48 protein-coding genes and 2 pseudogenes (1 of these 50 only partly in view) are annotated in these 57,671 nt (G+C 61.5%); 19 read left to right on the top strand and 31 right to left on the bottom strand.

All coding sequences use genetic code 11. The features are described from left to right. Positions 1-55: 55 nt before the first annotated feature. From dnaJ to grpE, 3 genes are all read right to left on the bottom strand, one after another. Positions 56-1,183 (bottom strand): molecular chaperone DnaJ, encoded by a 1,128-nt coding sequence (gene dnaJ, locus HS968_RS05505; RefSeq protein WP_179623988.1) that lies wholly within the window; start codon positions 1,181-1,183, stop codon positions 56-58. A gap of 111 nt (positions 1,184-1,294) precedes the next feature. Then, on the bottom strand, positions 1,295-3,211 hold the full coding sequence (gene dnaK / locus HS968_RS05500; protein WP_119694734.1) for a molecular chaperone DnaK: 1,917 nt from the start codon (positions 3,209-3,211) through the stop codon (positions 1,295-1,297). 99 nt (positions 3,212-3,310) lie between these two features. Then, positions 3,311-3,880 carry a nucleotide exchange factor GrpE gene (gene grpE, locus HS968_RS05495; protein ID WP_182370489.1) on the bottom strand — a complete coding sequence of 190 codons (570 nt, stop codon included), beginning with the start codon at positions 3,878-3,880 and terminating at the stop codon, positions 3,311-3,313. A gap of 157 nt (positions 3,881-4,037) precedes the next feature. Here grpE and recN point away from each other — a divergent pair, with 157 nt between their 5' ends. Continuing rightward, positions 4,038-5,714: a DNA repair protein RecN gene (recN, locus tag HS968_RS05490; RefSeq protein ID WP_182370488.1), complete on the top strand. Its 1,677-nt coding sequence runs from the start codon at positions 4,038-4,040 to the stop codon at positions 5,712-5,714. A 109-nt stretch (positions 5,715-5,823) separates the two neighbouring features. Here the strand turns inward: recN and fur are convergent, their stop codons facing one another. Beyond that, positions 5,824-6,228, bottom strand: coding sequence for a ferric iron uptake transcriptional regulator (gene fur / locus HS968_RS05485; protein WP_106738993.1), 405 nt, complete (start codon positions 6,226-6,228; stop codon positions 5,824-5,826). Between the two features lie 95 nt (positions 6,229-6,323). Here fur and HS968_RS05480 point away from each other — a divergent pair, with 95 nt between their 5' ends. Beyond that, positions 6,324-6,842: an outer membrane protein assembly factor BamE gene (locus HS968_RS05480; RefSeq protein ID WP_182370487.1), complete on the top strand. Its 519-nt coding sequence runs from the start codon at positions 6,324-6,326 to the stop codon at positions 6,840-6,842. Positions 6,843-6,963: 121 nt separating this feature from the next. Here HS968_RS05480 and HS968_RS05475 read toward each other — a convergent pair whose 3' ends face one another. Then, positions 6,964-7,287 carry an RnfH family protein gene (locus HS968_RS05475; protein WP_182370485.1) on the bottom strand — a complete coding sequence of 108 codons (324 nt, stop codon included), beginning with the start codon at positions 7,285-7,287 and terminating at the stop codon, positions 6,964-6,966. Continuing rightward, positions 7,280-7,714, bottom strand: coding sequence for a type II toxin-antitoxin system RatA family toxin (locus HS968_RS05470; protein ID WP_106738990.1), 435 nt, complete (start codon positions 7,712-7,714; stop codon positions 7,280-7,282). Before HS968_RS05470 ends, HS968_RS05475 begins: the two co-directional genes overlap by 8 nt. A gap of 165 nt (positions 7,715-7,879) precedes the next feature. Between HS968_RS05470 and smpB the strand changes: the two genes are divergently transcribed. Further along, the gene (gene smpB, locus HS968_RS05465) at positions 7,880-8,362 is read left to right on the top strand and encodes an SsrA-binding protein SmpB (RefSeq protein ID WP_119694740.1); all 483 of its coding nucleotides are present in this window, start codon (positions 7,880-7,882) and stop codon (positions 8,360-8,362) included. A gap of 179 nt (positions 8,363-8,541) precedes the next feature. Here the strand turns inward: smpB and HS968_RS26890 are convergent. Then, positions 8,542-8,643, bottom strand: a pseudogene (locus tag HS968_RS26890) (GntR family transcriptional regulator); the annotation flags it as partial. A 149-nt stretch (positions 8,644-8,792) separates the two neighbouring features. Then, the gene (locus HS968_RS05460; RefSeq protein WP_182370484.1) at positions 8,793-9,560 is read right to left on the bottom strand and encodes an FCD domain-containing protein; all 768 of its coding nucleotides are present in this window, start codon (positions 9,558-9,560) and stop codon (positions 8,793-8,795) included. A gap of 296 nt (positions 9,561-9,856) precedes the next feature. Here HS968_RS05460 and HS968_RS05455 point away from each other — a divergent pair, with 296 nt between their 5' ends. The 3 genes from HS968_RS05455 to dld all read left to right on the top strand — a co-directional run bounded on the left by HS968_RS05455 (position 9,857) and on the right by dld (position 14,505). After that, positions 9,857-11,542, top strand: a complete 1,686-nt coding sequence (locus HS968_RS05455; protein WP_182370483.1) for a lactate permease LctP family transporter — start codon at positions 9,857-9,859, stop codon at positions 11,540-11,542. An 88-nt stretch (positions 11,543-11,630) separates the two neighbouring features. After that, complete coding sequence (lldD, locus tag HS968_RS05450) at positions 11,631-12,770, top strand: FMN-dependent L-lactate dehydrogenase LldD (RefSeq protein ID WP_182370482.1); 1,140 nt, start codon at positions 11,631-11,633, stop codon at positions 12,768-12,770. Positions 12,771-12,774: 4 nt separating this feature from the next. Next, entirely contained in the window at positions 12,775-14,505 is a 1,731-nt protein-coding gene (gene dld, locus HS968_RS05445) for a D-lactate dehydrogenase (RefSeq protein ID WP_182370481.1), read from the top strand. A gap of 277 nt (positions 14,506-14,782) precedes the next feature. Here the strand turns inward: dld and clpB are convergent, their stop codons facing one another. From clpB to HS968_RS05425, 4 genes are all read right to left on the bottom strand, one after another. Beyond that, complete coding sequence (clpB, locus tag HS968_RS05440) at positions 14,783-17,347, bottom strand: ATP-dependent chaperone ClpB (protein ID WP_182370480.1); 2,565 nt, start codon at positions 17,345-17,347, stop codon at positions 14,783-14,785. A gap of 128 nt (positions 17,348-17,475) precedes the next feature. Beyond that, positions 17,476-18,213, bottom strand: a complete 738-nt coding sequence (locus HS968_RS05435) for a nitroreductase family protein (RefSeq protein ID WP_182370479.1) — start codon at positions 18,211-18,213, stop codon at positions 17,476-17,478. Positions 18,214-18,321: 108 nt separating this feature from the next. Beyond that, a complete protein-coding gene (locus tag HS968_RS05430) occupies positions 18,322-18,807 on the bottom strand; it encodes a glutathione peroxidase (protein WP_119694746.1) in 486 nt (161 codons plus the stop codon). Positions 18,808-19,003: 196 nt separating this feature from the next. After that, on the bottom strand, positions 19,004-19,489 hold the full coding sequence (locus HS968_RS05425) for an FKBP-type peptidyl-prolyl cis-trans isomerase (protein ID WP_106738981.1): 486 nt from the start codon (positions 19,487-19,489) through the stop codon (positions 19,004-19,006). 141 nt (positions 19,490-19,630) lie between these two features. Here HS968_RS05425 and HS968_RS26305 point away from each other — a divergent pair, with 141 nt between their 5' ends. The 4 genes from HS968_RS26305 to HS968_RS05405 all read left to right on the top strand — a co-directional run bounded on the left by HS968_RS26305 (position 19,631) and on the right by HS968_RS05405 (position 24,235). After that, on the top strand, positions 19,631-19,798 hold the full coding sequence (locus HS968_RS26305) for a DUF3565 domain-containing protein (protein WP_238338954.1): 168 nt from the start codon (positions 19,631-19,633) through the stop codon (positions 19,796-19,798). Continuing rightward, the gene (locus HS968_RS05415) at positions 19,799-20,983 is read left to right on the top strand and encodes an acetate kinase (RefSeq protein ID WP_182370477.1); all 1,185 of its coding nucleotides are present in this window, start codon (positions 19,799-19,801) and stop codon (positions 20,981-20,983) included. It begins immediately after the preceding gene. Positions 20,984-20,990: 7 nt separating this feature from the next. Continuing rightward, entirely contained in the window at positions 20,991-23,084 is a 2,094-nt protein-coding gene (gene pta / locus HS968_RS05410; protein ID WP_119694749.1) for a phosphate acetyltransferase, read from the top strand. A gap of 254 nt (positions 23,085-23,338) precedes the next feature. Then, positions 23,339-24,235 (top strand): acyltransferase, encoded by an 897-nt coding sequence (locus HS968_RS05405; protein ID WP_182370475.1) that lies wholly within the window; start codon positions 23,339-23,341, stop codon positions 24,233-24,235. An 88-nt stretch (positions 24,236-24,323) separates the two neighbouring features. On the opposite strand, the gene HS968_RS05400 is transcribed toward HS968_RS05405, so the two are convergent. The 6 genes from HS968_RS05400 to HS968_RS05375 all read right to left on the bottom strand — a co-directional run bounded on the left by HS968_RS05400 (position 24,324) and on the right by HS968_RS05375 (position 33,681). Then, positions 24,324-26,474, bottom strand: coding sequence for a putative bifunctional diguanylate cyclase/phosphodiesterase (locus tag HS968_RS05400; RefSeq protein WP_179625211.1), 2,151 nt, complete (start codon positions 26,472-26,474; stop codon positions 24,324-24,326). A 45-nt stretch (positions 26,475-26,519) separates the two neighbouring features. Continuing rightward, positions 26,520-30,236 carry a response regulator gene (locus HS968_RS05395; protein ID WP_182370473.1) on the bottom strand — a complete coding sequence of 1,239 codons (3,717 nt, stop codon included), beginning with the start codon at positions 30,234-30,236 and terminating at the stop codon, positions 26,520-26,522. 253 nt (positions 30,237-30,489) lie between these two features. Beyond that, complete coding sequence (locus tag HS968_RS05390; protein ID WP_182370472.1) at positions 30,490-31,146, bottom strand: OmpA family protein; 657 nt, start codon at positions 31,144-31,146, stop codon at positions 30,490-30,492. Positions 31,147-31,290: 144 nt separating this feature from the next. Next, positions 31,291-31,959, bottom strand: a complete 669-nt coding sequence (locus tag HS968_RS05385) for an OmpA family protein (RefSeq protein ID WP_106738973.1) — start codon at positions 31,957-31,959, stop codon at positions 31,291-31,293. Between the two features lie 64 nt (positions 31,960-32,023). Further along, entirely contained in the window at positions 32,024-32,659 is a 636-nt protein-coding gene (locus HS968_RS05380; protein ID WP_182370470.1) for an MBL fold metallo-hydrolase, read from the bottom strand. Continuing rightward, positions 32,659-33,681 carry an AraC family transcriptional regulator gene (locus tag HS968_RS05375; RefSeq protein ID WP_182370469.1) on the bottom strand — a complete coding sequence of 341 codons (1,023 nt, stop codon included), beginning with the start codon at positions 33,679-33,681 and terminating at the stop codon, positions 32,659-32,661. Before HS968_RS05375 ends, HS968_RS05380 begins: the two co-directional genes overlap by 1 nt. A gap of 214 nt (positions 33,682-33,895) precedes the next feature. Between HS968_RS05375 and HS968_RS05370 the strand changes: the two genes are divergently transcribed. Next, complete coding sequence (locus HS968_RS05370; protein WP_106738970.1) at positions 33,896-34,741, top strand: metal-dependent hydrolase; 846 nt, start codon at positions 33,896-33,898, stop codon at positions 34,739-34,741. 94 nt (positions 34,742-34,835) lie between these two features. On the opposite strand, the gene HS968_RS05365 is transcribed toward HS968_RS05370, so the two are convergent. Continuing rightward, complete coding sequence (locus HS968_RS05365; protein WP_182370468.1) at positions 34,836-35,777, bottom strand: alpha/beta fold hydrolase; 942 nt, start codon at positions 35,775-35,777, stop codon at positions 34,836-34,838. A 108-nt stretch (positions 35,778-35,885) separates the two neighbouring features. After that, positions 35,886-36,575 (bottom strand): TetR/AcrR family transcriptional regulator, encoded by a 690-nt coding sequence (locus HS968_RS05360; protein WP_182370467.1) that lies wholly within the window; start codon positions 36,573-36,575, stop codon positions 35,886-35,888. An 82-nt stretch (positions 36,576-36,657) separates the two neighbouring features. Here HS968_RS05360 and HS968_RS05355 point away from each other — a divergent pair, with 82 nt between their 5' ends. Continuing rightward, complete coding sequence (locus HS968_RS05355; protein ID WP_182370466.1) at positions 36,658-37,518, top strand: hypothetical protein; 861 nt, start codon at positions 36,658-36,660, stop codon at positions 37,516-37,518. Here HS968_RS05355 and HS968_RS05350 read toward each other — a convergent pair. The 4 genes from HS968_RS05350 to HS968_RS05335 form a co-directional block, all read right to left on the bottom strand. Next, positions 37,507-40,251 carry a LuxR C-terminal-related transcriptional regulator gene (locus tag HS968_RS05350; protein ID WP_182370465.1) on the bottom strand — a complete coding sequence of 915 codons (2,745 nt, stop codon included), beginning with the start codon at positions 40,249-40,251 and terminating at the stop codon, positions 37,507-37,509. The two genes, HS968_RS05355 and HS968_RS05350, sit on opposite strands and share 12 nt — an antisense overlap. A 230-nt stretch (positions 40,252-40,481) precedes the next feature. Beyond that, positions 40,482-41,849, bottom strand: coding sequence for a DUF1329 domain-containing protein (locus tag HS968_RS05345; RefSeq protein ID WP_182370464.1), 1,368 nt, complete (start codon positions 41,847-41,849; stop codon positions 40,482-40,484). A gap of 32 nt (positions 41,850-41,881) precedes the next feature. Beyond that, positions 41,882-43,759, bottom strand: coding sequence for a DUF1302 domain-containing protein (locus HS968_RS05340; protein ID WP_182370463.1), 1,878 nt, complete (start codon positions 43,757-43,759; stop codon positions 41,882-41,884). Between the two features lie 217 nt (positions 43,760-43,976). After that, a complete protein-coding gene (locus HS968_RS05335; RefSeq protein ID WP_179623972.1) occupies positions 43,977-45,659 on the bottom strand; it encodes a fatty acid--CoA ligase in 1,683 nt (560 codons plus the stop codon). A 190-nt stretch (positions 45,660-45,849) separates the two neighbouring features. Between HS968_RS05335 and HS968_RS05330 the strand changes: the two genes are divergently transcribed. Then, entirely contained in the window at positions 45,850-47,025 is a 1,176-nt protein-coding gene (locus HS968_RS05330; protein ID WP_182370462.1) for a thiolase family protein, read from the top strand. Positions 47,026-47,069: 44 nt separating this feature from the next. Here the strand turns inward: HS968_RS05330 and HS968_RS05325 are convergent, their stop codons facing one another. Next, positions 47,070-47,699, bottom strand: coding sequence for a LysE family translocator (locus tag HS968_RS05325; RefSeq protein WP_119694763.1), 630 nt, complete (start codon positions 47,697-47,699; stop codon positions 47,070-47,072). Between the two features lie 79 nt (positions 47,700-47,778). Here HS968_RS05325 and HS968_RS05320 point away from each other — a divergent pair, with 79 nt between their 5' ends. From HS968_RS05320 to HS968_RS05305, 4 genes are all read left to right on the top strand, one after another. Then, the gene (locus HS968_RS05320) at positions 47,779-48,744 is read left to right on the top strand and encodes a 2-hydroxyacid dehydrogenase (protein WP_182370461.1); all 966 of its coding nucleotides are present in this window, start codon (positions 47,779-47,781) and stop codon (positions 48,742-48,744) included. Between the two features lie 30 nt (positions 48,745-48,774). Further along, positions 48,775-49,770 carry a class I SAM-dependent methyltransferase gene (locus tag HS968_RS05315; protein ID WP_182370460.1) on the top strand — a complete coding sequence of 332 codons (996 nt, stop codon included), beginning with the start codon at positions 48,775-48,777 and terminating at the stop codon, positions 49,768-49,770. Between the two features lie 250 nt (positions 49,771-50,020). Then, positions 50,021-50,602, top strand: coding sequence for a TMEM165/GDT1 family protein (locus HS968_RS05310; RefSeq protein ID WP_106742972.1), 582 nt, complete (start codon positions 50,021-50,023; stop codon positions 50,600-50,602). Positions 50,603-50,713: 111 nt separating this feature from the next. Then, a complete protein-coding gene (locus tag HS968_RS05305) occupies positions 50,714-51,157 on the top strand; it encodes a ketosteroid isomerase-related protein (protein ID WP_119694766.1) in 444 nt (147 codons plus the stop codon). A 54-nt stretch (positions 51,158-51,211) separates the two neighbouring features. Here the strand turns inward: HS968_RS05305 and HS968_RS05300 are convergent, their stop codons facing one another. Beyond that, positions 51,212-52,033 (bottom strand): M48 family metallopeptidase, encoded by an 822-nt coding sequence (locus HS968_RS05300; RefSeq protein WP_119694767.1) that lies wholly within the window; start codon positions 52,031-52,033, stop codon positions 51,212-51,214. A 194-nt stretch (positions 52,034-52,227) separates the two neighbouring features. Here HS968_RS05300 and HS968_RS05295 point away from each other — a divergent pair, with 194 nt between their 5' ends. After that, complete coding sequence (locus HS968_RS05295) at positions 52,228-54,378, top strand: methyl-accepting chemotaxis protein (protein ID WP_119694768.1); 2,151 nt, start codon at positions 52,228-52,230, stop codon at positions 54,376-54,378. Between the two features lie 94 nt (positions 54,379-54,472). Here the strand turns inward: HS968_RS05295 and HS968_RS05290 are convergent, their stop codons facing one another. The 5 genes and pseudogenes from HS968_RS05290 to HS968_RS05270 all read right to left on the bottom strand — a co-directional run. Continuing rightward, entirely contained in the window at positions 54,473-55,090 is a 618-nt protein-coding gene (locus HS968_RS05290; RefSeq protein WP_182370459.1) for an SOS response-associated peptidase, read from the bottom strand. Positions 55,091-55,117: 27 nt separating this feature from the next. Continuing rightward, positions 55,118-55,378, bottom strand: a complete 261-nt coding sequence (locus tag HS968_RS05285) for a putative signal transducing protein (protein ID WP_179623963.1) — start codon at positions 55,376-55,378, stop codon at positions 55,118-55,120. Further along, positions 55,378-55,560: a CPXCG motif-containing cysteine-rich protein gene (locus HS968_RS05280; protein ID WP_119694771.1), complete on the bottom strand. Its 183-nt coding sequence runs from the start codon at positions 55,558-55,560 to the stop codon at positions 55,378-55,380. The genes HS968_RS05285 and HS968_RS05280 overlap by 1 nt, the downstream gene beginning before the upstream one ends. 149 nt (positions 55,561-55,709) lie before the next feature. Beyond that, complete coding sequence (locus HS968_RS05275) at positions 55,710-56,705, bottom strand: hypothetical protein (RefSeq protein WP_182370458.1); 996 nt, start codon at positions 56,703-56,705, stop codon at positions 55,710-55,712. Between the two features lie 105 nt (positions 56,706-56,810). Further along, positions 56,811-57,008 (bottom strand): annotated as a pseudogene (locus HS968_RS05270) (hypothetical protein); the annotation flags it as partial. A 285-nt stretch (positions 57,009-57,293) separates the two neighbouring features. Here HS968_RS05270 and HS968_RS05265 point away from each other — a divergent pair. Continuing rightward, on the top strand, positions 57,294-57,671 hold the start of the coding sequence (locus HS968_RS05265) for a 1-acyl-sn-glycerol-3-phosphate acyltransferase (RefSeq protein WP_182370457.1). Its footprint extends 786 nt past the window's final position; 378 of the gene's 1,164 nt are visible here — the first part of the coding sequence; it begins with the start codon at positions 57,294-57,296; the stop codon falls past the right edge of the window.

The following is a 57,671-nucleotide window of genomic DNA, read 5'->3' as shown; positions in this document are numbered from 1 at the left end:
CAGCTCCAAGCTGACGCATCGAGACGCGGACGGGAGCCGCGCCCGATACGCTGTTTTATACGTCGCCGAAGAAGCGCTTGACGCCTTCGAACCAGCCACTGGCCTTGGGCGAGTGGGAGTCGTCACCCTGCAGCGACTTGCGGAACTCTTCGAGCAGCTCGCGCTGACGCTTGTTCAGGTTGACCGGCGTTTCCACCGCCACCCGGCACATCAGGTCGCCGGCACCACCGCCACGCACCGGGGCCACGCCCTTGCCGCGCAGGCGGAACAGCTTGCCGGTCTGGGTGCCTTCGGGGATCTTCAGCTTGACCCGGCCATCGAGGGTCGGCACTTCCAGCTCGCCACCCAGGGCGGCATCGGCGAAGCTGATCGGCACTTCGCAGTACAGGTGCTTGCCGTCACGTTGGAAGATCGCGTGCTCGCGCACGTTGACCACCACGTACAGATCGCCCGCCGGACCACCATGGGAGCCGGCCTCGCCCTCGCCGGACAGGCGAATGCGGTCGCCGGTATCGACGCCCGGCGGCACCTTGACCGACAGCGTCTTGCTCTCTTCCACGCGGCCCTGGCCGTGGCAGCTGCCACAGGGGTCGGTGATCATCTTGCCGCTGCCGTGGCAACGCGGGCAGGTCTGCTGCACCGAGAAGAAACCCTGCTGCATGCGCACCTGGCCAATACCACCGCAGGTGGTACAGGTGACCGGGCTGGTGCCCTTCTTCGCACCGCTGCCATCACAGGTCTTGCAACTAACCAGGGTCGGCACGCGAATGGTCACGCTGGTGCCACGCACCGCCTCTTCCAGATCCAGCTCCAGGGTGTAGCGCAGGTCGCTGCCACGCTGGGCGCCGCCACGCGAACCGCCGCGGCTGCCACCAAAAAAGTCGCTGAACACGTCACCGAAGATGTCGGAGAAGTTGGCGCCGCCGAAACCGGCACCGCCACCACCGCCCATCTGCGGATCGACGCCGGCATGACCGTACTGGTCGTAGGCCGAGCGTTTGGCCGCATCGGAGAGCACCTCGTAGGCCTCGTTGGCCTCCTTGAATTTCTCCTCGGCGTCCTTGTCGTCCGGATTGCGATCCGGGTGGTACTTCATCGCCAGGCGACGGTAAGCCTTCTTCAGCTCCGCCTCGCTGGCGCCGCGCTCGACACCGAGCACTTCGTAATAATCGCGTTTAGCCATGGGTTTTCTGCACCTTCAAAATTCGCACCCTCCAGACACGCCGACGCGGGAGCAAGCCCCCGCGCGACGGATTGCCTCGCATGGCGAGGCAGAGCACAAGCGAGCCGAGGCTTACTTGTTGTCCTTGACCTCTTCGAACTCGGCGTCGACCACGTCGTCACCGGCGTCCTTGGCGTCGTGCGCGTCAGGCTGGGCAGCGCCCGGCTGCGGCTGTTCGGCGTACATCTTCTGCGCCAGCGGCGTGGTGGCCTCGGACAGGGCGTTGATCTTGGCCTCGATGGCCGCCTTGTCGTCGCCCTTGACCGCAGCTTCCAGCTCGCCGATAGCCTTCTCGATGGCCGCTTTCTCGTCGGCAGTGGCCTTGTCGCCCGCCTCGGTCAGCATCTTGCGAGTGGCGTGTACCAGTTGGTCGCCCTGGTTACGCGCAGTGGCCAGCTCTTCGAACTTGCGGTCTTCCTCGGCGTTGGCCTCGGCATCACGCACCATGCGCTCGATTTCGTCATCGGACAGACCGGAGTTGGCCTTGATCACGATGGACTGCTGCTTGCCAGTGGCCTTGTCCTTGGCGGACACGTGCAGGATGCCGTTGGCGTCGATATCGAAGGTCACCTCGATTTGCGGCACGCCACGCGGAGCCGGCGGAATCTCGGCCAGGTCGAACTTGCCCAGCGACTTGTTCTGCGCGGCCTGTTTGCGCTCACCTTGCAGCACGTGAATGGTCACGGCGCTCTGGTTGTCATCGGCAGTAGAGAACACCTGCGACTTCTTGGTCGGGATGGTGGTGTTCTTCTCGATCAGCGCAGTCATTACGCCACCCATGGTTTCGATACCCAGGGTCAGCGGGGACACGTCGAGCAGCAGAACGTCCTTGACGTCACCGGCCAGAACGGCCCCCTGAATGGCAGCGCCCATGGCGACGGCTTCATCCGGGTTGACGTCCTTGCGGGGTTCCTTGCCGAAGAACTCGGTCACCAGCTTCTGTACCAGCGGCATGCGGGTCTGACCGCCGACCAGAATTACGTCGTTGATCGAACCCACGTCGACACCGGCGTCCTTGAGCGCGATGCGGCAAGGCTCGATGGTGCGCTGCACCAGATCCTCGACCAGCGACTCCAGCTTGGAGCGGGAGATCTTCACGTTCAGGTGCTTCGGACCGGTGGCATCTGCAGTGATGTACGGCAGGTTGACGTCGGTCTGCTGGCTCGAGGACAGCTCGATCTTGGCCTTCTCGGCAGCCTCCTTCAGGCGCTGCATGGCCAGCGGGTCGCCCTTGAGGTTCATACCGGTTTCTTTCTTGAATTCGTCGACGAGGTAGTCGATCAGACGAATGTCGAAGTCTTCACCACCGAGGAAGGTGTCGCCGTTGGTAGCCAGCACTTCGAACTGGTGCTCGCCATCGACTTCGGCGATCTCGATGACCGACACGTCGAAGGTACCGCCGCCCAGGTCATAGACGATCACGGTGTGGTCGCCCTTGGCCTTGTCCATACCGTAAGCCAGCGCAGCCGCAGTCGGCTCGTTGATGATGCGCTTGACGTCCAGACCAGCGATGCGACCCGCATCTTTGGTGGCCTGGCGCTGGCTGTCGTTGAAGTAAGCCGGAACGGTGATGACCGCTTCGGTGACCGGCTCGCCGAGATAGTCTTCGGCGGTCTTCTTCATCTTCTTGAGGATTTCAGCCGAGATTTGCGGCGGAGCCATCTTCTGGCCATTGACCTCGACCCAGGCGTCACCGTTGTCAGCCTTGGCGATCTTGTACGGCACCATCTGAATGTCTTTCTGCACGACTTCTTCGTCGAAACGACGGCCGATCAGACGCTTCACCGCGTAAAGGGTGTTATGTGGGTTGGTCACGGCCTGACGCTTGGCCGACTGGCCGACGAGGATTTCACCGTCGTTGGCGTAAGCGATGATCGACGGCGTGGTACGAGCGCCTTCGGCGTTCTCGATTACCTTGACGTTGCCATTTTCCAAAATAGAGACGCAGGAGTTGGTAGTCCCCAGGTCGATACCGATAATTTTGCCCATGAATATTCTCCCGAAACTTTGATTTTTCCGTCGCCTCGTTTCTCAGGCGCCGGCAGCACTAAAACGCTTGACTTAAAAATGGGGTCGTTACAGCTGATTTCAAGCCTGCTCGTCGATACTCGGCGGCAGCGTCGTTGGCGCCTTGCTGACCACGACCATGGCCGGGCGCAGCAGGCGACCATTGAGCACATAGCCCTTCTGGAACACCTTGAGCACCGAGTTCGGCTCGGCATGAATGCTCTCTTCCATGGCCATGGCCTGGTGGTGCTCCGGATTGAACGGCGCACCGTGCGGATCGATGACTTCCAGGTTGTAGCGAGCCAGGGTGTCGTGGAACAGCTTGAGGGTCAGTTCCATGCCTTCACGTACGGCCTTGATCGATACATCGTCAGGGCTGGACAGCTCCAGACCACGCTCCAAGCTGTCGATTACCGGCAGCAGATCACCGGCGAACTTCTCCAGCGCGAATTTGTGCGCTTTCTCCACATCCTGCTCCGCGCGACGACGCACGTTCTGCAGATCGGCAGCCATGCGCAGCGACTGATCCTGCGCAGCAGCCAGTTGCTCTTCCAGCGTTTGCACGCGAGCAGCCAGGTCATCGCCCGCCGCAACAGCATCTGCCGCCTGCGCCTCGGGGTTCTGCGTATCCAGGGTCTGTTCGTCAGCCATGCCTTTCTCCTCTCGAAAAAACTGGCGCGATACCGGCTCGCGCTCCTGCCGCCTATATGGAGTCAATTCCACAGGTTTCAAGGGGCGATAGGGAGGATTGCCAGAGAAAGAAAAAACACTGTATAAATAACCAGACATCAATTCGGGAGCGTTCGCCATGCTGGTGCACCTGTCCATTCACAACTACGCCATCGTCGACCATCTGGATCTCGAACTGGATGCTGGCATGAGCACCATCAGCGGCGAAACCGGCGCTGGCAAGTCGATCATGCTCGACGCCCTCGGCCTGTGCCTGGGTGACCGCGCCGACAGTGGCGTGGTACGCCCCGGAGCGGACAAGGCCGACCTGCTCGCCAGCTTCGACCTGAGCGACATTGCCGAGGCCCGCGCCTGGCTGGCTGAACGTGACCTGAACAACGACGGCCCATGCATCCTGCGCCGCGTCATCACCGCAGAAGGCCGTTCGCGCGGTTATATCAACGGCACGCCCAGCCCACAGAGCGACCTCAAGGCACTCGGCGAACTGCTGATCGACATTCACAGCCAGCATGAACATCAGTCGCTGCTCAAGAACGATACCCACCGCCGGCTGCTCGACGAATACGCCGGCAGTCAGGAACTGGCGCGCCAGGTACAACTGGCGGCGCAACGCTGGAAGCAGACCCGCAACGAGCTGGAGCGCATTTCCAGCATTGGTGACGAGCAACGCGCCCGCCACCAGTTGCTCAGCTACCAGCTGGAAGAACTGGAAAACCTCGCCCTCGGCGAGAACGAGCTGGAACAACTGGAGCAGGAACACAAGGCCCTGAGCAACGCCGAAGCCCTGCTTGGTGCCTGTCGTCAGGTACTCGACCTGTGCAGCGAGAGCGACGCCGGCAACGTGCTGTCGGCACTCACCGCCAGCCTCAACCGCCTCGGCGGTTTCGGCAACCAGAGCAACGCCCTTGGCGAAGCCAGCAACCTGCTGGCCAGCGCGCAGATCCAGGTGGAAGAAGCAGTCGGCGAGCTCAACCGCTTTCTCGATCATTTCGACGCCGACCCTGAACGCCAGCAGAGCCTCGAAGAGCGCCTGGATACCATCTACACCCTGGCGCGTAAGCATCGCATTCAACCCAGCGAGCTGGCCGCACTGCAGCAACAGCTGTTCGAGGAACTGGAAGGGCTCAATGCCGACGACCAGGCCAGCGAGCGACTCGCTGAGGAACTGGCTGCCTATGCCCGCCACTATCAGGAAAAAGCCGCCGAACTAAGCACCCTGCGCGGCAAGGCTGCCGAACGCCTGGCCAAGAAAGTGGAAAAGGAAATGCAGACACTGGGCATGCCGGGCGGCCGCTTCAGCGTGCAACTGCAGAGCCTGGAAGGGACTGAACCCCAGGCAAACGGTCTGGAGATCGTCGAGTTTCTGGTCAGCGCCAACCCGGGCCAACCGCTGCGCCCGCTGGCCAAGGTGGCTTCGGGCGGGGAACTGTCGCGTATCAGCCTGGCGATCCAGGTGATCACCGCACAAACCTCCCGCGTACCGACCCTGGTCTTCGATGAGGTGGATGTCGGCATCGGCGGCCCCACCGCCGAGGTAGTCGGCCAGCTCCTTCGCCGCCTCGGCGAGCGTGGTCAGGTGCTGTGCGTCACCCACCTGCCGCAAGTCGCCGCACAGGGTCATCAGCATCTGTTCGTGCACAAACGCCGCGGCCAGGGCGCCACCTCCACCGCAGTGAGCAAGCTCGACGACCAGGGCCGCATCGAGGAAATCGCCCGCATGCTTGGCGGCGTCGACCTGACCGAAGAATCACTGGCGCATGCCCGCAAGATGGTCACCAGCGCCCAGGCAGCATGAATGCCCCGCTCAGGAGCGTAACGCTGCCTTCACAAGAAGCCTTCGCTCCGACAGAAGCACGATGCAAAAAAGGCGACCCGAAGGTCGCCTTTTTTGTCAGTGCTGAAAATCAGCTCTTCTTGCGTACGTACAGCACCAGATTGTGATCGACCAGCTCGAAACCGTGCTGCTTGACGATCTCTTTCTGCAGTTTCTCGATTTCCGGGTCGAAGAATTCGATCACTTCACCGCTGTCGACACAGACCATGTGGTCGTGGTGCCCACCGTCGGCCAGTTCGAACACGGCATGACCGCCATCGAAGTTGTGGCGTTCGACCAGGCCGGCGGCCTCGAATTGAGTCAGTACGCGGTACACAGTGGCCAGGCCGACGTCTTCGCCAGCCTCCATCAGCGCCTTGTAGACATCCTCTGCGCTCATGTGGCGATGCTCGGCGTTATCGAGCATTTGCAGGATCTTGACCCGCGGCAGAGTTACCTTAAGTCCAGCTTTACGGAGTTCGCTATTTTCAACCATGGTCTGCTTTCTCGTGAGGCCTGCTTTCGCAGCTCCTCTTAATACGGGTATGATCCGGGGTTCAAGTTGCCCAAGATAGTGGAAGTCACCCTCCGATGCAAAAAACCAAGCTCTTGCTGACCAGCCTGTCGCTGACCGGGCTCTTCGCACTCGCCGGTTGTTCATTCCCCGGGGTTTACAAGATCGACATTCAACAGGGCAATGTCGTGACGCAGGACATGATAGACCAGCTGCGCCCTGGAATGACCCGACGCCAAGTGCGGTTTATCATGGGCAACCCGCTGATTACCGATACCTTCCACGCCAATCGCTGGGATTATCTCTACAGCATGCAGCCGGGCGGCACTCAGCGCCTGCAGGAACGCGTAAGCCTGGTATTCGACGGCAACGATCAGCTGGTTGGTCTGGCCGGAGACTTCATGCCAGGCGTGAGCCGTGATCAGGCAATCCTCGGCGAGGACAGCGGCGTCACCACGCCGCAAACCCAACCGCAGCAGCAGGACGATACCCCGCCAGCTCCTGGCTCGCTGCTGGAGCAGATCCAACGCGAAGTGGATCAGGTCGAAACCGTTCCAGTACCGACACCGGAACCGCTGGACACCGATCCGCAGTAATACGCAGAAATGAAAAAGCCCGGATAACGCCCGGGCTTTTTCATTTCAAGGCAGGGTATCGCGGAGCCGTCCAGGCTGTGCGCCCCCATTTGTCCCGCAGGATCGGTGCGCACAGCGCACCCTACCCCAGCGACTCGCTCCCCTCAGCCCTGGCCTTGGCTCTCGCCGCACGCTGCTTACGCACTTCCTTGGGGTCAGCAACCAGCGGCCGGTAGATTTCCACCCGCTCGCCCTCGGCCACCAGGCGCTCATCAGGCTTGGCAACCACCTTACCGAAGATCCCCAACGGCGCCCGCTGCAGGTCGAGATCAGGAAAATGCGCCTGCATGCCCGACGCGAGCACCGCCTCACGCACAGTGCAGCCCTCCGGTACGGACAGGCGCAGCAGCTTCTGCTCCCCCGCCAGGGCGTAGGCCACCTCGATACTGAGCGTGCGCTTATCCATACAATTGCTTGGCGCGTTGGCAGAAGGCGTCGACCATGGTGTTGGTCGCCTGATTGAACAACGGCCCAAGGGTTGCGCGCACCAGCGGCCCGGCATAGTCGAAACTCAGATCCAGGGTGATCTTGCAGGCCTTTTCGCCAAGCGCCTTGAACTCCCAGACACCATGCAAACGACTGAAAGGCCCTTCTTGCAGGTTCATTTCAATACGTTGACCAGGCTGCAGCGTATTGCGGGTAACGAAGCGCTGACTGAGGCTGCCCTTGGCCACCTCCAGGCTGGCCAGCATGTGCGTTTCACTGACTTCCAGCACCTGGCTGGCCGAGCACCAGGGCAGAAACTGCGGATAGCTGGCCACGTCATTGACAAGGTCGAAGAGCGCCTGCGCCGGGTAAGGCAACAGCGCCGAGCGTTGAATACGAGTAGTCATGACACGTCAGCTCCGCCACGGGTACAGCGTGCGCTCATCAAAGGTATCGGCCCCATGGCGAACCGGCACTGCGCAGGAAAGATCGCGCATTGTCAGGGATATGGAGGTGAGGCTCAAGCGCGCCCCATGGCGCAGGCGCCAGCGACTCCCTATAATGCGCGCCCTATGGCTAAGCAAAAGAAACATCCCCAAGGCACCATCGCGCTGAACAAAAAGGCGCTGCACGACTATTTCATCGAACACAAGTTCGAGGCCGGCCTGGTGCTGTCCGGCTGGGAAGTGAAGAGTCTGCGTGCCGGCAAGGCACAACTGGTCGACAGCTACGTGCTGCTCAAGGACGACGAGGCCTGGTTGATGGGTTGCCACATCACGCCCTTGAAAACTGCCAGTACCCATGTCATCGCCGATCCGACTCGCACGCGCAAGCTGCTGTTGAACAAGCGCGAGCTGGAGAAGCTGTTCGGCTCCGTACAGCAGAAGGGCTACACCGCCGTGGCACTGTCGCTGTACTGGAAGCAGCATCTGATCAAGTGCGAGATTGCCCTGGCCAAGGGCAAGAAGGACTTCGACAAGCGTCACACCGAGAAGGAACGTGATGCCGACCGCGAAGTCCAGCGCGCCATGCGCAGCAAGGGCAAGGAAGACTGAAAGCCCAGACGCACACAGGGCGGATGTAGGGCGGACTCAGGAGCGAAGCGAACAGTCCGCCGATCCATGCCCTCGCTCGTCACCACGGCCCAGCATCGGAGCGCTAACGGCGTACTGCTTCACGACGACTACCTGAATGCAGAAGGTAGAGCGACGCAGGAAGCCAAAGCCGAGCCGTCCTACAACCCCTGACGGCGTTGCGCCCGCGCCTCGCGCTGAGCCTCCAGTTGAACCTCGGACAGCACTTCCTGCACATAATCTATGTGCTGATTCGATAGCTCGTAGGGCGGACTCAGGAGCGAAGCGAACAGTCCGCCGATCCATGCCCTCGCTCGTCACCACGGCCCAGCATCGGAGCGCTAACGGCGTACTGCTTCGCGACGACTACCTGAGGAGGTAGAGCGACGCAGAAGGCCAAAGCCGAGCCGTCCTACAACCCCTGACGGCGTTGCGCCCGCGCCTCGCGCTGAGCCTCCAGTTGAACCTCGGACAGCACTTCCTGCACATAGTCGATGTGCTGATTCGATAGTGTCCGCGCCTCTTCGGCACGCCCCTCCATGATCGCCTCGTACAGCGCCTGGTGCTGTTTGATCAACATCTCGCGGGTTTCTTCGCGCTGGGCGTACATGCCGCCGATATTGGTCACCACGTTGCGCTTGAGCAGGCTGAACAGGCCGCGAATGGTGTGCAGTAACACCGCGTTATGACTGGCCTCGGCAATCGCCAGGTGAAAACGCGCATCGGCCGCACCCTCTTCTGCCCGGGTCACCTTGCCGCTGCGGCTGTAGCAATCCTGCAGCGCTTCGAATGCCTCGCTAAGACGCTGGCGATCGATATCGGTCGCACGCTTGGCGGCGTAGAAGGCGCAGGAGCCCTCCAAGGTGTGGCGAAATTCGAGCAGGTCGCGCTGAGCGTCTTCCTTGTTCTCCAACAACAGGATCAGCGGATCGCTGAAGGTCGACCCCAGCGACTCGGCGACATAGTTGCCGCCGCCCTGGCGACTGACCAATAGCCCTTTGGCCACCAGTTTCTGAATGGCTTCACGCAGGGAAGGCCGAGACACGCCGAACTGCTCGGCAAGCAGACGCTCTGCAGGCAGGCGCTCGCCAACTCGAAGCGTCCCTTCCAGGATCATCGACTCGAGCTGCTCGACTATATCGTCCGACAGACGGCGCTGCCGTACCTGACCGAATCCCATCACCACTCCTCGCATTGGCCTGACCTGAAACCGGCGGCCGCCTTGAAAACACGGCGGCAAGCCTAACCAGCCAATGATCCTCCAGCAAGTCGCAGCCACCCACTTCATACGACCAAAGTCGTAGCGCGACAAATTGACAGCTTAACAGCTCCCTCTTACCCTGAGCCATCGCTTATGTAAATTGGTATTACCAATATCGCGATATCGGACGCCGACCACTGCACTCCTGCCAAATGCGCCTTGGCCAGGCCCCGACACAAAGCTCGATCGCCTACAACAATTAGGGGAGTCCCCGCATGCAAACCTGGCAACAGCTCTACACTCCGCTTGGCAGCCTTGGTCTGTCAGCACTGGCAGCCGTCGTCCCGATCATCTTCTTCTTCCTGGCCCTGGCAGTGTTCCGCCTCAAAGGTCACGTAGCCGGCACCATCACCCTGGCATTGGCCCTGCTGGTAGCGATCTTCGCCTTCGGCATGCCGGCCGACATGGCGTTCGCTGCCGCGGGTTACGGCTTTGCCTATGGTCTGTGGCCGATTGCCTGGATCATCGTGGCGGCCGTATTCCTCTACAAACTGACGGTCAAGAGTGGTCAGTTCGAGGTCATTCGCAGCTCGGTGCTGTCGATCACCGGCGACCAGCGCCTGCAGGTGCTGCTGATCGGTTTCTCCTTCGGCGCATTCCTCGAAGGCGCTGCCGGTTTCGGCGCTCCGGTGGCGATCACCGCCGCCCTGCTCGTCGGCCTGGGCTTCAACCCGCTGTACGCAGCCGGCCTGTGCCTGATCGCCAACACCGCTCCGGTGGCCTTCGGCGCCCTGGGCATCCCGATCATCGTCGCTGGTCAGGTCACCGGCATCGATGCGTTCAAGATCGGCGCCATGACCGGCCGCCAACTGCCGATTCTGTCGATCATCGTGCCGTTCTGGCTGGTGGCGATGATGGATGGCTGGAAAGGCATCAAGGAAACCTGGCCGGCCGCCCTGGTCGCTGGCGCCAGCTTCGCCGTGACCCAGTACTACACCTCCAACTACATTGGCCCGGAACTGCCGGACATCACCTCGGCCCTGGTCAGCCTGGTGTGCCTGACCCTGTTCCTCAAGGTATGGCAGCCCAAGTCCGAGCGCGCCAAACAAGTCGCCGGCACCTCCGGCGGCGCAGCCGTCATGGGCGGTTTCGGCGGCGCCCGTGCGACCGAGCCATCGCCCTACAGCATCGGTGAAATCATCAAGGCCTGGTCGCCGTTCCTGATCCTCACCGCCCTGGTCACCGTGTGGACGCTCAAACCATTCAAGGCAGCCTTCGCACCGGGCGGCGCCATGGAGAACTTCGTCTTCCTGTTCGCCATTCCGCACCTGGATCAACTGGTCATGAAGATGGCGCCGATCGTCGCCAACCCGACCGCCATGCCGGCTGTGTTCAAGCTCGATCCGATCTCGGCCACCGGCACCGCGATCTTCATCTCCGCCCTGCTGTCGATGCTGGTTCTGAAGATCACACCAAAAATTGGTCTTACCACATTCAAAGAAACCTTCATCGAACTGAAATGGCCGATTCTGTCCATCGGCATGGTGCTGGGTTTCGCCTTCGTCACCAACTACTCGGGCATGTCGGCGACCATGGCGCTGGTTCTGGCTGGCACAGGCGTGGCCTTCCCGTTCTTCTCGCCGTTCCTCGGCTGGCTGGGCGTATTCCTGACCGGCTCGGACACTTCGTCCAATGCTCTGTTCGGCTCGCTGCAAGCCACCACCGCGCACCAGATCGGGGTCAACGACACCCTGCTGGTCGCAGCCAACACCAGCGGTGGCGTGACCGGCAAGATGATTTCGCCACAATCCATCGCCGTAGCCTGCGCTGCGACTGGTATGGTCGGTAAGGAATCGGATCTGTTCCGCTTCACGCTCAAGCACAGCCTGATCTTCGCCACCTTCGTGGGTCTGATCACCCTGATTCAGGCCTACTGGCTGACCGGCATGCTGGTGCATTGAGACCGGCCCTGCCGGCTACCCTCAGGACGAGGAACCACCCAGGCGGGTGGTTCCTCTTTCGCTTATCAAAAAGACGGTCGAACTGCCCATGATCATTTCTGCCTCCACCGACTACCGCGCTGCGGCCCAGCGCAAGCTGCCGCCCTTCCTGTTCCACTACATCGACGGCGGCGCCTACGCCGAGCACACCCTGCGCCGTAACGTTGCCGACCTGTCGGACATCGCACTGCGCCAGCGGGTGCTGAAGAACATGTCCGACCTGAGCCTGTCCACCGAGTTGTTCGGCGAACAGCTGTCCATGCCTGTCGCCCTGGCTCCGGTCGGCCTGACCGGCATGTATGCCCGTCGCGGTGAAGTGCAGGCGGCCAAGGCCGCAGCAGCCAAAGGTATTCCCTTTACGCTGTCCACCGTTTCGGTGTGCCCGATCGAGGAAGTCGCGCCGGCCATCGACCGGCCCATGTGGTTCCAGCTCTACGTGCTGAAGGATCGCGGCTTCATGAAGAATGCCCTGGAGCGCGCCAAGGCGGCCGGTTGCTCGACCCTGGTGTTCACCGTCGACATGCCCGTACCCGGTGCGCGCTACCGCGATGCCCACTCCGGCATGAGCGGCCCGAACGCGCCGTTTCGACGCATGTTGCAGGCCATGACTCACCCGCAGTGGGCCTGGGATGTCGGCCTGCTGGGCAAGCCGCACGACCTGGGCAACATCTCCGCTTATCGCGGCAACCCCACCGGCCTGGCCGACTACATCGGCTGGTTGGGCGCCAACTTCGACCCGTCGATTTCCTGGAAGGATCTGGAATGGATTCGCGATTTCTGGGACGGCCCTATGGTGATCAAAGGCATCCTCGACCCTGAAGATGCCCGCGACGCGGTGACCTTCGGCGCCGACGGCATCATTGTTTCCAACCACGGCGGACGCCAGCTCGACGGCGTGCTGTCCAGCGCCCGGGCGCTGCCGGCCATCGCCGATGCAGTCAAGGGCGAGCTGAAGATCCTCGCCGACTCTGGCATCCGTACCGGTCTCGATGTGGTGCGCATGCTGGCCCTGGGTGCCGACACTGTGCTGCTCGGCCGCGCCTTCATCTACGCCCTGGCAGCAGCCGGTGGCGCCGGTGTGAGCAACCTGCTTGATCTGATCGAGAAGGAAATGCGCGTGGCCATGGTACTGACCGGGGCCAAGTCGATAGCCGAAATCACCCCGCAACTGCTGGTCAGGGAGCGTTGATGCCATGAGTGCTGCTGGCGATACCACCGTCACCCGCGATGCCCTGCTGGCGCAGATGCGCCAGATCGTGGGCAGCCCCCACGTGCTCACCGACGAGCAATCCACGCGCCGTTTCCGCAAGGGCCACCGCACGGGTGAGGGCAATGTTCTGGCGGTGGTTCGTCCCGGCTCGCTGCTGGAGCAATGGCGCATTCTGCAGGCCGCCGTGGCAGCTGACCGCATCGTCATCATGCAGGCGGCCAACACCGGGCTGACTGGCGGCTCGACACCCGACGGCAGCAATTACGACCGCGAGATCGTGCTGATCAGTACCCTGCGCATCACCGGCGTACAACTGATCAATGACGGCCAACAGGTGGTCTGCCTACCTGGCGCCACGCTCGACCGCCTGGAACAGGCACTGGCACCGCTGGGTCGCGAACCGCACTCGGTAATCGGCTCCTCGTGCATTGGCGCTTCCGTGCTTGGCGGCATCTGCAACAACTCCGGCGGCGCCCTGGTGCGCCGCGGCCCGGCCTACACCGAGCTGGCGCTGTATGCACAGGTCAAGGACGACGGCTCGCTGGAGCTGGTCAACCATTTGGGGATCGAGCTGGGCGACAGCCCCGAAGAAATCCTCACGCGCCTGCAGAATGGCGATTACACGCCGCAGCAGGTGCGCAACGAAGAGACGGTCAAGGCCTCCGACGCTCGCTACGGGGAACACGTGCGCGATGTCGATGCCGATACGCCGGCACGCTTCAACGCCGACCCATCGCGCCTGTTCGAAGCCTCGGGTTCGGCTGGCAAGCTGTGCCTGTTCGCCGTGCGCCTGGATACCTTCACCAAGGAACCCAGCTCGGTGTTCTACATCGGCAGCAACGACCCGCACGACCTGACCGAAGTGCGCCGCCACCTGCTGGCCAACCTGCCGCGTCTGCCGATTGCCGGCGAGTACATTCATCGCACCGCTTTCGACATCGGCGAGAAGTACGGCAAGGACACCTTCCTGGTGATCGACAAGTTCGGCACCGCCAAGGTACCGGCCGCCTTCGCCATGAAGAGCCGGGTCGATGGCTTCTTCGAGCGCTTCGGCCTGCGCGGCGTGACCGACAAGGTCATCCAGGCACTGATGAACCTGCTGCCCAGCCACCTGCCGCCGCGCATGCGCGAGTACCGCGACCGCTTCGAGCATCACCTGCTGGTGCGCGTCTCCAACGACACACTGGAACAGACCCGCAGTTTTCTCGCCAAGTACTTCGCCGGCCGCCAGAGCGGCGCCTATTTCGAGTGCGACGCAGAGGAAGGGCGCAAGGCCTTCCTGCATCGCTTCGCCATCGCTGGCGCAGCGATTCGTTATCGCGAAGCACACCGCAGCAGCGTCGAGGACATCCTCGCCCTGGATATCGCCCTGCGCCGCAACGATCGTGACTGGGTCGAGACGCTACCGGCCGAGATGGAAGAGCAGATCATCCACAAGCTCTACTACGGGCACTTCTTCTGCCATGTGTTCCATCAGGACTACATCGTCAAGAAGGGTAATGACCCGCTCGCCATGGAGCATGCCATGTGGAAGCTGCTGGACGAGCGCCGCGCCGAGTACCCGGCCGAGCACAACGTCGGCCATCTGTACGTGGCCAAACCGGCGCTGGCCGGCTTCTACCGCGAGCTCGACCCGACCAACACCTTCAATCCCGGCATCGGCCACACCTCGAAGAAGAAACACTGGGGCGAATGCTGCGGACAGGAGCATTGAACCGGTAACGCAACGCACCAGAGCGTAGGGCGGCCTCACGAGCGCAGCGAGTAGCCCGCCGTTCTTAAATCCAATGGCGTACACCCTACATCGCTAAGACGCTGAAGTTTTACGTAGGAGCGGCTTCAGCCGCGAACCGGCCACGAACTTCGCGGCTGAAGCCGCTCCTACGAATCGGGCTTTATCGAGGCATGTAGCCCGGATGTAATCTGGGGCCGGCAGCAGAAACACAAAGGCCCGCCAAATAGGCGGGCCTTTGTGTTTACACAGCAACCGATCAGGCGAAGACGATCTCCTCGCCTTCCACCCTGGCCTTGACCTGCGCACCGGGTGCGAAGTCGCCAGCCAGGATGCGCTGCGCCAGCGGGTTCTCGATCCAGCGCTGGATCGCACGCTTGAGCGGCCGCGCGCCATAGACCGGGTCGTAACCGACGGCGATCAGCTTGTCGAGCGCCTCCGGCGTCAGCTCCAGGCTCAGCTCGCGCTCGGCCAGGCGACCACGCAGGCGTTTGAGCTGGATCTCCGCGATGCCGGCGATCTGCTCACGACCCAGCGGCTCGAACACCACCACCTCGTCGATACGGTTGATGAACTCGGGACGGAAGTGGCTGCTCACCGCATCCATCACCGCCGCGCGCTGTGCTTCCCTGTCGCCGACCAGTTCCTGAATCTGCGCCGAACCGAGGTTGGACGTCATCACGATCACGGTGTTCTTGAAGTCCACGGTGCGGCCATGGCTGTCGGTCAGACGCCCATCTTCCAGCACCTGCAGCAACACGTTGAACACGTCCGGATGGGCCTTCTCGACCTCATCCATCAGCACCACCGAATACGGCTTGCGACGCACGGCTTCGGTCAGATAGCCGCCTTCCTCGTAACCGACATAGCCGGGCGGCGCGCCGATCAGGCGAGCGACGCTGTGCTTCTCCATGAACTCGGACATGTCGATGCGCACCAGCGCCTCCTCGGTGTCGAAGAGGAACTCGGCCAGTGCCTTGCACAGCTCGGTCTTGCCCACCCCGGTCGGGCCGAGGAAGAGGAACGAGCCGCTCGGCCGGTTCGGATCGGCCAGCCCGGCACGCGAACGACGCACCGCATTGGATACGGCGACCACCGCCTCGTCCTGGCCGATCACGCGCTGGTGCAGCAGGCTCTCCATCTTCAGCAGTTTCTCGCGCTCCCCCTCGAGCATCTTGCTCACCGGGATACCCGTCCACTTGGACACGACCTCGGCGATTTCCTCGTCGGTGACCTTGTTGCGCAGCAGCTGGTTCTCGCTCTTGCCGTGCTGATCGACCATCTGCAGGCTGCGCTCCAGATCCGGAATCACGCCGTACTGCAGTTCGGCCATGCGGTTGAGATCACCCTTGCGCCGCGCCGCCTCAAGCTCGGTCTTGGCCTGCTCGATCTTCTGCTGGATCTGCGCCGAACCTTGCACTTCGGCCTTCTCCGACTTCCAGATTTCATCCAGGTCGGCGTATTCCTTCTCCAACTTGGCGATGTCTTCTTCCAGCTTGACCAGGCGCTTCTTGGTCGCCTCGTCGTCTTCCTTCTTCAGTGCCTCACGCTCGATCTTCAGCTGGATCAGGCGACGATCCAGACGATCCAGCTCTTCCGGCTTGGAGTCGATCTCCATGCGGATGCGGCTGGCAGCCTCGTCGATCAGGTCGATGGCCTTGTCCGGCAACTGGCGGTCAGTGATGTAGCGATGGCTGAGCTTAGCCGCAGCGATGATCGCGCCATCGGTGATGGTCACGCCGTGGTGCACTTCGTAGCGCTCTTTCAGGCCACGCAGGATGGCGATGGTGTCCTCTTCGCTCGGCTCGTCCACCAGCACCTTCTGGAAGCGACGCTCCAACGCAGCGTCCTTCTCGATGAACTGGCGATACTCGTCCAGCGTGGTGGCGCCAACGCAGTGCAGTTCGCCACGGGCCAGGGCCGGCTTGAGCATGTTGCCAGCGTCCATGGCGCCCTCGGCCTTGCCGGCGCCAACCATGGTGTGCAGCTCGTCGATGAACAGGATGATGCGCCCTTCCTGCTTGCCCAACTCGTTGAGCACGGCTTTCAGGCGTTCCTCGAACTCGCCACGAAACTTGGCACCGGCGATCAGCGCCCCCATGTCCAGCGACAGCAGGCGCTTGTCTTTCAGACCGTCGGGTACCTCACCGTTGATGATGCGCTGGGCCAGGCCCTCGGCAATCGCGGTCTTGCCCACACCGGGCTCGCCGATCAGTACTGGGTTGTTCTTGGTACGGCGTTGCAACACCTGGATGGTGCGGCGGATCTCGTCGTCACGGCCGATCACCGGATCGAGCTTGCCGTCCTCGGCGCGCTTGGTCAGGTCGACGGTGTACTTGTCCAGCGCCTGGCGCGATTCCTCGACGTTGGGGTCATTCACCGCCTGGCCACCGCGCAGGTTGGCGATGGCGTTCTCCAGGGCTTTCTTCGACACGCCCTGGCCGAGCAGCAGCTTGCCCAGCTTGGTGTTCTCGTCCATCGCGGCGAGCAGTACCAGCTCGCTGGAAATGAACTGGTCGCCCTTCTGCTGCGCCAGGCGGTCGGCCTGGTTGAGCAGGCGTGCCAGATCCTGCGACAGGTTGATGTCGCCGGTGGGGTTCTGCAGTTTGCCGAGCTGATCCAGCTCGCGGGTCAGGCCCTGACGCAGGCTGTTGATGTCGAAGCCGACCTGCATCAGCAGCGGCTTGATCGAGCCACCCTGCTGCTCGAGCAGCGCCTGCATCAGGTGCAGCGGCTCGATGGCGGCGTGATCCATGCCCACCGCCAGGGATTGGGCATCGGAGAGTGCAAGTTGCAGCTTGCTGGTCAAACGATCGATACGCATTGTGTCCTTCCTCCAGAAGAGCGGGCCGGGACAACATCCCCGAAAACTGAAACCCGCCGAGATGAAGACTAGATAAGGACGATTACGCCGTATTCAAGATGTGGTGATTTGATCCAGGTCAAACACGGCTACAGCCAAGTGACCTGCTGTTCCAGCGGGAAACGCAAGCGCGGGTTGTAAATCCCCTTCTCACCCTGCCTCCCAACGGCCAGCAGCATGATCGGCATGGCCTGACGCGGGATGTCCAGCACACGACGCAGGCGCACCTCGTCGAAACCCTCCATCGGGCAGGTGGCATAGCCATGACTCTGAAAGGCGAGGATCAGGTTCTCAGCCGCCAACGCCGTGGATTTCACGGCCCACAGGCGCATGTCTGCACGGCTATTGGGCGTGCGCATCAACGCCTTGCGCAGCCCCGCCAGGCGCACCAGCTGACGCTTGAGCAACCCGAACAGACCGAGTGGGCCCTGGTTGTACTGGAATGGTGCCGTCTTGCTGTAGAAACTGCGGACTCGCGCCGGAACCTCGGCCTCCGGCCAGTATTCAATGATGTTCCGGCAGGCCTGACGCCAGGTATCCGGACGCGCCAGCACAGCGATGATCAACGGTGCCCGCGCCGCGTTCTGGCCCATGCACACCGGATGCAGCTGCGCCAGCAACGCTGGGTCACGAACGACCTGAAAACTCCAGGGCTGCAGGTTGCAGGAGTTCGGTGCCAGCACGGCCAGCTCCAGGCAATCGCGGATCACCTCGTCCGGCACCGGCTCACTGGTGAAGCGCCGTACCGCTCGGCGGCTCTCGATCAACGCGCGCAAGGCGGCTGGCGATGCCGTGTTCGGGGTTTCGTCCGTTGGGAAACTGGTCATGAGCACTCTCCTCGGCTGCCTGCCGATGTAAACAGCCAGAAGAGCGGATGAACAAGGGCGCGGGAGAAAACGGCCGAGTGATTGGCCGATCTGCCGCGCCCCGGGGGTTTAAAGACCGAGCGCTTTCTCGATGGCCTGGATCAACGCCGGATCATCCGGCGCAGTGCGCGGCGAGAAGCGGGCCAGCACACGACCGTCCTGACCAACCAGGAACTTCTCGAAATTCCAGGTAATGTCGCCAGGGAATTCCGCGCCTTCGCCCGCCAGCAGACGATACAGCGGATGGCGGCCTGGGCCGTTGACCTCCATCTTGCTGCCAAGCGGGAAGGTCACGCCGTAATTGAGGCTGCAGAACTCACGAATCTCCTCCTCACTGCCTGGCTCCTGCCCGGCGAACTGGTTGCAGGGCAGGCCCAGCACGGTGAAACCGCTGCCCTTGTACTGCTGATAGAGTTTCTCCAGCCCGGCGTACTGGGGCGTCAGGCCGCACTTCGAGGCGACGTTGACCACCAGAACCACCTGGCCCTTGTAGGGCGCCAACGGCAGTTCCTGGCCGTCCAGCGCACGCAGATTGAGATCGTGAAAGGCACTCATGACGAACTTCCTCAGCGAATTCAGTGCAACAGGGCACAGGCCCCTGACTTCGGATAATGCTGCTTCAGCAAGCAGCCGGCATGCATGAAAAAGGCGCCCTAGGGCGCCTTTATCGCAAGCTTGAGCTTAGCAGTGGTTCCACGAGAAGGAACGACCGCAAGTCGCCTGGGAGCCTGCGAGCAGGCCCTGGCGTCACTCAGTGGTGATGACCACCTTCGCCGTGGATGTGGCCGTGGGCCACTTCTTCCTGGCTGGCGTCACGCACATTGACGACCTTGACCTTGAAGTTCAGGCGCTGGCCAGCCAGCGGGTGGTTGCCGTCGACGGTCACGTCGTCGCCGTCGATGTCGCGGATGGTGACGATCTGCATGCTGCCGTCCGGGCCGGAAGCGTGGAACTGCATGCCCACTTCCAGGGTGTCGACGCCTTCGAACATGGCGCGGCTCAGGGTGGCGACCAGCTCGGCACTGTATTCGCCGTAGGCTTCTTCCGGCTCGACGGATACGTCCAGCTCGTCGCCAACCTGCTTGCCGACCAGGGCCTTCTCGAGACCGGCGATGATGTTGCCTGCACCATGCAGATAGACCAGCGGAGCGCCGCCAGCCGAGCTGTCGATCACCTCACCGGCATCGTTGGTCAGGGTATAGTCGATGGAGACTGCCTTGTTGGCGGCGATCAGCATGGGTGAGACCTTTTGCAGAAGAATGATGAACGGTCGAGTTTAACCAAGGCTGCCCGTGAATGCGACCCGACCCCAGACAAACGGCCAGCGACGGCCACGGCGCACCTGCTTGATTTTCGTCAGGACGAGCATGGCGATTGGGTGGCAGTCTTATCTTGTGGTCATACTCAACATGTACGTCATCGCCCACCCTGGCAAAATCGCGACTGGATACTCGATCCGGCTCAGCGCCAAGCACGCCTGGGCTGTCCCTTTCCCTGCGGCTGGTGCGCCCGGGAGAGGTCGAATGACGAATTCAAGGAAGCTTAAATGTCTGCACGCAACATTCTGGTGATCAACTGCGGCAGCTCGTCGATCAAGTTCGCCTTGGTCAACGAGGCCGAGGAGCAATTCCCCCTGAGCGGCCTGGCCGAACGCCTCGGTAGCCCTGAAGCGGTACTGCACTGGCAACAGGGCGAGCACAAGGACAGCCTGGTGATCGCCGGCGCCGATCACCGACTGGCACTTTCGCACCTGCTGCCCATCGTCCAGCGCGTCGCGGACGGTCAGTTGCACGGCATCGGCCACCGCGTGGTGCATGGCGGTGAACACTTCTCCGGGGCCTGTCGCCTGGATGACGTCAGCCTGCTGGCCATCCGTCAGGTCGCACCGCTGGCGCCGCTGCACAATCCGGCCAACCTGCTCGGTATCGAAGCCGCGATGAAACTGTTCCCCAGCCTGGTACAGGTCGCCGTATTCGACACCGCTTTTCACCAGAGCCTGCCTGAGCACGCCTATCGTTATGCCGTGCCGGAGGCGCTGTACCGCGACCACGGCGTACGCCGTTACGGCTTCCACGGTACCAGCCATCGCTACGTCAGCCAGAAAGCCGCCGAAATGAGCGAGTTGCCTTCCGATGGCAGCAGCTGGCTGGTCGCCCACCTGGGCAATGGCTGCTCCACCTGCGCCATCGAGAACGGTCACAGCCGCGACACCAGCATGGGCCTGACACCGCTGGAAGGTCTGGTGATGGGCACGCGCAGCGGCGACGTCGATCCCAATCTGCACAGCCACCTGGCTCGCGCCCTGGGCTGGAGCCTGGAGCGAGTCGACGCCATGCTCAACAAGGAAAGCGGTCTGCTCGGTCTGTCCGGCCTGTCCAACGACATGCGCGCGCTGGAACAGGCGCGTGAACAGGGCCATGCCGGCGCTACCTTGGCCATCGAAGTGTTCTGCTACCGCCTGGCCAAGTCGCTGGCATCCATGAGCTGCGCACTGCAGCGCCTGGACGGGCTGATCTTCACCGGCGGCATCGGCGAGAACTCGGCACTGATCCGCAGCAAGACCCTCGACCACCTTGGCCTGCTCGGGCTGAAACTCGACGCCCAGGCCAACGCCCGCTGCGTACGTGGCATCGCAGGCGCCATCCATGCACACGGCCATCCGCGCGTTCTGGTGGTGCCAACCAACGAGGAGCGCCAGATCGCGCTCGATACTCTCGCCCTGCTCGACTGAGGCTCACATGCATACCTTTTTCATTGCCCCCACCGGTTTCGGCGTCGGCCTGACTTCCATCAGCCTGGGCCTGGTCGGCGCTCTGGAGCGCAGCGGCCTCAAGGTCGGCTTCTTCAAGCCCATCGCCCAGCCGCACGCCGGCGATCTCGGCCCGGAACGTTCCAGCGAGCTGATCGCCCGCACCCATGGCCTGCACTCGCCCAAGCCGCTGCCTCTCAGCCATGTCGAACGCATGCTCGGTGACGGCCATCTGGATGAGCTGCTCGAGGAAATCATCAGCCTTTACCACCAGGCGGCTGCCGACAAGGACGTGGTGATCGTCGAGGGCATGGTGCCCACCCGCCACGCCAGCTATGCCGCGCGGGTCAATTTTCACCTGGCCAAGAGCCTGGACGCCGACGTGATTCTGGTCAGCGCCCCGGAAGACGAGAACCTCACCGAACTCTCGGATCGCATCGAGATTCAGGCCCAGCAATTCGGCGGCCCGAAAGACCCCAAGGTGCTCGGCGTGATCCTCAACAAGGTGCGCAACGAGGACGGTATCGAGGCCTTCACCGAGCAGTTGCAGGAACTCTCGCCGCTGCTCAAGACCGACGACTTTCGCCTGCTCGGCTGCATTCCCTGGCGCGACGAACTGAACGCGCCGCGCACCAAGGACGTCGCCGAACTGCTCGGCGCACGCATCCTCAACGCCGGTGACTACGAACAGCGGCGCATGATGAAGATCGTGCTCTGCGCACGCGCCGTGGCCAACAGCGTGCAGTTGCTCAAACCCGGAACCCTGGTGGTCACGCCAGGCGACCGTGACGACATCATCCTCTCCGCCAGCCTGGCGGCGATGAACGGTGTGCCGTTGGCCGGTCTGCTGCTGTGCAGTGATTTCGTGCCCGACCCGCGCATCATGGAATTGTGCCAGGGCGCCCTGGCCAGCGGCCTGCCGGTGATGACGGTCGGTACCGGCTCCTACGACACCGCCACCAACCTCAACCGCCTGAACAAGGAAATCCCGCTGGACGACCGCGAGCGCGCGGAGAAGGTCTCCGACTTCGTCGCCAGCCACATCGACCACGACTGGCTGAGCGCGCGCTGCGGTACTCCGCGCGAGCTGCGCCTGTCGCCCCCAGCCTTCCGCTACCAGCTGGTGCAGCGGGCCAAGGCCGCCGCCAAACGCATCGTCCTGCCTGAAGGCGCCGAGCCGCGTACCGTACAGGCCGCCGCTATTTGCCAGGCACGCGGCATCGCCCGTTGCGTGCTGCTGGCCAAGCCGGAGGAAGTGCAAGCGGTCGCGCGCTCCCAGGGCATCGATCTGCCGGAAGGGCTGGAAATTCTCGACCCGGATCTGATTCGTGGCCGTTATGTCGAGCCCATGGTCGAGCTGCGTAAGGGCAAGGGTCTCAATGCACCGATGGCCGAAGCTCAGCTCGAAGACACGGTCGTACTCGGCACCATGATGCTGGCCCTGGACGAGGTAGACGGCCTGGTGTCCGGCGCAGTCCATACCACTGCCAATACCATCCGCCCGGCACTGCAGTTGATCAAGACCGCGCCCGGCTACAACCTGGTGTCCTCGGTATTCTTCATGCTCCTGCCGGATCAGGTACTGGTCTACGGTGACTGCGCGGTGAACCCGGATCCGAATGCCGAGCAACTGGCGGAGATCGCCCTGCAAAGCGCGAAGTCGGCGCAAGCTTTCGGCATCCCCCCACGGGTGGCCATGATCAGCTATTCCACTGGCGATTCCGGCAGCGGCGAAGAGGTGGAAAAGGTACGCGCCGCAACTCGTCTCGCCCGTGAGAAGCGCCCGGAGCTGTTGCTCGACGGCCCGCTGCAATACGACGCGGCGGCCATCGAAAGCGTCGGCCGGCAAAAAGCGCCGAACAGCCCAGTGGCCGGCCGCGCCACGGTGTTCGTGTTCCCCGACCTGAACACCGGTAACACCACCTACAAGGCGGTGCAACGCAGTGCCGACTGCATCAGCGTTGGCCCCATGCTGCAGGGCCTGCGCAAGCCGGTGAACGATCTGTCACGCGGTGCCCTGGTCGATGACATCGTGTTCACCATCGCGCTGACGGCGATTCAGGCGGCCGACCAGCCGGAGTGAAGGTTCTGGTAGGGTGCGCTGCGCGCACCGAATGTCGAGCGCATTTCCGGTGCGCACAGCGCACCCTACCGGCCATGGGAACCTTGTGGTCAAAGCTGGCACTTGCAGGTCAGTGCACAACCGTTAACCTTGGCGCCGAACCAGCTCGCCGCACGGAACGCTGCAGCTCTTTCGACCGATACGGGGCGCAGAGAAAGCCCCCATTCTCAGGCTGCCCGCCGGGCGTGCAGCCTGCTTACGGAGGCGTTCGCCCGATGCTGCACTTTCTTCCCGCGCCACTGCGTGGCATGATCGCGAGCCTGCTGCTGGCTCTCAACACCCTGTTCTGGTGCTGGCCACTGTTCTTCGTCGCCCTGCTCAAGCTGCTGCTGCCATTCGCCCCGATCCAACGCGCGCTGCGCTTCATCATGCACGGCATCGCCGAGAGCTGGATAGGCGTCAACAAGTTCTGGATGCGCCTGGTCGGCCACATCGAGTGGGACGTCAAAGGCCTGGAGCGCTTCGATACCCGTCATTCCTATCTGGTGACCAGCAACCACCAGAGCTGGGTGGACATCCTGGTGCTGCAGTACCTGCTCAACCAGCGCATGCCGCTGCTGAAGTTCTTCCTCAAGCAGGAACTGATCTGGGTGCCGGTGATCGGCCTGTGCTGGTGGGCGCTGGAGTTTCCCTTCATGAAGCGCTTCAGCAAGGAGTACCTGGCCAAACACCCGGAGAAACGCGGCCAGGATCTGGCCACTACCCGCAAGGCCTGCGAGCGCTACAAGACCAACCCGGTGGCAGTGTTCAACTTCCTGGAAGGCACTCGCCTGACCCCGGCCAAGCACGCGCAGCAGAAATCACCGTTCAAGCACCTGCTCAAACCCAAGGCCGGCGGCATTGCCTTCGTTCTCGACGCGATGGGCGAGCAGTTGCACGCCATCGTCAATGTCACCATCCACTATCCGCATGGCGTACCCGGTTTCTGGGACATCCTCTGCGGCCGCCTCGATGCGGTGCAGGTACGTTTCAAACAGGTCGAGATTCCGCGCGAATTCATTGGCCGTAACTACGACCAGGACGAAAGCTACCGCCTGGCGTTCCAGCAGTGGGTCAATCGCCTGTGGGAAGAGAAGGATGCCGAGCTGACCGAGCTTGGCCGGAGAGCGTAAGTACTGACCTCGGCGTTCCTGGCTACGGTAGGGTGCGCCGTGCGCACCTGAACCTTTCACCGCGGCGGGCCTAGCAACCCTGCGTGCCCTAAGGTTTCGGCCCGGCTAGCGGCAGCTTGTCCCATTCCAGCAGTGCCGGCACCTGCATCGCCGCATCGGCCGATATTCCCGGCGCCACCAGAAAGCCCTGCATGATGCTGCAACGGTGTTGCACCAGCCATTCACGCTGAGCCTGCGTTTCGACGCCCTCGGCGATCACCTCCAGCCCCAGGTGATGGCCCAGGTCGATGATGGTGCTGACTACCGCAGCATCGCGTGGTGAGTCGAGCATATTGGCGATGAACAGGCGATCGATCTTCAGCGTATCCAGCTCGAAGTGACGCAGGTAGGCCAGGGACGAATACCCGGTACCGAAGTCGTCGATGGCGATCTTCACGCCCAGTTCACGCAGATGGCGCAGTTGCGCCTGGGTCAGCTCCAGATCCTGCATGAGCGCGCTTTCGGTGACTTCCACCTCCAGCTGGCTGGGCTTGAGGCCATGAATCTCCAAAACGCGCTGCAGATCCGCCACCAGCTGCGGCATGCCGAACTGTACCGGGCTGACGTTGAGACTGAGCACCAACTCCTCCCCGAACTGACGCTTGAACGCGGCGAGCTGCCGCGCGCCCTCACGGAAGATCCACTCGCCCACGCGGTTGATCAGCCGGGTCTCTTCCAGCAGCGGGATGAACACATTGGGCGCCACGGTACCGGCAACGCGGTGCTGCCAGCGCAGCAGGGCTTCGAAGCCGCGCAGTCGTCCCGTCCCCAACTGAAACTGCGGCTGATACACCAGCACGAAATCATCGTTTTCGATGGCGTGGCGCAAGCTCTCCTCGAGCATCAGGCGCGACCGCGCCCTGCCGTTCATTTCCGGGGAGAAGAAGCGGTATTGCTGGCGCCCAGCGCGCTTGGCCTCGTACATCGCCATATCAGCGGAACGCAGCAAGCCCTCGACACTCTGCCCACACTCAGGGAAGCAGGCGATGCCTACGCTGGCACCCAGGGTGAAATCCACGCCGTCGAGTGTATGCCGTACCGACACCAGCTCGATCAGCTTCTCCGCCACCTTGGCGGCGTCCTCCGGATGGCCGAGGTTATCCAGCAACGCGGTGAATTCGTCGCCACCGATACGCGCCAGGCTGTCATAGGGGCGCAAGCAGGCTTTGAGTTGCTCGCCTACGCGTCGCAACAACTGATCGCCGACATCGTGCCCCAGCGAGTCGTTGATCCGCTTGAAGCCATCGAGATCCAGATAAAGCACCGCAACCCGCTGGCCACTGCGTTCGATGCGCGCCAGCGCCGACTCCAACGCCTGGTGGAAGCCTCGGCGATTGAGCAGGCCGGTCAGCGAGTCGGTCACCGCCTGGGACTCCAGCTGAGCGTGCAGATTGCGCACCACCGACATGTCCAGCGCGATCACCACCATGGCGTGCTGCAGGCGCGGCAGCGGTGAACAGGACAGCGCCACTGGAACGCAACCGCCCTTGAGCGTACGCATCATCGCTTCGTGTACGCGATAGGTCGCTTCACGCTTGAAGTGGAGGAAGAACTCAGAGTTCTGCCAACCACCCTCTACCGCTGGATTCTTGAGAAACGACAGCAACTCCGAACCCTCAAGGTCACAGACGTCACCATCGAGCATCTGCGCCATCGCCGGATTGGCGAACTGGATGCGGCCGTCATCACCAACCACCATGATGCCCTCGGCAGCGTTGTCCAATACCGAGGCGTTGAAGGCGCGTGCACGTTCGAGCTGCTGGGATAGCTGCTGCAACTCGCAACGATTGTGCTCATGCTCCAGCAGGCTGTGAATCTTGTGCCGCAACACGGATGGATCGAAGGGTTTGAGAACGAAATCCACTGCACCGGAGCTGTATCCGCGCAACACTGCATCGTGAGTCTGGGCGATGGCCGAGACGAAGATGATCGGCGTCAATCGTGTACGCGGGTTGCCGCGCATCAACCTGGCCACTTCGAAACCATCCATACCGGGCATCTGCACGTCCAGCAGCACCAACCCGACATCCTCTTCCAGCAGGCAACGCAACGCCTCCTCCCCCGAGCTAGCGCAGCGCAGCTCCCACTCACCATCCTCGAGCAGCGCCTGCATGGCCTCGAGATTTTCGGCACGATCATCCACCACCAGCAGAACTTGCTTGGCAGGCACGGCGGCGGTCTTGCTCTGCGCCTGGGCCATAGTCACTCCCCTGTCCTTTTGCCCTTGCACCGGTAACTCCTGTTATCAGGTTAGATCATTGCTGAGAGGTGGCACGGGCGGCATGCTCAGCCAGCGCTCCAGCAGCTCCAGCAGCTCATCACGCTTGATCGGCTTGGCCATGTAGTCGTCCGCTCCGGCCGTGATGCATTTCTCACGGTCACCCTTCATCGCATGAGCCGTGAGCGCAATGATCGGTATCACACAACCGTGCTCCTGCTTGAGCAACCGCGTGGCGGTGTAGCCGTCCATGTTGGGCATGGCCATATCCATCAGAATCAGGTCGAAGGGATCGCGCTGATAACTGGCGATGGCCTCGAGACCGTCCTTGGCCGTGCTGACACGCAGCCCCACTTCGTCGAGCAATGCCGTCAGCGCATAGACGTTACGCACGTCGTCATCCACCAGCAGGATGCGTCGTCCCTGCAACGGGTTGACCCGCGCATGCGTCGGCTCAGGGGCGCGCACGTCAACAAGGAAGCCCTGTACGGCCTGACCCAACGCCTCGGTATCATCGCCATGTTTACGCACCACTACCGCGCTGTAGCGACGCAGGCGTTGCAGCGTCTGCTGGTTGACGTCCACCCCGGTGTTGATGACCACACGCGTACCCTGCAGCGTGCGCAGTTGATTGAGACTGTCGAGCAATGCGAAGCCATCCTGATCGGGTAGGTCGAGGTCGACCACCAGGGCACTGAACTGCCCCTGCATGTAGGCCAGGCGAGCCTGATCGCCATTGGCGCAGGCGGTCACCTGGAAACCCAGGCTGGTCAGCTGTTCACGATAGTGCTCGCGCTCGACCTCGACATCCTCGACCAGCAGCAACGCCTGTTCCTGCACAGCGCCATGCTGCAGTTCGAGAAACACCTGCTCCAACTCATCACGGCCAATGGGCTTGACCAGGTAGCGCGTTCCATCGTCGTTCCAGCCAGCCGGCTGCGGTACGCAGGAGATGATGTGAACCGGCGTGTAACGGTGGTTCGGCTGAGCACGCAAGCGACGAAACAGCTGCCAACCACTGAGATCCGGCAGCAGGATGTCGAGGATCACGGCATTGAACGACTCCTGCTGCAGCACACCCAGAGCCTGCAAACCTGTACGGCAGTGAACGCTGGAGAAACCATGAGCGTGTGCCTCCTCGGCGATGACCGAGGCGAAATTGGCATCGTCCTCGACGATCAACAATGGCGGGCCGTCGCCCGCTCGCTGCGGCCCTTCGACAGGCGCCTCGATGGTGATCGCCGCCGTCTGCACCGGCAAGCGAACCGTAAAGGTGGAGCCCTGCCCCGGCGCACTCTGCAAATGGATATCACCATCGAGCGCCAGCACCAGTTGGCGAGTGATGGCCAGGCCCAGTCCGGTTCCGCCAAAACGGCGGCTGGTGGAACCGTCGATTTGTTGAAATGCGTGGAATACCTGCTCGTGCTGCGCTGGATCGATACCAATGCCGCTATCTCGCACGGCGAAGCACAACAGCTCGCGCTCATCTTCCTGCCGCCCCTGGCTGCTGACGCTCAAGGTCACCTCGCCCTGATCGGTGAATTTCAGCGCGTTGGATAGCAGGTTGCGCAGGATCTGATGCAGGCGCACACGGTCGGTATGGATGACCCGCGGCACACCGGCTTCGATCTGGGTGTGCAGGCGCAACCCCTTGATCTCGGCCATCGGCCGCAAGCTGGCGTCCAATTCCACCAACACGTCCTGCACGTTGATTGGTTCGAGCTTGAGCTGCATGCGGCCGGACTCGACCTTGGCCAGGTCGAGCACATCATTGATCAGTTGCAGCAGATCGCTGCCGGCGCGATGGACGATGTCGGCATGCTTGGTCTGTTTCTCGGTGAGATTGCCTGCCAGGTTCTGCCGCAACTGGTCGCTGAGGATCAGGATGCTGTTGAGCGGTGTGCGCAGCTCATGGGACATGTTGGCGAGGAATTCGGACTTGTAGCGGTTGGCCAGCAACAGCTGCTCCGCCTGCTCGCGCAATTTCTGCTCGGCCGCCTTGCGCTCGCTGATGTCGATGATCACCGCCTGCACCAGGTTTTCGTCGCCACTGCGAATCGGCGACAGCCCCACCTCCAGCGGAATCATCTTGCCTTCGCGGTGCTGACCGAACAGCTCACGATTACCGCCCATACGCCGCTGCTCGGGCATCGCCTGGTAGCCGCGACGCATCGCCACATGGCTACCCCGCAGCGCCGCCGGCAGGAGCATTTCCACTGGTTCGCCAAGCAGCATCTGACGCTCGTAGCCGAACAGCAGCTCGGTCTGCCGATTGACCATGGCGATACGACCCAGACCATCCACCAGCACGATGGCGTTGGGCGAAGCTTCTACCACCAGGCGGAAACGTTCCTCGGCCACCTTACGTGCACGCAGGTCGACCAGATTGATCAGATAGCTGCTGCCCTCATGCAGCGGATTGAGGCTGATACTCACCGGGATCGACTCGCCGCGCAGCGTACGCACCATGCGCTCGTCGCTCTCGCTCAGTTGCTCCAGCAAGTCCTGCGGGGATTCGATGTTGGGCAGCACACGCAGCACCGTCTCACCGATCAAACCGTTGAGGGTGCAATCGAACAGCTCGGCCGCACTGCGGTTGGCCATTTCAATGCGCCCCTTGGCATCGCACAGCAGCGTCGCCACCGGTAGCCGTTCTACCAGCATGCGGAAACGCTCTTCCCGCTCCTGCAACTCGACGGCCGCCTTTTCGCTGATGTGCAGTTTGCGTTCGCGCTGATAGAGGTAACCGCCAACCAGCATTGCCAACAGCAATGCCGCGGCCAGCCCCGCCCATAAGCCCAGCGTCCCCGTACGATCGACCAGGCTGCGCTCGTACTCGACCGTACCGATCACATCCAGGCTCCACACGCGGCCATACAAGGGCAGTTCCAGATGATTGCGAAAGCGCGGCTTCCAACCATTGGCCTGGGTTTCGCCGCTGAGTAGCTGGATATCCTGCGCTTGCAGATCCTTCAGAACGATATCGAAACGCCGGGTCTGCGAACCCAGGATGCCCTCCATCAGATCGTGGCTACGAAAGGCGCCGTGCACCACGCCAAGCAAGGCGGCACGGCGCTGCTCGGCGGAATTGAGTGGCAGCCCGGGCCGAAACACCGGCAGAAACAGCAGAACGCCCTGCTGCACGTTGACATCGATTTCCTGGCGCAGCACCACCGGCCCACTCAGGCTGGCTTCGCCACTGTCGATGCTGTGCTCGATGGCCTCTCGCCGGATCGCCTCGCTGAGCATGTCGAACCCCAGCACCCGGCGATTACGCCAGTCCAGCGGGCTGACGTAGTCGATAGGCAGATAATGATCGCGCTGCTCGGCTGGGAACATCTGGTAATCGAGGCGCCCTTCTGCCTGCAGCTCTGCGCGAAACTCGGCGAGTTGCTCAGGCAGCAGAAAACGTGACCAGGCAACAGCCTGGATGCCGGGATAGCGATCCTGCAGCTGCAGTTGATCCAGTGCGCGCTCCCACTCGACGGGTGAAACCCGGTCGCTGCCGGTCATCAGGCCGGAAACCCCACGCAGCACCATCTCGTATGCCTGCATCCGCGCCACGACTCGCTGGCCGATATCCTGCGCTTCGAGCTGGAACCGGTGCTGACTGTCTTCGAGTTCTCGTTTCTGCAGCGTACTCCACTGCCAGAAAATCAGGCTTCCCAGCCCAAATAGCAGACACAAGGCAACCAGTAACGGTATCCAGGGCCTCGGCGGCCGCTCGACAGCTCCGTCTTCCATTCGCACTCCCTCGGTCATCCAGAACCAACGCGCACGAGCCATCCGCACGCGGACTTCACAGAACCACAGCAAGCATTCTAGTCAGCTTTTGAATGGCTGGCCTTTTGCCAGGAGAGACACGACAGGCGGTCACGAAAAATGTCGGGAACACCCTGCGCCGCTTGGCCGAAAGAATCTGGAGGGCTGGCAAAAAACGGGCAACGGATACGAAAAAGCCTCCCATAGGGAGGCTTTCGTTCAACGCGGCGACGACTCAGAGCGGACGCAGGTTGATCTCGACACGACGGTTCTGCGCACGGCCAGCATCGGTGGAGTTGCTGGCAATCGGTTGGCTCGGGCCGGCACCGTATGCAGAGATGCGCTGCCCTGGCACGCCATTGGCGGTCAGGTAATTGGCCACGCTTTGTGCTCGACGCTGCGACAGGCTCTGGTTGAGTTCCTGCGAACCGGTGCTGTCGGTATGGCCGACGATGTCCACGCCGTTCTTGTTGAACTCCTTGAACACCAGCACCAGCGAATTGAGCGTCGGGTAGAAACTGCTGGAAATGTCCGCCGAGTTGCTACCGAAGGTGATGTTGCCCGGCATGATCAGTTTCAGGTCATCGCCATTGCGCTGAACCTGTACGCCAGTGCCCTGCAGCGTCTGGCGCAGTTTGGCTTCCTGGGTGTCGACGTAATAGCCGTAACCACCACCAGCAGCGCCACCCACTGCCGCACCGATCAGTGCACCTTTGCCGCGATCTTTCTTGCTCGAAGTCGCAGCCCCGATCACGGCACCGGTAACGGCACCGACACCGCCATAAACGCCGGCTTTGCCAGCCTGACTTTCGCCGGTGTAGGGGTTGGTGGTGCAGCCAGCCAGCATGGCCATGAGCGCAGTTGCTGCGATCAGATTACGTCTGGTCTTCATAACTTTTCCTTAGGATTTCTTCTGGTATCAGGCAGACATGCCACAGTCTTCGAGCCACCTGGGCAAGGCGAAGTTCCGCGCAAGCTTATCAGCACGGGCGGTGAGGAACCGCGATCTAGACCATGTCTGCCCGATACACAGGCATCACTGCACGCCAGGCAGCGGGCGCAGTGTCACCTCGACGCGGCGGTTCTGCGCCCGTCCTTCCGCAGTGGCATTGCTCGCTACCGGCTGATCCGGCCCCATGCCGCGGGTGCTGACCCGGCTCGGATCGACGCCCTGCGCCAGCAGGTAATCAGCCACGCTCTGCGCACGGCGCTGCGACAGCCCCATGTTGTGGCTGTGCGAGCCGGTGCTGTCAGTATGACCGACCACCTCGATACTGTTCTGGTTGTACTGGCGGAAGGAGTTGGCCAGGTTGTTCAGCGGCTGATAGAAGCTGCTGGCGATCTGCGCGGAGTCGGTGGCAAAGGTGATATTGCCGGGCATGATCAATTGGATCACGTCACCCTGGCGCTGCACCTCGACACCGGTGCCCTGCATGCTGCGGCGCAGCTCCTCCTCCTGCTTGTCGGCGTAGTAGCCATAACCAGCCGCCGCCGCGCCAGCCACGGCCGCGCCGATCAGCGCGCCCTTGCCACGGTTGTCATGGTTGATCAACGCACCGGCAGCCGCACCAGCCAGCGCACCGATACCGCCATAGGTAGCGGTGCGGTTAGAGCTCGGTGCGCTCTGGTCATAGGGGTTTTGCGAAGCGCAGCCACTGAGCAGCAGCGCGGAGGAACACAAGGCGATCAGGGAAAGGCGGAACATGAAGGATTCTCCATGAACGGTGGGTGATGGCTCTTTGAGTCCTCACGCCTGCATTAGTGCCCTGTCACGCACGAATAAAGGGGTTCTCACGCATCTCATCGCCCAAGCGAGTATCCGGGCCATGACCGGTGACCACGGTGGCCTCCTCGTCGAGGCTGTAGAGCCGCTGCTTGATCGAGCGCTCGATGGTGGCGTAGTCACCACCCCATAGGTCGGTACGCCCGATGCCACGACGGAACAACGTGTCCCCCGCGATCAGCAACTTGGCGTCCGCGAACCAGAAACTCATCGAGCCCGGCGTATGCCCAGGCGTATGCAGGGCCACACCACAACCGCAGGCCAGCTCTTCGTCATCGGCCAGCCATTTGTCCGGCGCCGGAACCGGCGTGTAGGGCACACCGAACATGCTGCATTGCATCTCCAGGTTATCCCAGAGGAACTGATCCTCCTTGTGCAGATGCAAGGTGGCACCGGTCTTCTCCTTCATCTGCCCTGAAGCGAGGAAGTGATCGAGGTGCGCGTGAGTGTGAATGATGCTCACCACCTTCAGGCCATGAGCATCCAGTCGCGCCATGATCAGATCGGGATTGCCACCCGGATCGACCACGATGGCCTTCTTGGTCAAGGGATCACCGATGATCGTGCAGTTGCACTGCAAGGGGCCGACGGGGAAGGTTTCGCGGATCAGGGCGGTGCTCATCAGGGTGCCTCGTTTCGATAATCGCCAGGCAGTTTACCCGTCCATTTGCGGAATGCACGGCGGAAGTTGGACGGGTCGCTGAAGCCCAGCAGATAAGCGATTTCATACAGCGGCAAATGCGTGGTGGTGAGGTATTGCAGGGCCAGGCGCTTGCGTACCTCGTCGAGTACCTGCTGGTAGCTGGTGCCCATCTGTGCCAGGTGTCGACGCAGGCTACGGCCGCTGGTATGCAGGGCGCTCGCGGCGCTTTCCAGGTCGGGAAACTCGCCTGGGCGGGCCAATAGCAGGCGGCGCAAGCGGGTCAGCAGGCCGTCCTGCACATCGAGGCTGGCCAGCAGCGCTTCGCACTGCTGCTCGCACATCTGCACCGTGGCCGGATTGGCCAGGGCCATGGGGCGTTCCAGATAATGCCGCGGCAAACGCAGCCAGTGATAGGGCTGCTCGAATTGCGCTGCCACGCCAAAGACCTCGGCATAGCGCTCGGCATAATCAGGCGCCGTATGGGCGAAGCCGACGGCAAGCCCTTGCAGCTCCTCGCCCAAGAGAAAGCGCGCGATGGTATGGATACTGGTCAGCAGGCCCTCGGCGGCGAAACGCGACTGCGGCCCCATGGGAAAGGACTCGACCGCGCGCAACTCCATATCCTCGCCCTGCTCCACCAGCTCCAGCTCGAACGCCAGGCCAAGCACGCGGTAATACTTGAGCGCGAAATGCAACGCCTTGCCCAGATTGGCACTGGACAGCACCGCGTAGCCGAGGATGCCATGGGTGGAGACATTCAATCGCTGGCCCAGCACCAGGCCGAGTGCTGGCTCATGACAACGTTCCAACGCGGCCTGAGTCAGCAGATGGAAATCAAGGAAGGAAAGCCGACCATTGGGACTGCCAAGCACCTCGGGACGCAGCCGCGCCAGGGCGAACAACTCGCCCTGTTCGAGGCCAAGTTCTTCGGCCAGCGCCAGCAACGCTTCGGCATAGGCAACCGGCACCAGTTCAGCCGTGAAATTCAGGGTTTGTTTCATGGGCGTGTCGTTCTGGGTGGCTGGCCGCAAATGACCTGCCTGATGACAAACCTTAACCCAGCGAATCAGTGTTCGCTCTCAGGCCACTACCCCAACTTTTTATTGGAATAGCGCATTGGCCAGATATGACTGTCACCTTGGCTGTTACGAACCTGTGCCCGACAACGCATAACGCCCATAGTGAATGCCAGTCAAACAGCGCAATGGAGCCCTCATGGCCAGCACCACACCGGAAGGATTGCAGATTCGCCCCCGTCACATGGACTTCGATCTGCCCAACCCGCTGCCGCGCCACTGGAACGGCGGCGACGCCTTCAAGACTCATTTGTTCGATGCCATGTCGGTGTTGTTTCCCGATGGCGAGCGCTTCTTCATCGACTCGGTGCGCCAGTTTCGCGACCGTATCGACGACCCGGTACTCAAGGAACAGATTCGTGGCTTCATTGGCCAGGAAGGCCATCACAGCCGTGAACACCTGGAGTACAGCCAGCGCCTACGCGATCTGGGCTACAACGTCGAACGCATCGAGAAACGCGCCCGCGCGCGCATTCGCTACACGCAGAAGAAATTCTCGCCACAGCGCCAACTGGCGGCGACGGCAGCGCTGGAGCACATCACCGCCATCATGGCCGATGGCCTGCTGAGAAATGGCGGATACATGGCCGAAGCCCACCCCACGCTGGCGCGCCTGTGGCGCTGGCACGCGCTGGAGGAAACCGAGCATAAAGCGGTGGCCTTCGATGTCTACAACCAGGTGTGTGGCAGCCGCAAGTTGCTGCGCCGAGCGATGATCATGGGCACCTTCTTCTTCGTGCTCGATACCACGCGCGGCCTGGCACACATGCTCAAAGTCGACGGTCTGCTGTGGAACTGGCGGGTATGGCGCGACGGCATCCGCTGGATGTGGGGCAAGGAAGGCGTGTTCCGCCCGTTGATCCGCACTTATCTGGATTTCTTCAAGGACGGTTTCCATCCCTGGGAACACAACAACCTGGATCTGCTGCACGCCACACGTGAAGAATTCGACGGCACCCCACAGGTTCAGGCAAGCGCCGCCTGAGCCAGAGCAGCGGTCACGCTACCCAAGAAAAAGCCCGGATCCTGTCCGGGCTTTTGCGTAGCCCGGCGTTTCTCCGGGCCATGCCTGCTCTCACTCAGCCACGCAAAAAACGCATCGCATCGGCGGCGCTCTGCTCGGGAATTTCCTCCATGGGGATGTGCCCGACGCCCGGATAGACCTTGACCTGAATACCCGGCAAATCGCGCTGCCACAGCGGCACATGCTTGGGGGAAATCCAGCGATCACGCTCACCCCACATCAGCAGGGTTGACGCCTTGATCTGCGCGACCCGCTCCGGGGTGGCGTGCAGCTCCTGCTTGTTGACCTGCAGCAGCACACGGAAGATATCCATCATGCCGCGACGATTGCCTGGCCTGCGCGACAGGTCATAGTAGCGATCGACCACGCCCGGCTTGATTCGTCCCGGCTCACCGTAGACCTCCTTGATGCCCTGGGCGATCAGCGCACGTGGCATCCACATCGGCATGGCAACAGTGGCGCCAGGCAGCGCAGCGGCGGCGATCATCCAGGGCACCTTGTTCATGTGGTAACCGGCAGGGTCGATCAGTACCAGCTTGCCAACCCGCTGCGGCTGGGCCACGGCAAAGTTCCAGGCGATATAACCGCCCAGCGAGTTACCGGCGATATCCGCCTTGTCCACCTGCAGGTAATCGAGCAGCAGACCGAGCACACGAATCATCCGCTCGGCCGAATACTGGCCATCACGCGCAGGGCCTGTCAGGCCAAAACCGGGGACATCGAAACGGATGATGCGGTAATCGGCTGCAAAGGCTTGCACCCAGCCGTCCCAGGTATGCAATGAAGCGACCACACCGTGGATCAGCACCAATGCCGGTTTGTCTCGGCTGCCCTCATCGCGGTAGTGGATATTGAAGCCATCGAGTTCGATATAGCGGGAGCCTTCGGCCGCATTACCGTAGCGCGCCTTGAGGCGCTCCAGCGGCAGGGCGCCGAAGCCCAGGCGGGCGAAACCGGCAGATAGTGGCGGCTGCAGGGGCAGGCTGTTGGCGGTCATGCACGGTACCTCGGTTCTTATTGGAGTCACCGTGATCAGAACATGAGACCTGGCCGAGCGCTGCCCAACCTTGGGTCTGTTCCCACCTCATTTCTCGCTGAATTCGGCTCATGAAGAGCCGGGAGCGCCTACGCCCCCTGGACACAGCGAAGCGATCAGCAGATCGCCAAGCACCGCCTTGGCGCGCTCGATTTCCTCACGACTGGCGCTGCGCCCGAGCAGGTCGAGCGAGGCCGCTTCAAGTGCCCAGATCAGCGCCTGATAAACCAGCGGATCACGCGGCGCCAGCTCAGGCTCCAGACGTTCGACCAGTAATCGCAGCATCTCCTGATGAGCTCGCTGACGATGAGCGGCCAAAGGCGATTGCGCACGCAACGCCTCTTCCTGCATCAGGCGGATTATCGGCCCGACAGCCAGGTGATAGTCGAAGAAACGCCCGACCATCGCGCGCAGCCAGGCCTGAGGGCTACCAGCCACCTGCTGCATCTCGCGAAAACGAGCAAGCAGCAGTAGCACCGACGTCTGATAGATGCCTTCGAGCACGTCCATCTTGTTGGCGAAGTACTTGTAGAACGTACGCCGCGATACCTGCGCGGCAGCCAGTAGATCGTTCACGGTCGCCTGCTCGAGACCTTTTCGCGCGAATACGCCGATGGCTGCCAGCTGGATATTGGTGCGCTGCAGGTGACCGATCAGTGGCCCCTCGGCACCTGCGCCCTGCTGCGACGCGAGCGCGCCGTAACCGCCCAGATCCTCGAATACCGCCTGAATCGCGCCGTGTTCTGCCAACTCGTCCATGCTGTGTTCCCAACCAAGGCGCGGGTGACGCGACGCCCCTAGCTGGGTACTCTGGAGCCGCCTCTAGCCGCGGATATTCATCGTGTCGCTCACCCTAGCACGTCGCCTGTTCTGGCCGCTGGCCATCCTTTTGCTGGTCTGGCTACCGCCGGCTGGAGCGGCCGAGCTGTTCTATCTCGGCCAACGTATTCCAGACGTGAACAAGCCCTGGCGCAGCGACGACTACCGGCAACTGCGCGAAGCGCTGGAGAAGGTGGACAGCACACAGGCCAATGCCTTGCCGCGACGCAGTGGCGAATTCACCGGGCCGATCTACCAACGCATGATCGCTCCAGACAACTTCCGGCCGCAGTTGAATATCTATGCACCACTGGAGTTGCGGCAGAACGAGGCGCGGGAAGTGCTGTTCGAACTCAAGGAACTGATGCGCCTGTACTTCGACTTCCGTGCCAAGCAGCAACCCTATGCAGCCGAAGCGCTCGGCCTGATGAGCTACTCGCTGCGCCAGCAGGCCATCCTCTTCACCCTCACCACCGAGTTCTGGATGACGCTTTCACAAAGCGAGCAAAGCAATCCGGTTCGCCTGCAGGGCCTGCAGGAAACCAAGGCTGCGGCAGCGATGCTCAGCAGCAGCGCGCTCGATTACCTGGAACTGACCCAGGCCTTCGGCCGCGACGAGCTACTGCTGTATAGCGCCGAGCTGAGCCAACAGTTGCCGGAGCTGTTCGTCCATCTGCCTGCGGATGTGCAGGCGCAGCTGCTGACCCGCATCGAAGGGCTCGCCAGCGGGCACCGTTATCCACAAGTCGGCCAGGACATGGCCAGCTTGCTGCCAGTGCTGCAGATGATCCATCAGGATGTGCGAATCAAGCTGGCGCAGCCAGTGACGCCTGCGATCAAGGCGCCAGCACTGGATCTGTCGCTGCCAACCTCAACGCAGTAGACCGAGCCCCTTGGCGCGGGCGACCGCCTGGGTGCGTCGCTCGACACCCAGTTTGCTGTTGATATGCCGGGCATGAGTCTTGACCGTGTGCAGGGAAATGAACAATCGGTCGCTGATTTCCTGGTTGGAACAACCTCGGGCGATCAGTTGCAACACGGCCAGTTCGCGGCTGCTGAGTTTCTCCGCCAGCGGCTCCTGCTCCAGCACGGGCTCCTCATCGGCTAGCTGAACGAGCGGTAGCTGGCTGATCAGCGCATCACGTGCGGGGCAGGATGGGCGCGCCAGCAGGCGTTCACGCAGCCACTGCGGCTGATGGTGAATCAGCTCGATGAAGGGCAACAGCGCGCCTCCCTCGGCCCCCTCCAGGCAACTGTCGAGCTGCTGCTGCGCCTCGCGCTCGCGCCCCGTCTGGCGCAGCAACTGGGCCAGTTGCGCCTGCGCTACCAGACCAATCAGTTGCCCACCGCCGCCTTGGGCACGTTGATACAAGGCGCGCAGGCGCCGCTCGGCGGCCTCGAGCAGCCCTTGCTGCCGCTCCAGCGCGGCTTGCTGCAAATCGATATGCAGCGCCAGCTGTGGGTGAAACTCGGGCGCTAATGCACGCCCCTGTGCGCCGTAAGTGTCATCCAGCTGCGGCAACCAGGCAGCGGCCAACTCGACCTGTCCTTGGCGTAACCAGAGCTCACACTTGATCAGCGTGATCATCGCCAGGTAGTAGATCGCAGGTACGTCCCAGACATGCATCAGACGCTCGGCCTCACCGAGCAAGGCGAAGGCCTCGGCAGGACGACCGTCGCGCCCTTCCAGGCTGGCCAGCACGCAGTAGCCGATCACCACGCCCACGTCGCGACAGCCCCTGGCCTCGACGATACCTGCGCGCAGCCGTTCCGACGCTTGCGGCTGCAAACGCAGGCTGAGCAGATAGCCCTCGTAGAGCGTCAGCCGCGCACGCACCGAATAGCTGCGCTGCGCCGCCAAGCCTTGCACACGGGCGAGGCCCTGACGCACCTCGCTCAGCGCACGTAACACCTCGCCACGCGCTTGCAGCACGCGCGCGCGCTCATAATGCGCCAACGCCTCGAGCAAGGGATTTTCAATCCGCTGAGCCAGCTCCAATGCATCGCGGTTGAGGCCGCGAGCGCGCCATAGATCTCCACGCGCAATGGCCAGGTTGGCCAGAGCAGACAGGCACATGAAGTGCGGGCCATAACGATCAGCCGGCAGGCTGGCCAAGGCCTCGCTGCACTGCTGCTCGGCACGCGCGCCATCGCCGCGTCCGCGCGCGATGATGCCATCCAGGGCCTGCCATTGCGCCAGCAGACTGCGCTGACTGGCAGCATCCGCAGCGGGCAGAAAGCGATCCAGTTGATCGAGCAGTTCCTGTGCCGCATCCAGTTGGCAGGCCAAAGCCAACGCCCAGCCATACAGCATGATCAGACGTGGTGTGCTGACCAGCAGATCGTCCGGCAGATTGGTCTTCCAGCGCAGCAGCATGGCGATGTTCTGTTCCGCCAGCATCTGCTCCTCGGAAAGATTCTGCACCAGGCTGGCGGCCACATCGGACTGGCCAGCCAGCAACGCCTGCTCGATGGCTGCATCCAGCATGCCCTGAGCGGCAAACCAGCGACAGGCGCGCAGATGAGAACCACTGCGCGAGCGGCTCAAACCATCAGCCGGTCGTGCATTGAGCAGATCGGAAAACAGATGGTGATAGCGAAACCAGCGCCCCTGCTCGTCGAGCGGCACCAGAAATACCTGGTTCGCCTGCAACTGGCGGATGATCGCAGCGCTGTCATGGCAGTCACGCACCGCATCGCACAACTCGGCGCAGAAACGCTCGAGGCAGGCCGTGTCGTAGAGAAACTGCTGCACCTCGGGTGGCTGACGCTCGATGACCTCTTCGAGCAGGTACTCGCGAATCAACCCTTCGCCACCATGCAGCTCCGGCCCTTCTCCTGCCCCGTCATCCAGCTCCTCTACCGCCAACAGCCACAGGCGCAACCCCGCGACCCAGCCTTCGCTGCGCTGCAGGATGCCGGCAAGCTGCTGCTGTTCCAGGTGCGTGCCCTGGCTCGCCAACAGGGCATCCAGTTCAGCAGCGGTCAGGCGTAAATCCTGCTCGTTCAGCTCCAGCAACTGCCGCGACAAGCGCAGGCGCGCCAGATGCCAATCGGGACGCTGACGACTGGTAACCAGCAGCAGAACACCGGGCGGCAGGTGATTGAGGAAAAATTGCAGACAGCGATCGAGCACCGGCCCCTGCGCCAGGTGATAGTCATCCAGCACCAGCAGTAGAGGCTGGCCGTCATCGAGCTCATGAGCCAACTCATCGAGCAGCCCATCGAGCCATTGTTCGAAAGCGAAGGGTTGATGCCGTTGACGCATTTTCAGCAGACCGAGCGCCTCTTCCCCCAGAGCCGGATAGAACTGCTGCAAACCTTGCAATAGACGCTCAAGAAAACGCCCAGGGTCGTGATCACGCTCACTGAGCCCCAACCACAGGCTGCGCCAATGAGCAGGCAAGCGCTCGCAGAATTCGATGGCCAACGAGCTTTTACCGAACCCCGCAGGTGCAGAAACCAGCAGCAGACGACCCTGCAAGCCCTCCTCGAGGCGCTCGCACAGACGCGGTCGCGGCATGTGCCCTGCCGGCAGCGGTGGGCGATAGAAACGGGCTTCGACCGGCGTGGCCGGCATGTAGGAAAACCCTGGCGAGCGAGAAAGGTCTGTCATCGGCCGATTCTTGGAAGTCTTCTGTAGGCTGCTGCGGGCACGATCTGACCCAGCCTAGCGACTTGCCATGGCCATTAGAAGCCTCGGCTACAGTCCGTAACGAAAAAGCCGAAAGCCGAGGCAAATACCAGTCGGCAAATATCAGTATTTTCGCTGCGCACAGTGCACCCTACCCAGGAAACGAAAAAGCCGGCACAAGGCCGGCTTTGTCGTGTTACAGAGTAACGGTGTTAGCGAACACCCGCCTGACGCAGAGCGGCCGGGGTGTAATCGCTACCAGCAGCCTTGTAGTTGAAGTCGTAGGCTTGTTTCTCCTCGTTCTTCATACCCAGGGCCAGGTAACGGCCGGACAGCAGGTCGTACAGGGTTTCGACGGTGTACCACGGCACTTGCTTGTCGTAGTAGTACTGAGCATGGGCCTCAGCTACACGCCACAGGGTGCCACGGCCATCGTAGTGGTCGATCAAAGCGGCTTGCCAGGTGTCCTCGTCGATGTAGAAGTCACGCTTGGCATAGATGTGACGCTCGCCAGACTTCAGGGTCGCGGTCACGTGCCAGACGCGGTGCAGCTCGTAGCGAGTCAGATCCTGGTTGATGTGACCGGCCTTGATGATGTCGGAGTACTTCAGGTTCGGCGAGTCCAGCTTGTAGGAGTTGTACGGGATGTAGATCTCCTTCTTGCCTTCGAGCTTCCAGTCGTAACGATCCGGCGCACCGTTGTACATGTCGAAGTTGTCGGAGGTACGCAGACCGTCCGCGGCGGTACCTGGACCGTCGTAGGACACCTGCGGTGCACGACGCACGCGACGTTGACCAGCGTTGTACAGCCACGCCAGACGCGGCTCCTTCACCTGGTTGAGGGTCTCGTGCACCAGTAGCACGTTACCAGCCAGACGCGACGGAGCAGTCACACGCTGTTTGAAGTAGAACAGGACGTTGCTTTCCTTGTTCGGGTCGAAGTCGGTCAGCGCATCACGGAAGGTGAACTCGTCCTGGAAGTAGACCAGCGAGTAGGAACCGTTCGGTTGCGGAGTCGCCTGGGTCACCAGACGACGCACACTGCCACCGCGGTAGCGGGTGATGTGGTTCCAGATCGCTTCCAGACCGTTCTGCGGGATCGGGAACGGGTTGGCGGTCTGGAAATTCTCCAGGCCGTTACCACCCTCGACCATCTTGGTGTTGACGGCGTTCTGCTTGGCCGCCTCGATCACCGCGGCCGGCACGGTCGCCGAACGATGGGTCGTGAAGACCGGCATCTTGTAGCTTTCCGGGTAGCGCTTGAACATGGCCAACTGGCCAGGGGTCAGCTTGTCCTTGTACTGATCGACGTTCTGCGCCGTGATGGTGAACAGCGGCTGCTCGCTGGCAAACGGATCGGCCAGGAAGCCACGCGGGTCGACTGCACCGGCGTTGGTCGGCAGACCGCCAGTCCAGGCAGGGATCGATCCATCGGCATTACCAGCCATTTCCGCACCCAGCGGGGTCAAGGTCGTGCCCAGCTTGGCCGCTTCGTCAGGCGACACTGCTGCCATCACACCGGTCGCCAGCAGGGACAGGGTCAGGACGCCGCTTTGCCACAGTTTTTTTGTTGTTTTCATTTGCATCATGATTCCTCGAATTTCCTGACCGCTTAGAAGTTCATACCGAAGCTGAGCGCGACGAAGTCACGGTCAACCGAGGTGTTGTACTTGCCATCAAAGAAGTTGGTGTAGGACAGGCTGGCGGTATAGGTGTTCTGGTAATCGGCGTCTAGGCCGAGGCTGACGGCTTTGGCGCCTTCAGTAAACAGGCCATTTGGCCCGTAGCCATTGACATCATGCGACCAGGACACACTGGGGCGCAGGTTCACGCCAACGATAGCGTTCGGATAGTCCCAAATGGCCCGGGCGCGATACCCCCAAGAGGTGCTGGTGGCAAAACCATCGTCTTCACAATAACGATCAACATTCTTGCCAGAGTTACCGTTAAGAATTTGAGAGCAGGTATTGCGGAAGACGCCGGGGGCTACCTGAGTCGGCGGCAATGGCCCTGGGCCATAGCTAGGATCACGACCGTAGCGAACCTTATCACTACTCTCCAGACCGCCAATATGTACAACACCAATCTCACCAACCAGAGTCAGACGCGAAGCCCCCATGACTTGGTCAAAAAAGTGAGTGAAGGTCGTTTGGAACTGAGTAATTTCCTTACGGTTGTAGCCATGAAGATCTTGTCCTTGGGCACCGTTTGCCAGCGAGGCATTAGCAAATGCACCGCCGAGAAGCTTTACACCGCCATAAAGGATATCTGTAGAGTTGATTTGAACCGGAGCATTCGGCCGGTAACTCAATTCACCCGACCATGCAGTACCAGTAGGCAGAGTGGTGGCGAAGCTCAACCCGTAAAGACGGATATCTTCCGGATACTCCATGAAATAATTCGAGTTCGCTGCAATCACAAGCGGCGCCGCTGCCCCCGCCCCCGGAGCGACCGCATAGACACTGCCAGGTGCCGCCGTCGCGCTGAAAATAGGCGTCCGACTATGGTAGTTGATGAAGTAAGCACCGAACTCGGTATCTAGCGGCTCAAACAAATAACGGAATGCCACACCAAATTGGCCACTGTCACGAGCGTCCCGATCACCGCTACGGGGCACGATAACACCCTCGCTAGTTCCTGTTATTGGCCTGAAACCAGGTACCGCCGCGAAGTTGGCATTGAGAACTGCAAGCGTGCCAGCACCTGGGTTTGTCAGAACTGCTAGGTTGTTATCACAACCATCAGCAACGATGTCAGCCTGAGCAAAGAAGGTACCGCAGTTGTCGACAACAGTCTGATCCCACTCCAGTTGATAAAACGCCTCCATGGAAAGGTTATCGGTCAGACTCTGGGCAACATAGAACATGTTGACCGGAATCAAACCTTCCTTGATTTCAGCGCCAGGACGACGAAACGCAGCAGCATCAATCGGGTTGATTGCATTGATACTGTTCTGGATAAAGGTACTTTCACCCCAGCTGACAACTTGTTTACCCAGACGAACCGAGCCAGGTTGATTACCGATGGCGTAATTGTGGTAGACGAAGGCGTCCAGAATTTCAGCGCCAGATGATTTAGCGCCCTCTTTGCGATTACTGTCGTCAATGTCCTTGAACAGACGGCTCTCGTCTTTCAGTTCGAAGTCATACCAATACTTGCCCCGAACGAACACACCGGTGTCCTTGTACTTCAACTCAAGGTCATGGATACCCTTGAAGATCTTCGAGAAAGTCTCACCGCGCTTGAAGTTCAGGTGAGCATCATCAGACGTCTGAGACAGCCCATCACCACCATTATTCTTGCCTATCAGGTTTTTATCGGCCTTTGACGTGGACCAACTCGCCCCCACCGACAGCGACGAGTCGAACTGCCCTTCGATCTCGCCGATATTGAAAGTGACGCCGAATGCCGGAGCGGCAAGGGTGGAAGCGAGGCTGACGGCCAGCGGCAGTTTTGCCAGGCGCCAGTAGGGTGTTGTTTTTGTTGTCATCGACGCTACTCCATGTGTTTTTTGTTATGGATGCTTTGACTATAGCCAGCGGGTGGTACTGCTTGATCCCTCGAAAGTGTGATTTGCAGACCCCAGCCACTCTGGCTCGCAGGTTTCAGGCCCTGCCCCTAGCCAAGCATGGACGGGAAACAGCAATTAGCAAGCCAAACGCTTGTTTGACTGAGTGGTCACCTGCATCACCCAGTCAATTCGCACCTCACAGCGTGGACAGAAATGCGCTACCCGCCTCTTGCCACTGGGCGATTTCGACGCGAATGCGCTTCTTGTCGAGCTTGCCGACGCTGGTCTTGGGAATTTCGGTAACAAGCGCGATTTGCGTAGGGATCGCCCACTTGTTGATATGTCCCTGCTCGACGAAAGGCTTGAGATGTTCCTTGAGTCCCTTGGCATCCAGCCCTTGCTCCTCGTGCAATACCAGCAATGCGAACGGGCGCTCCCCCCACTGCGGATCGGGCACCCCAACCACTGCCACTTCACGCACGACAGAGTGACGGCTGATCAGGTCTTCCAGCTCCAGAGAGGAGATCCACTCGCCCCCGGTCTTGATCACGTCCTTGATACGGTCGCGAATCTCGATGAAACCCATGCCATCGATGGTCGCCACATCCCCGGTGTGCAACCAGCCATGCGCCCACAACTCCTCCCCCTTCTCCGGCTCACGGAAGTAGCCCTGGGTCAGCCAGGGTGAGCGCAGTACCAGCTCGCCCTGAGACTCACCATCGCTCGGCAGCAGCTTGCCGTCCGCGTCCATGATCGCAGCCTCCACCAATGGCACCGGTATGCCGGCCTTGATGCGATAGGTGGTGCGTTCGTCCTCACTGCCCGCACGCAGCTCTTCGTTGAGGTAGGCACAGGAAATGAGCGGGCAGGTCTCGGACATGCCGTAGGCTGCGGTCAGCTGGATGCCACGCGCCTTGGCCGCTTCGTAGAGGGAGCGATTCAGTGCGCTGCCGCCGATGATCATCTTCATGCCACCGAAATCATGACCCTGCGCACCGGGCGCGTTGAGCAGCATTTGCAGGATGGTCGGGACGCAATGGGAGAAGTTGACCTTCTCTTCCTTGATCAGCCGGCAAAGCATGTCCGGCTCGTAGCGGCCGGGATACACCTGTTTGACCCCGAGCATGGTGGCCACGTACGGCACGCCCCAGGCATGCACGTGGAACATCGGCGTGATCGGCATGTAGACATCGTCATTGCCCAGCAGACGAATGCTGTCCAGACCGCCCATGGTGGTCGCCATGGACATCGTGTGCAGCACCAGTTGCCGGTGAGTGAAGTAGACGCCCTTGGGGTTACCCGTCGTGCCAGTGGTATAGAAGGTAGTGGCCACCGAGTTCTCATCGAAATCGGCGAAATCGTAGTGCGAGCTGGCAGCAGCCAGCAGGCTCTCGTATTCGCCGACCAGGCTCGGCAGTTCGGCGTTCTTTTCCTCACCATCGGTCAGCAGCAGCGTCTTCTCGACAGTGGTGAGCTGTCCGGCGATACCGTTGTACAACGGCACGAACTCACTGTTGACCAGCACGAAGCGATCTTCGGCGTGGTTCATGGTGTAGAGGATCTGATCCGGGGACAGGCGAATGTTGATGGTGTGCAGCACTGCGCCGAGCATGGGGATGGCGAACATGCACTCGAGATAGCGGTGGCTGTCCCAGTCCATGACGGCGACGGTATCTCCGGCCTTGACCCCGGCCTCGCTGAGCACGTTGGCCAGACGCGCGACACGCTCGTTGAAGGTGGCGTAGCTATAACGCAGCTTGTCGCGATAGACGATTTCGCGGGTCTTCTCGTAGCGACTACCGGACAACAGCAGCCGTTTGATCAGCAGCGGATAGGCGTGAGCATTGGCGGCGGGAGGAATCAGTCGAGTCTGCAGCATGAAGTCACCTTGAGGCACGCTAGGAATAGGTATGCCGCGACTCTAGAACGGCTCCTGCACAGCGAAATCAGCCCAAAGAATGATTTGCCACGTGACTCTATGGCCACTTTTGGTCACAGGTTAGAATCGAATCCACCATCCAGTCTCGGAACAAGCTGTACCGAGCCCCACTTTCGTTCGAGGTAACACCATGTCCGATATCGTCATCGTCAGCGGCGCCCGTACTCCCATGGGTGGCTTTCAAGGCAGCCTGGCCAGCGTGCCAGCCGTCGAGCTGGGTGCAGCCGCCATTCGCGAAGCGGTCAAGCGTGCGGGCATCGAGCCAGCCGACGTGCAGGAAGTGATCATGGGCTGCGTGCTGCCCGCCGGCCTCAAGCAAGGCCCAGCGCGTCAGGCCTCGCTCAATGCCGGCCTGCCATCCGCCACCGGCTGTACCACCCTCAACAAGCTGTGCGGCTCGGGCATGAAGGCCGTGATGATGGCCTTCGACTCGCTGAAAGCCGGCAGCAACCAGGTCATGATCGCCGGCGGCATGGAAAGCATGTCCAACGCGCCGTACGTGCTGGAGAAGGCACGCACGGGCCTGCGCATGGGCCATGGCGAGATCAAGGATCATATGTTCCTCGACGGTCTGGAGGACGCTCGCAGCGGCCGACTAATGGGCTCATTCGCCCAGGAAACGGCGGATAAACACGGCATAACCCGTGAGGAAATGGACGCCTACGCCATCGAATCGCTGCGCCGTGCCCAAGCCGCGATCAAGGACGGTTCGCTGGATGCCGAGATCGTCCCGATCACCGTGACGTCACGCAAAGGCGACGTGGTGGTGAAGGATGACGAACAGCCGCTGACAGCCAACCTGGACAAGATTCCCGCACTCAAGCCGGCCTTCAAGAAGGACGGAACCATCACCGCGGCCAACGCCAGCTCGATCTCCGACGGCGCCAGTGCGCTGCTGCTGATGACCGCCGATGAAGCCGCCAAGCGCGGTCTCAAGCCGCTGGCCAAGATCGTCGCGCACGCCACCCAGAGCCAGGAGCCGAGCGAGTTCACCCTGGCCCCTATCGGCGCGATGAGCAGCCTGCTGAAGAAGACCGGCTGGAACAAGAACGAGATCGACCTGTTCGAGATCAACGAAGCCTTCGCCATGGTGACCATGCTGGCGATGCGTGAGCACGGCCTCGATCACGCCAAGGTCAACGTATTCGGTGGCGCCTGCGCTCAAGGTCACCCGGTCGGTTCCACCGGCTCGCGGATCATCCTCACCCTGATCAACGCCCTGCAGAAGAAAGGTGGCAAACGCGGCGTCGCCTCGCTGTGCATCGGCGGCGGCGAAGCTACGGCCGTGGCCATCGAGCTGCTATAAGCCAGCCCAACATGAAAGAGCCCCGCAATTGCGGGGCTCTTCGTTTAACGCATCTCGGTCAGTGCCAGCTTCACACCGATGCCCACCAGCACTGCACCCATCATGCGGTCGAACCAATGCCCCATGCGGGCGAAACCGGCACGCACGCGTTGCTGGCTGAACAGCCAGGCCACCAGGCAGAACCAGAACGCCGTGGCCAACGCCAGGTAGATGCCATACCCCGCCTGCACGGGCACAGGGGTATGCGGATTGATCACCACGGTGAACAAGGAAAGGAAAAACAGCGTTGCCTTGGGGTTGAGCCCATTGGTGATGAACCCGGTGACGAACGCACCACGGCCGCTGCGCTCGCCTGTCGCCAGGCTCAGCTCGGCGCTGGCCGGATCGGCCGGACGCGCACGCAGCGCCTTGAAGCCGATATACAGCAGATAAGCTGCAGCCAGCCATTTCAGTGCATTGAACAAGACGATGGACTGCGACACGATCAAACCGATGCCGAGCAGTGAATAGGTCACATGCACCAGAATGCCGGTACCCACTCCGAAGGCGGTGAACAATCCCGCGCGGCGACCGTAGCCGACACTCTCGCGCACGACGATGGCGAAGTCCGGCCCGGGGCTGGCCACTGCCAGCAGGTGAATCAGGGCAACAGTGAGGAATTCACTCCAGTACATGGCGGCTCCGCATCGACAGTGAAGGTCTGGTAGGCTCGCCAATCTACTCCTGCGCCCCCTCTGCGAAAAGGTACAGCTGATGAGCAATAGTCCACACGCCGTGTTTCTCGATCATGCCTCTCTCGACCTGGGTGATCTCGACATGCAGCCGCTGCATCAGGCGTTCGCCGAGCTGACCCTGCACGCGCATACGCGTCCGGATCAGGTCGCCGACCGCCTGCAAGGCGCACAGGTCGCCATCAGCAACAAGGTGCCGCTGGATGCCGCGACTTTCGCCGCCTGCCCCGACCTGAAACTGGTGCTGGTCACCGCCACCGGCACCAACAATATCGACCTGAAAGCCGCCAGCGCACAGGGTGTGACCATCTGCAACTGCCAGGGCTACGGCACTCCGTCCGTGGCGCAACACACCTTGATGTTGCTGCTGGCACTGGCCACGCGTCTCCCCGACTACCAGCGCGACATTGCTGCGGGTCGTTGGCAGCAGGCCAGCCAGTTCTGCCTGCTTGATCACCCCATCGTAGAACTCGAAGGCAAGACCCTGGGCATGCTCGGCCATGGCGAACTGGGCGGCGCCGTCGCACGCCTGGCTGAAGCCTTCGGCATGCGCGTGCTGCTCGGCCAACTGCCCGGCCGCCCCGCGCGCGCTGACCGCCTGCCGCTGCATGAACTGTTGCCACAGGTCGATGCACTGACCCTGCACTGCCCGCTCAATGAACAGACGCGCAATCTGATTGGCGCCGCTGAGCTGGCGCTGATGAAACCGCGGGCCTTTTTGATCAACACCGCACGTGGCGGGTTGGTCGACGAACAGGCGCTGGCTGATGCCTTGCGCAACGGCCATCTGGGCGGCGCTGCCACCGATGTATTGCTGCAGGAACCGCCGAAGGACGGTAACCCGCTGCTGGCGGCGGACATTCCACGCCTGATCGTCACCCCGCACAGCGCCTGGGGTAGCCAGGAAGCACGTCAGCGCATCGTCGGCCAGGTAGTGGAAAACGCTGCCGGGTTCTTCGCCGGTGCACCGCTGCGAGTCGTCGGGTAAGCTGCGCAGCTTTTTCAGGCAGGTACCACCATGGATGCGCGAAGCGAAGTTCTCCTGCGTCAGGCCGAGCTGTTCGATGGCGCACTATTGCTGGCCGGCTTGCCAGCCGATGACCTGCTCGGCGTACTGCCGCAGGCGCAAGGCTGGAACTGGCACGCAGGCGATCAGGCGCTACTCGCTACGCGCTTTGCCAGTCGTAGCCAGTTCGGCACACGCATGCCGGACGGCGATTACCGCGCCGCGGTGCTGTTTCTGCCCAAGTCACGCGAGCTGACCGATTACCTGCTGCAAACCCTGGCCTCTCGCCTGGCCGGCAAACCGCTGTATCTGGTCGGCGAAAAACGCGGCGGCATCGAGCGCGCAGCCAAACAGCTGGCAGCCTATGGCAAGCCACGCAAGCTCGATAGCGCACGGCACTGCCAACTCTGGTACGTCGAGGTGGTACAGGCGCCGCCTGTGCCCGATCTGCATGCACTGGCCCAGACTTATCCGCTGCAGCTGGCCGATGGGGAGCTGGAGATCGTCACCCTGCCCGGCGTGTTCGCCCATGGCCGCCTGGATCGCGGCAGCGCACTGCTGCTGGAACACCTGGACGACCTGCCGCGCGGCCACCTGCTCGACTTCGGCTGTGGCGCCGGCGTGCTCGGCGCTGCGCTCAAGCGACGTTATCCAGACAGCGAAGTGAGCCTGTTGGATGTCGACGCCTTCGCCCTGGAAAGCAGCCGCCTGACCCTCGCTCGCAATGGCCTATCGGCCAACCTGATCGCAGGCACCGGAATCGAATCGGCGCCAGAGGGACTGAGCGCCATTGTCAGCAACCCACCGTTCCATCAGGGCGTGCACACCGACTACCACGCCAGCGAGAACCTGCTGACCCAATCAGCACGCCATCTGGTCAAAGGTGGCGAGCTGCGTCTGGTGGCCAACAGTTTCCTCAAATACCCGCCGCTGATCGAGCGCCACCTCGGCCCCTGCCGAGCATTGGCCGAAGCCGATGGTTTTCGCATCTACAGTGCACGCCGCTGAATTGGGGTTGATCCCAGCGCAGCGCTTGGGCACAATTGCGCCCGTCCTAGGGGAGTAGTCTCCCGCGAGCGCCCTGCTCGCTCGGTATGCGTCAACACACTTGCTCCGCAGAGCATGGCGCATGCGACCCAAGGCCTACCTAGAGAGGCCTGCGGTTTGACAAGACCTATGACACGTACAACCTCACCCGGGGCGGGAAGGTAGTTCGTGTCATAAGCCGTGTTGACCCGCCCCTTTAGGAAACCTGATGCTGGAATCCCTGTTCGTCCCCACCTTCATCGTGGCCCTCGCCGAAATCGGCGATAAGACCCAATTGCTCGCTCTACTGCTGGCTGCTCGTTTTCGCCGGCCCTGGCCGATCATCTGGGGCATCGTCGTCGCCACCCTGGCCAACCACTTTGCGGCAGGCGCCATTGGCAACTGGGTTGCCGGCTTCTTCTCGCCAGCCACACTGAGCTGGATCCTCGCAGCCAGCTTCGTCGCCGTGGCAGCCTGGACACTGGTTCCGGACAAGCTGGACGACGATGAGGAGTCGGGCCTGAAGAAATACGGCCCCTTCCTCACCACCCTGATCGCCTTCTTCCTCGCCGAGATGGGCGACAAGACCCAGGTCGCCACCGTCATGCTGGCTGCGCAGTACCCACACTTCGTGCTGGTGGTGATCGGCACCACGCTGGGCATGCTGCTGGCCAACGTACCGGTGGTACTGGCGGGTAACTTCGCCGCCGAACGCCTGCCGCTGACCTTGATCCGTCGCCTGGCGGCCTGCGCCTTCGCTGCCTTGGCGGTGTACGCCGGCTACCAGGCGATGAAACTGAGCGGCCTGATCTGACGTAGCACTGACGCCAACCGCCTGGCATTTCGGCCAATCCCAGCCCCCTCCTGCCTGCTGCTAAAGTGCGCGCCATGTCACGCAGTTCAAGCCCGCAGTAAGGAGGGCACGATGTCGCTGGATGATCGCAAGAGGGTGGTGTGCCAGCACATCGACCTGGCATGGAACAAAGGCCGGCTGGCACTGGCCGAGCAATTGCACAGCCGTGATTTTCTCTACAAGAGCTCCTTCATCGACCACCCGATAGACAGCACCGGCTTTACCCAGATGGTGCAGGACATCCGCCATGCGATGCCGGATCTGCAGGTCGTGATCGAGGAATGCATCGCCGAAGGCTACAAGGTGGTCACCTGGAGCACCTTGATTGGCACCATTCAGAAGCCCGCGCTGGGTTACCCGCCCAGCGATAAGGTGCTGAGTATTTCAGCGATGGCTTTCTGGACGCTGAACCCGGGCAACGAGATTCAGGAGATCTGCACCATGTTCGACATGGAAAGCTTCCGCTCTCAGCTCGGTCTGAATACTCGCCCCTTCGCCGAAAAAGCCCTGCCCTGAAACGTCAACGGCGCGCCGTGAACATCACACCGCGCCGTTTTCATGCCCTCGAACTCAACGCCCGGCCTTGGCCTGCTCGTACAACGGCATCACCTTGGGAATGGCCGCCTGCAGCGAGGCGATGCGACTGCTGGATGACGGGTGCGTACTCATGAACTCGGGGGGAGCGCCACCACCGGCCGCCTCCATTTTCTGCCACAGGCTGATGGCCGCATTCGGGTTGTAGCCCGCACGGGCAGCCAGCTCCAGACCGATCAGATCGGCCTCGTTCTCGTTACCACGGCTGTTGGGGTACGTCAGGCTGTACTGCACCAAGGTATCGGCCAATGCCATGCCGCTTTCGCCCAGACCGAGCAATGCGCCAGCCCCTTGCTTGGCGACCTGAATGCCATAAGCCTTGGACATTGCCTCACGGCTGTGCTCACGCAGGGCGTGCGCCATCTCGTGCCCCATGATCGCAGCGATTTCATCGTCGGTCAGTTTCAGCTGCTCGATGATGCCGCTGTAGAAGATGATCTTGCCGCCCGGGCCACAATTGGCATTGAGCTCCGGACTCTTGATCAGGTTGACCTCCCACTGCCAGTTGGCGGCATCCGGACGAAAACGCGGCGCCTGCGGGATCAGGCGACCGGCGATGGTCTGCAGACGCTTGGCGTTGGCGCTGGTCTTGTCCAACACGCCCTTGCTCGACGCCTCGCTCAATGTCTGCTGATAGGACTGCGCATACATCTGATTGACTTCTTCAGCTGACAGCATGCTGAACATGTACTGCTTGCGCTCAACGCCAACCGCGCCACCACTGGTGGTGTTGACTGCCTGGCAACCGCTCAACAGCAGCGCCGTGGCCAGGCCACTCAGATAAAGAATCTTGCTCATCGAGCCATCTCCTTGAATCGGACGCCCTATGCTAGGCCGCCCCCGCAACACGAGCAACAGCACCACTTGCGCGATGGCTGTGCGCCATCTTTGCTGAATACGACACCAGCCTGCTCGTTAGCACCACCCCATTAAGGTTTTATCCTGTCACTGCCGATATCCCGTGACAGGCCAATCTGTGCCCGGGAGCTCTCATGAAGTTCAAGTCGATCCAGTTTTCCGTCGCTTTCCTAGCTGGAGCCAGTGTGCTGGCGGTGGTCGTGGCCTTGGTGCTCTACGCGCTGTTCGCCAGCGGGCGAACCCAGACCCTGGTGCAGCAACGCACCCAAGCCTTGCTGGAACAGGTTATCGAACAGCGCCTATCCGCACTCGCGCAGGCGCAGGTCAGTCAAATTCAGCGTGAGCTGGAAACTCCGCTGCAGATTACAGCTGACCTAGCGCGGGTCAACGCCATGCTTGGCGAGAGCGACGCCAATGGCAGCCCCCTGCTCAGCATCAGCCGCGAGGAACTGGCTAACCTCGTACATGAAACCACGGCGCAGAACCCCAAGCTGCTCGGCAGCTACATCGGCTGGGAGCCTAACGCCTTCGATGCCAGCGATGACATGTATGCCGGCAGCAAGGAAAACGGCTACGACGGCACTGGCCGCTTCCTTACCTGGTGGTATCGTAATGCCGACGGCAGCCTGGGCATCGACTCCATCGGATCGATGGAAAGCGAGAAGCTGTTGCCGACTGGGGTGCGTGAAGGGGAGTACTACCTGTGTGCCAAGGAGCGCAAACGCCCCTGTGTGATCGACCCAGCACCGTATGATGTCGGCGGCAAGATGACCATGCTCGCCTCCTTTACCACGCCGATCCTGGTCAAGGGTGAGTTCCGCGGCATCGCCGGTGCGGATCTGGCGGTCAACTTCATCCAGGATCTGCTGGTCAAGGCTGATGCTCAGCTCTACAACGGGGCGGGCGAGATGGCCCTGATCGCCAGCAATGGCCGCCTGGTCGCCTCGACCAAGACCCCGGACAAACTCGGCGAGCCGGCGACCGTGCTGCTCGACGCCAACGAGGTGAGCAATCTCGGCACCTTGCAACCTGGCCAGCCGCTCTACTCCATCGATGCCAAGGACGACCCCGAGAACAGCCATATCGAGCTGTTCCTCAGCTTCAATATTGGCCAGAGCGATACCCGCTGGGTACTGATGGTGGTCTTGCCGCTGAAGGCGGTGATGGCCGAGCTACATCAGTTGCAGGGGGACCTGGCCGCACAGCGCGACGCCGACACCCTGGGCATGACCCTGGTGGGCCTGCTGATCGCCGGTCTCGGTTTGCTGGTGATCTGGTTCGTCGGCTACGGCATCGCCCGCCCGCTGCGGCAGATGGTCGGCATGCTCGACGACATCGCCAAGGGCGACGGCGACCTCACGGTACGCCTGCAGGTTGACCGCAAGGACGAGCTGGGGCAGATCGCCCAGGGTTTCAACGCGTTCCTGGCCAAACTGCAATCGATGATCGCCGCCGTGGTGACCTCGGTACAGCAGGTCAGCGACTCCTCCGAGCACACCGCCGACATCGCCATCCGCACCAACCAGGGCGTGCAGAAGCAGTTGGCCGAGATCGAACTGGTCGCTACAGCAGTTCATGAAATGACCGCTACCGCACAGGATGTCGCACGCAACGCCACCCATGCCGCCGAAGCAGCCAACCACGCGGATCGCGCGGCCAATCAGGGCAAGCAGGTGGTACAGGAAACCTCGGCCGCCATCGCTGCACTGGCTAGCGAGATCGGCCGCGCCGTAGGCGTGGTGCAGAACCTGGCCAAGGACAGCGAGAACATCAACGCCATCCTCGTCGCCATCCGCGGCATCGCCGAGCAGACCAACCTGCTCGCGCTCAACGCGGCCATCGAGGCAGCCCGCGCCGGCGAGCAGGGTCGCGGCTTCGCCGTGGTCGCCGACGAGGTGCGCAACCTGGCACAGAAGACCCAGCAGGCCACCGAAGAAATCCAGAGCATGATCCAGCAGTTGCAGCAGGGCACGCGCGAAGTGGTCAAGGTTATGGAGCAGAGCCAGAACAAGACCGACGACAGCGTGGAGCACGCCAATCAGGCCGCTCAATCCCTGGAATCCATCACTCAGGCCGTGTCGGTGATCAACGACATGAACACCCAGATCGCCAGCGCAGCCGAGGAACAGAGCGCGGTAGCCGAGGACATCAACCGCAACGTCACCAATATCGGCCAGGTCGCCAACGAGGTGGCCAGTGGTGCTGACGAAGCCAGCCAGGCCAGCGCTCAGCTGACCAAACTGGCCGAGCAACAACGTCGCCTGATCAATCAGTTCAAGGTGTAAGGGACTTCACTAGGTAGGGTGTGCCGCGCGCACCGGTTCTAGGCCAACCGCGGGGTGCACAGCCTGGACGACGCCCTCAACACCCCGCGCAGGCTCAAGCCGGAGTCAGGCACTCCGGCGCATCCAGCTTCGGGTCGTTGACCAACGTCGCCAGGGCGTGCTCACGCAGCGCGCCCTGTGGCTTGGCCAGCAGCGCGGCCAACTGCTCGGGAGGCGTCTCGTTGCTCAGCCACAACGCCTGCTCATGCTCATCGAGAATCAACGGACGGCGCAGCGTGGCGGCTTCCTGGGTGATCAACGCCACACTCAGGTACTCATGCCCGGAGACCGGATAAATCTCCCACAGCGCCGCGAAATACATCAGCGAATCGCCGGTGGTCATCCAGTACGGCCGCTTGCGTGTGGCACCGCGCCATTCGTAGAAACCGTTGGCCGGCAACAACGCACGCCTTAGGCGATAAGGCTCGCGAAACATTGGCTGCTCGGCCAGGGTTTCAGCCCGTGCATGAGCCGGAGTCTTGGACAGATCCTTGAGCCAGGCCGGCGTCAGCCCCCAGCGTGCCGATGCGGCCTGTGGCCCGCTCTCGCCAGCACGCAACATCAGCACCTGAGCGTTAGGCGCAAGGTTCCAGTGCGGCTGCTGGCCAGCAGGGAAGCCGGGCAACGCGGCAAAAGCGGGCGACCAGCGAAACAGGGCATAACGTCCACACATGAAACGACTCGACAGGCAGGGGGCGCGTCAGCAGAGCAACACACCCTGGAAAGACTCCGGCTCTTCACCGGTCACAGGTTGCGCGGCATTGTACTCAGCGATCAGCGTGCGTGCCCGTTCGGCATCCACATCGCCAACCACCAACCCGAGCAGACCGCACGCCGGCAACTCCCCCATCGCCCCGATAAGGTGCTGACCGAGCAAATGTGCCTCGACGCCTTCGCTGGCCAGCATATCCACCAGCAGTTGCCCTTCCAGCAGGTTTTCCGGCTCGTAGATTCGCTGCATCAGTCGTTCTCCCCACGAACGTCCAACTGCCATTCGACGCCGTCAGTACGCAGTTCGAACTGAATCGGTCGACAGCACACCGGGCAGTCCTCGATATAGGACTGATCGCCGCCCGACAGATCGAGCAGCGCCTCGGCCGGTTCACCGCAATAAGGGCAATGATACGACTCGCTTTCCAGCATCGCGGCCTCCTTGTGACTTGGCGTTATGACCTCATGATCCAAACACGTTCTCGTAATCTTTTTTATAGCATGTACTTTGTGAAACACTCTTCCCTGACAATACCTAACAAAAGCCTCAAGGATTTGAGACCTTACGGGCAGGCCGCCCCTCACTTCTTCTTAAAGAAAGACAATATATTAGTCTGAGTCCCCGTACCCTCCTCACCGCTGATGACTTCATCTATGGATATAAGCTTTGAAAGCGTACCATTAAAAAACATCACCGCATTGATATGCGTCTTAAACCAAGACTTTCTTTCCTTGAGATACCCTATGCTATTCGCCATATCAATGAGTGCCTGCTCGTTATTAACCTTCATATTTCGCGTATCAAACAGCAGTACTTGCATCACCGTGGACGCCATTTTCCCTTTCCTGTTACTTATCTCATCCTCAATACTCTGCTTTCCGTACTTCTTATCCGTCCAGAACGAATTACTCATATAAAGCTTAAAGCTTTTCTCTCTCGGCGTCTTTAGCTCAATTGCGTAAATAACACGATTGCGCAGTACAAAATAATCAGGATAGGTAACTAATCCTTTTTGAAAATACCCATCCCCATATACAACTTCCAACCGACCAATACCATGCCTATCGCCTTCCCCCACTAGGCGGGCCGTATAAGAATTAGCACCCATTACTCCGGGTTCTGGAATCGTTGCATCCGGAATATCTACACCACCTTCCTTATAGTCTCTGAAATTTAAGTCTCGAGCCAGGAACGCGAACCCCGCACTCTTCAACTCAACATATAAATGCCCCTGAGAGTCACATTCTTGAAGAACCACGTGCTCATGAGAAAACCTACTGTCCTGCTCTTTAAACTCCAGAATCTCTCGAGCGAAAAAATTTTCCGCCTGCTCCACTGGCACACCACTTATCACTGGCTTCTTTCTGTATAAACGCCCATGTATTTCTATCGGATCCGTCGATTCAATCACTACAACCACAGGCATTTCGGAAATATTCGGCGGTTCCGCTGTAGGCGGCGACTTGATAACCTTAAGTTTACAGAAAGAGCACCAGGCTTTGCCCCACTCTGACTCGATTATCTTTTCATCACTTGCACACCAGTGATTTGACTGACATTTATAGAAATATGTCACTCCCTACTCCTCCTTGAAGACAAGAACCATTCACCTCAGTTTCCAGGTACGATCTGGTCGAATGCCAATGTTTCAAAGCGTCCATACGGTAAAAACCTACACACACTAGGAGGACTCCGAGTTTTTGGCCGCTCTCCCGCGCGGTGGACGCTTTCTGCATGACCGACACACCTCTCCCGTATTCACCAGTAGATAGCTGCGCACCAACAAGGCAAACAGCGCAACCCTCTGCACAGCGCTCTTCGCCAAGCCACAAAAGCGCACGTTGGTGCAACCGAACTGCCGCTTGATCACTCGAAAACGGATGCTCCACTCTGGATAGTGGTCGAACCGGGGAATGGATCAATGCGGCATGATGCTCCAGCGTCAATTCGATAACCGCGTTGCACTCAGCGCCTACAATCGCTGTGTTTCCTTAAATCCCTGCTACTTGCCTCCTGTGGACACCCCGTAGGCAAAAGCCCCCCAGGCTAAACCCCGCGATGCCCGTATTTGCGGGCTGCACCGATTGACTGTGACTTGGCGTTATAATTTCCGGTCTATTGCTGACCCTGTTACCCAACCTTAGCCGTTTCACAACAAGAGAGCATGATGGGCGCATTCGATGCCATCCGACCCTATGCCGACGCAGAAGTGCGCCCAGTACTGGCGCGCCTGCTCGCCGACCCGGCGTTTCTCGGCACCCTCACCCGTTTCCGCTTTCCACGGCTTGCCGGGCCATTGGGCTGGCTGCTCAAGCCGCTGATCGCCGCACGGCTGCGCAGCGAATTCGCCAGCATCGACTCGGTCGCCGGCCTGCAGCAGAAGATCGAGCCTTACATCGATCGCACCATCGAACACGCCAGCGACGGCATCAGCTACTCCGGGCTGGAGCACCTGCAGCCGGGCAAAGCCTATCTGTACCTGGCCAATCACCGCGACATCGTCATGGATCCGGCCTTCGTCAACTACGCCGTCTACCATGCC

The sequence above is a fragment of the Pseudomonas berkeleyensis genome (assembly GCF_014109765.1).
GTDB classification, from domain to species: Bacteria; Pseudomonadota; Gammaproteobacteria; order Pseudomonadales; family Pseudomonadaceae; genus Aquipseudomonas; species Aquipseudomonas berkeleyensis.
The sequence above is the reverse complement of the archived record's forward strand: the minus strand, read 5'-3'. Positions and strand labels throughout refer to the sequence as shown.

Bases quoted from the DNA above. Each gene is read 5' to 3' on its own strand.
- HS968_RS05285 (WP_179623963.1), bottom strand. From the start codon at position 55,378: ATGCAGCGAATCTACGAGCCGGAAAACCTGCTGGAAGGGCAACTGCTG.
- HS968_RS05405 (WP_182370475.1), top strand. From the start codon at position 23,339: ATGCTGCACTTTCTTCCCGCGCCACTGCGTGGCATGATCGCGAGCCTG.
- HS968_RS05360 (WP_182370467.1), bottom strand. From the start codon at position 36,575: ATGGACGAGTTGGCAGAACACGGCGCGATTCAGGCGGTATTCGAGGAT.
- HS968_RS05415 (WP_182370477.1), top strand. From the start codon at position 19,799: ATGTCTGCACGCAACATTCTGGTGATCAACTGCGGCAGCTCGTCGATC.
- HS968_RS05375 (WP_182370469.1), bottom strand. From the start codon at position 33,681: ATGAAACAAACCCTGAATTTCACGGCTGAACTGGTGCCGGTTGCCTAT.
- HS968_RS05385 (WP_106738973.1), bottom strand. From the start codon at position 31,959: ATGTTCCGCCTTTCCCTGATCGCCTTGTGTTCCTCCGCGCTGCTGCTC.
- HS968_RS05290 (WP_182370459.1), bottom strand. From the start codon at position 55,090: ATGTGTGGACGTTATGCCCTGTTTCGCTGGTCGCCCGCTTTTGCCGCG.
- HS968_RS05470 (WP_106738990.1), bottom strand. From the start codon at position 7,714: ATGACTACTCGTATTCAACGCTCGGCGCTGTTGCCTTACCCGGCGCAG.
- HS968_RS05330 (WP_182370462.1), top strand. From the start codon at position 45,850: ATGTCCGATATCGTCATCGTCAGCGGCGCCCGTACTCCCATGGGTGGC.
- dld (WP_182370481.1), top strand. From the start codon at position 12,775: ATGAGTGCTGCTGGCGATACCACCGTCACCCGCGATGCCCTGCTGGCG.
- HS968_RS05280 (WP_119694771.1), bottom strand. From the start codon at position 55,560: ATGCTGGAAAGCGAGTCGTATCATTGCCCTTATTGCGGTGAACCGGCC.
- HS968_RS05365 (WP_182370468.1), bottom strand. From the start codon at position 35,777: ATGACCGCCAACAGCCTGCCCCTGCAGCCGCCACTATCTGCCGGTTTC.
- HS968_RS05425 (WP_106738981.1), bottom strand. From the start codon at position 19,489: ATGCTGATCGCCGCCAACAAGGCAGTCTCCATCGACTATACCCTGACC.
- HS968_RS05295 (WP_119694768.1), top strand. From the start codon at position 52,228: ATGAAGTTCAAGTCGATCCAGTTTTCCGTCGCTTTCCTAGCTGGAGCC.
- grpE (WP_182370489.1), bottom strand. From the start codon at position 3,880: ATGGCTGACGAACAGACCCTGGATACGCAGAACCCCGAGGCGCAGGCG.
- recN (WP_182370488.1), top strand. From the start codon at position 4,038: ATGCTGGTGCACCTGTCCATTCACAACTACGCCATCGTCGACCATCTG.
- dnaJ (WP_179623988.1), bottom strand. From the start codon at position 1,183: ATGGCTAAACGCGATTATTACGAAGTGCTCGGTGTCGAGCGCGGCGCC.
- HS968_RS05320 (WP_182370461.1), top strand. From the start codon at position 47,779: ATGAGCAATAGTCCACACGCCGTGTTTCTCGATCATGCCTCTCTCGAC.
- HS968_RS05370 (WP_106738970.1), top strand. From the start codon at position 33,896: ATGGCCAGCACCACACCGGAAGGATTGCAGATTCGCCCCCGTCACATG.
- fur (WP_106738993.1), bottom strand. From the start codon at position 6,228: ATGGTTGAAAATAGCGAACTCCGTAAAGCTGGACTTAAGGTAACTCTG.
- HS968_RS05335 (WP_179623972.1), bottom strand. From the start codon at position 45,659: ATGCTGCAGACTCGACTGATTCCTCCCGCCGCCAATGCTCACGCCTAT.
- HS968_RS05300 (WP_119694767.1), bottom strand. From the start codon at position 52,033: ATGAGCAAGATTCTTTATCTGAGTGGCCTGGCCACGGCGCTGCTGTTG.
- HS968_RS05460 (WP_182370484.1), bottom strand. From the start codon at position 9,560: ATGGGATTCGGTCAGGTACGGCAGCGCCGTCTGTCGGACGATATAGTC.
- pta (WP_119694749.1), top strand. From the start codon at position 20,991: ATGCATACCTTTTTCATTGCCCCCACCGGTTTCGGCGTCGGCCTGACT.
- HS968_RS05430 (WP_119694746.1), bottom strand. From the start codon at position 18,807: ATGAGTGCCTTTCACGATCTCAATCTGCGTGCGCTGGACGGCCAGGAA.
- HS968_RS05350 (WP_182370465.1), bottom strand. From the start codon at position 40,251: ATGACAGACCTTTCTCGCTCGCCAGGGTTTTCCTACATGCCGGCCACG.
- HS968_RS05390 (WP_182370472.1), bottom strand. From the start codon at position 31,146: ATGAAGACCAGACGTAATCTGATCGCAGCAACTGCGCTCATGGCCATG.
- HS968_RS05380 (WP_182370470.1), bottom strand. From the start codon at position 32,659: ATGAGCACCGCCCTGATCCGCGAAACCTTCCCCGTCGGCCCCTTGCAG.
- lldD (WP_182370482.1), top strand. From the start codon at position 11,631: ATGATCATTTCTGCCTCCACCGACTACCGCGCTGCGGCCCAGCGCAAG.
- smpB (WP_119694740.1), top strand. From the start codon at position 7,880: ATGGCTAAGCAAAAGAAACATCCCCAAGGCACCATCGCGCTGAACAAA.
- HS968_RS05345 (WP_182370464.1), bottom strand. From the start codon at position 41,849: ATGAAAACAACAAAAAAACTGTGGCAAAGCGGCGTCCTGACCCTGTCC.
- HS968_RS05435 (WP_182370479.1), bottom strand. From the start codon at position 18,213: ATGACCAGTTTCCCAACGGACGAAACCCCGAACACGGCATCGCCAGCC.
- dnaK (WP_119694734.1), bottom strand. From the start codon at position 3,211: ATGGGCAAAATTATCGGTATCGACCTGGGGACTACCAACTCCTGCGTC.
- HS968_RS05400 (WP_179625211.1), bottom strand. From the start codon at position 26,474: ATGGCCCAGGCGCAGAGCAAGACCGCCGCCGTGCCTGCCAAGCAAGTT.
- HS968_RS05325 (WP_119694763.1), bottom strand. From the start codon at position 47,699: ATGTACTGGAGTGAATTCCTCACTGTTGCCCTGATTCACCTGCTGGCA.
- HS968_RS05305 (WP_119694766.1), top strand. From the start codon at position 50,714: ATGTCGCTGGATGATCGCAAGAGGGTGGTGTGCCAGCACATCGACCTG.
- HS968_RS05480 (WP_182370487.1), top strand. From the start codon at position 6,324: ATGCAAAAAACCAAGCTCTTGCTGACCAGCCTGTCGCTGACCGGGCTC.
- HS968_RS05395 (WP_182370473.1), bottom strand. From the start codon at position 30,236: ATGGAAGACGGAGCTGTCGAGCGGCCGCCGAGGCCCTGGATACCGTTA.
- clpB (WP_182370480.1), bottom strand. From the start codon at position 17,347: ATGCGTATCGATCGTTTGACCAGCAAGCTGCAACTTGCACTCTCCGAT.
- HS968_RS05315 (WP_182370460.1), top strand. From the start codon at position 48,775: ATGGATGCGCGAAGCGAAGTTCTCCTGCGTCAGGCCGAGCTGTTCGAT.
- HS968_RS05475 (WP_182370485.1), bottom strand. From the start codon at position 7,287: ATGGATAAGCGCACGCTCAGTATCGAGGTGGCCTACGCCCTGGCGGGG.
- HS968_RS05340 (WP_182370463.1), bottom strand. From the start codon at position 43,759: ATGACAACAAAAACAACACCCTACTGGCGCCTGGCAAAACTGCCGCTG.
- HS968_RS05455 (WP_182370483.1), top strand. From the start codon at position 9,857: ATGCAAACCTGGCAACAGCTCTACACTCCGCTTGGCAGCCTTGGTCTG.